Source organism: Pseudomonas sp. NPDC086566, assembly GCF_050280885.1.
Lineage (GTDB): Bacteria > Pseudomonadota > Gammaproteobacteria > Pseudomonadales > Pseudomonadaceae > Aquipseudomonas > Aquipseudomonas vlassakiae.
Genome location: NZ_JBNNWD010000001.1, coordinates 284,866 through 338,902 on the forward strand (window position 1 = coordinate 284,866; position 54,037 = coordinate 338,902).

The 54,037-nt window shown below is 64.8% G+C and carries 54 protein-coding genes, 2 pseudogenes and 2 riboswitches (2 of these 58 running past the window's edge); of the genes and pseudogenes, 22 read left to right on the forward strand and 34 right to left on the reverse strand.

From position 1 onward, the window contains the following. Positions 1-244: the final stretch of a DNA-binding domain-containing protein gene (locus ACQKPS_RS01265; RefSeq protein ID WP_427602229.1), read on the forward strand. The gene continues 455 nt to the left of window position 1, outside the view; 244 of the gene's 699 nt are visible here — the last part of the coding sequence; its start codon lies beyond the left edge, outside the window; the stop codon is at positions 242-244. A gap of 34 nt (positions 245-278) precedes the next feature. On the opposite strand, the gene ACQKPS_RS01270 is transcribed toward ACQKPS_RS01265, so the two are convergent. From ACQKPS_RS01270 to ACQKPS_RS01285, 4 genes are all read right to left on the reverse strand, one after another. After that, on the reverse strand, positions 279-767 hold the full coding sequence (locus ACQKPS_RS01270; protein WP_427602231.1) for a DoxX family protein: 489 nt from the start codon (positions 765-767) through the stop codon (positions 279-281). A 15-nt stretch (positions 768-782) separates the two neighbouring features. Continuing rightward, positions 783-1,403, reverse strand: coding sequence for a ferric reductase-like transmembrane domain-containing protein (locus tag ACQKPS_RS01275; RefSeq protein WP_427602232.1), 621 nt, complete (start codon positions 1,401-1,403; stop codon positions 783-785). A 144-nt stretch (positions 1,404-1,547) separates the two neighbouring features. Then, positions 1,548-2,831: a sensor histidine kinase gene (locus ACQKPS_RS01280; protein WP_254480460.1), complete on the reverse strand. Its 1,284-nt coding sequence runs from the start codon at positions 2,829-2,831 to the stop codon at positions 1,548-1,550. Then, positions 2,828-3,568 carry a response regulator gene (locus ACQKPS_RS01285; protein ID WP_254480459.1) on the reverse strand — a complete coding sequence of 247 codons (741 nt, stop codon included), beginning with the start codon at positions 3,566-3,568 and terminating at the stop codon, positions 2,828-2,830. Before ACQKPS_RS01285 ends, ACQKPS_RS01280 begins: the two co-directional genes overlap by 4 nt. Before the next feature lie 220 nt (positions 3,569-3,788). On the opposite strand from ACQKPS_RS01285, the gene ACQKPS_RS01290 reads away from it, so the two are divergent. Continuing rightward, a complete protein-coding gene (locus ACQKPS_RS01290; RefSeq protein WP_283723103.1) occupies positions 3,789-4,064 on the forward strand; it encodes a DUF2790 domain-containing protein in 276 nt (91 codons plus the stop codon). Continuing rightward, positions 4,054-4,593 carry a thioredoxin family protein gene (locus tag ACQKPS_RS01295; RefSeq protein ID WP_254480457.1) on the forward strand — a complete coding sequence of 180 codons (540 nt, stop codon included), beginning with the start codon at positions 4,054-4,056 and terminating at the stop codon, positions 4,591-4,593. The genes ACQKPS_RS01290 and ACQKPS_RS01295 overlap by 11 nt, the downstream gene beginning before the upstream one ends. Positions 4,594-4,706: 113 nt before the next feature. Here the strand turns inward: ACQKPS_RS01295 and ACQKPS_RS01300 are convergent, their stop codons facing one another. Together ACQKPS_RS01300 and aroQ are read right to left on the reverse strand one after the other, a co-directional pair. After that, the gene (locus tag ACQKPS_RS01300; RefSeq protein ID WP_427602235.1) at positions 4,707-5,555 is read right to left on the reverse strand and encodes a shikimate dehydrogenase; all 849 of its coding nucleotides are present in this window, start codon (positions 5,553-5,555) and stop codon (positions 4,707-4,709) included. Further along, on the reverse strand, positions 5,552-6,001 hold the full coding sequence (gene aroQ / locus ACQKPS_RS01305; RefSeq protein ID WP_054885096.1) for a type II 3-dehydroquinate dehydratase: 450 nt from the start codon (positions 5,999-6,001) through the stop codon (positions 5,552-5,554). Before aroQ ends, ACQKPS_RS01300 begins: the two co-directional genes overlap by 4 nt. 216 nt (positions 6,002-6,217) lie before the next feature. Between aroQ and ACQKPS_RS01310 the strand changes: the two genes are divergently transcribed. Genes ACQKPS_RS01310 through ACQKPS_RS01320 form a run of 3 tightly spaced genes read left to right on the forward strand, consistent with a single transcriptional unit; the run spans position 6,218 to position 11,829 of the window. Further along, the gene (locus ACQKPS_RS01310) at positions 6,218-7,471 is read left to right on the forward strand and encodes a TolC family protein (protein ID WP_427602237.1); all 1,254 of its coding nucleotides are present in this window, start codon (positions 6,218-6,220) and stop codon (positions 7,469-7,471) included. Beyond that, on the forward strand, positions 7,464-8,675 hold the full coding sequence (locus tag ACQKPS_RS01315) for an efflux RND transporter periplasmic adaptor subunit (protein ID WP_427602239.1): 1,212 nt from the start codon (positions 7,464-7,466) through the stop codon (positions 8,673-8,675). The genes ACQKPS_RS01310 and ACQKPS_RS01315 overlap by 8 nt, the downstream gene beginning before the upstream one ends. A 16-nt stretch (positions 8,676-8,691) precedes the next feature. After that, positions 8,692-11,829: a CusA/CzcA family heavy metal efflux RND transporter gene (locus ACQKPS_RS01320; protein ID WP_254480454.1), complete on the forward strand. Its 3,138-nt coding sequence runs from the start codon at positions 8,692-8,694 to the stop codon at positions 11,827-11,829. A gap of 204 nt (positions 11,830-12,033) precedes the next feature. On the opposite strand, the pseudogene ACQKPS_RS01325 reads toward ACQKPS_RS01320, so the two are convergent. From ACQKPS_RS01325 to ACQKPS_RS01335, 3 genes and pseudogenes are all read right to left on the reverse strand, one after another. Continuing rightward, positions 12,034-12,159 (reverse strand): annotated as a pseudogene (locus ACQKPS_RS01325) (REP-associated tyrosine transposase); the annotation flags it as partial. Positions 12,160-12,468: 309 nt separating this feature from the next. Continuing rightward, on the reverse strand, positions 12,469-13,803 hold the full coding sequence (locus ACQKPS_RS01330; RefSeq protein ID WP_427602241.1) for an MFS transporter: 1,335 nt from the start codon (positions 13,801-13,803) through the stop codon (positions 12,469-12,471). A gap of 155 nt (positions 13,804-13,958) precedes the next feature. Beyond that, complete coding sequence (locus ACQKPS_RS01335; RefSeq protein WP_254480452.1) at positions 13,959-14,648, reverse strand: FadR/GntR family transcriptional regulator; 690 nt, start codon at positions 14,646-14,648, stop codon at positions 13,959-13,961. Between the two features lie 266 nt (positions 14,649-14,914). Between ACQKPS_RS01335 and ACQKPS_RS01340 the strand changes: the two genes are divergently transcribed. Genes ACQKPS_RS01340 through ACQKPS_RS01355 form a run of 4 tightly spaced genes read left to right on the forward strand, consistent with a single transcriptional unit; the run spans position 14,915 to position 17,756 of the window. After that, complete coding sequence (locus ACQKPS_RS01340) at positions 14,915-15,700, forward strand: transporter substrate-binding domain-containing protein (RefSeq protein WP_313201289.1); 786 nt, start codon at positions 14,915-14,917, stop codon at positions 15,698-15,700. A gap of 22 nt (positions 15,701-15,722) precedes the next feature. Beyond that, the gene (locus ACQKPS_RS01345; protein WP_254480450.1) at positions 15,723-16,388 is read left to right on the forward strand and encodes an amino acid ABC transporter permease; all 666 of its coding nucleotides are present in this window, start codon (positions 15,723-15,725) and stop codon (positions 16,386-16,388) included. Further along, positions 16,385-17,035 (forward strand): amino acid ABC transporter permease, encoded by a 651-nt coding sequence (locus ACQKPS_RS01350; protein ID WP_254485588.1) that lies wholly within the window; start codon positions 16,385-16,387, stop codon positions 17,033-17,035. The genes ACQKPS_RS01345 and ACQKPS_RS01350 overlap by 4 nt, the downstream gene beginning before the upstream one ends. Continuing rightward, complete coding sequence (locus ACQKPS_RS01355; protein ID WP_427602244.1) at positions 17,022-17,756, forward strand: amino acid ABC transporter ATP-binding protein; 735 nt, start codon at positions 17,022-17,024, stop codon at positions 17,754-17,756. Before ACQKPS_RS01350 ends, ACQKPS_RS01355 begins: the two co-directional genes overlap by 14 nt. Positions 17,757-17,784: 28 nt before the next feature. Here the strand turns inward: ACQKPS_RS01355 and ACQKPS_RS01360 are convergent, their stop codons facing one another. The 14 genes from ACQKPS_RS01360 to lpxO form a co-directional block, all read right to left on the reverse strand. Then, the gene (locus tag ACQKPS_RS01360) at positions 17,785-19,935 is read right to left on the reverse strand and encodes a TonB-dependent receptor (RefSeq protein WP_427602246.1); all 2,151 of its coding nucleotides are present in this window, start codon (positions 19,933-19,935) and stop codon (positions 17,785-17,787) included. Positions 19,936-20,003: 68 nt separating this feature from the next. Continuing rightward, on the reverse strand, positions 20,004-20,414 hold the full coding sequence (locus tag ACQKPS_RS01365) for a DUF2946 family protein (protein WP_283723117.1): 411 nt from the start codon (positions 20,412-20,414) through the stop codon (positions 20,004-20,006). Positions 20,415-20,478: 64 nt separating this feature from the next. Beyond that, the gene (locus ACQKPS_RS01370) at positions 20,479-21,255 is read right to left on the reverse strand and encodes a ParA family protein (RefSeq protein WP_427602248.1); all 777 of its coding nucleotides are present in this window, start codon (positions 21,253-21,255) and stop codon (positions 20,479-20,481) included. Positions 21,256-21,396: 141 nt separating this feature from the next. Beyond that, positions 21,397-22,416 carry a UV DNA damage repair endonuclease UvsE gene (gene uvsE, locus ACQKPS_RS01375; RefSeq protein ID WP_427602249.1) on the reverse strand — a complete coding sequence of 340 codons (1,020 nt, stop codon included), beginning with the start codon at positions 22,414-22,416 and terminating at the stop codon, positions 21,397-21,399. A 29-nt stretch (positions 22,417-22,445) separates the two neighbouring features. Next, on the reverse strand, positions 22,446-22,925 hold the full coding sequence (locus ACQKPS_RS01380; RefSeq protein ID WP_427602251.1) for a hypothetical protein: 480 nt from the start codon (positions 22,923-22,925) through the stop codon (positions 22,446-22,448). 57 nt (positions 22,926-22,982) lie between these two features. Continuing rightward, entirely contained in the window at positions 22,983-24,329 is a 1,347-nt protein-coding gene (locus ACQKPS_RS01385; RefSeq protein WP_283723121.1) for an OprD family porin, read from the reverse strand. Positions 24,330-24,346: 17 nt separating this feature from the next. Further along, a complete protein-coding gene (locus tag ACQKPS_RS01390) occupies positions 24,347-25,135 on the reverse strand; it encodes an ABC transporter ATP-binding protein (protein WP_427602253.1) in 789 nt (262 codons plus the stop codon). Beyond that, positions 25,132-26,148 carry a FecCD family ABC transporter permease gene (locus ACQKPS_RS01395; protein ID WP_254480439.1) on the reverse strand — a complete coding sequence of 339 codons (1,017 nt, stop codon included), beginning with the start codon at positions 26,146-26,148 and terminating at the stop codon, positions 25,132-25,134. Before ACQKPS_RS01395 ends, ACQKPS_RS01390 begins: the two co-directional genes overlap by 4 nt. Beyond that, complete coding sequence (locus tag ACQKPS_RS01400) at positions 26,145-27,155, reverse strand: ABC transporter substrate-binding protein (RefSeq protein ID WP_427602256.1); 1,011 nt, start codon at positions 27,153-27,155, stop codon at positions 26,145-26,147. The genes ACQKPS_RS01395 and ACQKPS_RS01400 overlap by 4 nt, the downstream gene beginning before the upstream one ends. 109 nt (positions 27,156-27,264) lie before the next feature. Next, positions 27,265-27,465, reverse strand: a riboswitch (cobalamin riboswitch). A 28-nt stretch (positions 27,466-27,493) separates the two neighbouring features. Further along, the gene (locus ACQKPS_RS01405) at positions 27,494-28,660 is read right to left on the reverse strand and encodes a DUF1624 domain-containing protein (RefSeq protein WP_283723126.1); all 1,167 of its coding nucleotides are present in this window, start codon (positions 28,658-28,660) and stop codon (positions 27,494-27,496) included. A gap of 195 nt (positions 28,661-28,855) precedes the next feature. Continuing rightward, positions 28,856-30,973, reverse strand: coding sequence for a TonB-dependent receptor (locus tag ACQKPS_RS01410; RefSeq protein ID WP_427602258.1), 2,118 nt, complete (start codon positions 30,971-30,973; stop codon positions 28,856-28,858). A gap of 107 nt (positions 30,974-31,080) precedes the next feature. Next, positions 31,081-31,286, reverse strand: a riboswitch (cobalamin riboswitch). Between the two features lie 34 nt (positions 31,287-31,320). Then, positions 31,321-31,890, reverse strand: coding sequence for a GNAT family N-acetyltransferase (locus ACQKPS_RS01415; protein ID WP_254480435.1), 570 nt, complete (start codon positions 31,888-31,890; stop codon positions 31,321-31,323). Positions 31,891-31,968: 78 nt separating this feature from the next. Further along, positions 31,969-32,313: a carboxymuconolactone decarboxylase family protein gene (locus ACQKPS_RS01420; protein ID WP_176508947.1), complete on the reverse strand. Its 345-nt coding sequence runs from the start codon at positions 32,311-32,313 to the stop codon at positions 31,969-31,971. A gap of 132 nt (positions 32,314-32,445) precedes the next feature. Beyond that, complete coding sequence (gene lpxO / locus ACQKPS_RS01425) at positions 32,446-33,345, reverse strand: lipid A hydroxylase LpxO (RefSeq protein WP_085674219.1); 900 nt, start codon at positions 33,343-33,345, stop codon at positions 32,446-32,448. Between the two features lie 157 nt (positions 33,346-33,502). Here lpxO and thpR point away from each other — a divergent pair, with 157 nt between their 5' ends. Further along, positions 33,503-34,048 carry an RNA 2',3'-cyclic phosphodiesterase gene (gene thpR, locus ACQKPS_RS01430; protein WP_427602261.1) on the forward strand — a complete coding sequence of 182 codons (546 nt, stop codon included), beginning with the start codon at positions 33,503-33,505 and terminating at the stop codon, positions 34,046-34,048. A gap of 94 nt (positions 34,049-34,142) precedes the next feature. Here the strand turns inward: thpR and ACQKPS_RS01435 are convergent, their stop codons facing one another. Then, on the reverse strand, positions 34,143-35,048 hold the full coding sequence (locus ACQKPS_RS01435; protein WP_427602263.1) for an AraC family transcriptional regulator N-terminal domain-containing protein: 906 nt from the start codon (positions 35,046-35,048) through the stop codon (positions 34,143-34,145). Positions 35,049-35,228: 180 nt separating this feature from the next. On the opposite strand from ACQKPS_RS01435, the gene calA reads away from it, so the two are divergent. Both calA and ACQKPS_RS01445 read left to right on the forward strand, forming a co-directional pair. Further along, positions 35,229-36,281, forward strand: coding sequence for a vanillin reductase (calA, locus tag ACQKPS_RS01440; RefSeq protein ID WP_283723133.1), 1,053 nt, complete (start codon positions 35,229-35,231; stop codon positions 36,279-36,281). 212 nt (positions 36,282-36,493) lie between these two features. Continuing rightward, positions 36,494-37,693 (forward strand): sugar transporter, encoded by a 1,200-nt coding sequence (locus ACQKPS_RS01445; RefSeq protein ID WP_427602266.1) that lies wholly within the window; start codon positions 36,494-36,496, stop codon positions 37,691-37,693. Between the two features lie 63 nt (positions 37,694-37,756). Here ACQKPS_RS01445 and ACQKPS_RS01450 read toward each other — a convergent pair whose 3' ends face one another. The 3 genes from ACQKPS_RS01450 to ACQKPS_RS01460 are packed head-to-tail and all read right to left on the reverse strand — an operon-like array spanning position 37,757 to position 40,180. Continuing rightward, complete coding sequence (locus tag ACQKPS_RS01450) at positions 37,757-38,341, reverse strand: LysE family translocator (RefSeq protein ID WP_427602268.1); 585 nt, start codon at positions 38,339-38,341, stop codon at positions 37,757-37,759. 49 nt (positions 38,342-38,390) lie between these two features. Then, the gene (locus tag ACQKPS_RS01455; RefSeq protein WP_427602270.1) at positions 38,391-39,221 is read right to left on the reverse strand and encodes an AraC family ligand binding domain-containing protein; all 831 of its coding nucleotides are present in this window, start codon (positions 39,219-39,221) and stop codon (positions 38,391-38,393) included. A gap of 59 nt (positions 39,222-39,280) precedes the next feature. Then, a complete protein-coding gene (locus ACQKPS_RS01460) occupies positions 39,281-40,180 on the reverse strand; it encodes a LysR family transcriptional regulator (RefSeq protein WP_254480415.1) in 900 nt (299 codons plus the stop codon). A gap of 104 nt (positions 40,181-40,284) precedes the next feature. Between ACQKPS_RS01460 and nfsB the strand changes: the two genes are divergently transcribed. Then, positions 40,285-40,938, forward strand: a complete 654-nt coding sequence (gene nfsB / locus ACQKPS_RS01465) for an oxygen-insensitive NAD(P)H nitroreductase (protein WP_427602272.1) — start codon at positions 40,285-40,287, stop codon at positions 40,936-40,938. A 115-nt stretch (positions 40,939-41,053) separates the two neighbouring features. Here the strand turns inward: nfsB and ACQKPS_RS01470 are convergent, their stop codons facing one another. Genes ACQKPS_RS01470 through ACQKPS_RS01480 form a run of 3 tightly spaced genes read right to left on the reverse strand, consistent with a single transcriptional unit; the run spans position 41,054 to position 43,692 of the window. Further along, a complete protein-coding gene (locus ACQKPS_RS01470; RefSeq protein ID WP_254480413.1) occupies positions 41,054-41,635 on the reverse strand; it encodes a TetR/AcrR family transcriptional regulator in 582 nt (193 codons plus the stop codon). A 12-nt stretch (positions 41,636-41,647) separates the two neighbouring features. After that, positions 41,648-42,496 carry a 3-hydroxybutyryl-CoA dehydrogenase gene (locus ACQKPS_RS01475; RefSeq protein ID WP_254480412.1) on the reverse strand — a complete coding sequence of 283 codons (849 nt, stop codon included), beginning with the start codon at positions 42,494-42,496 and terminating at the stop codon, positions 41,648-41,650. An 11-nt stretch (positions 42,497-42,507) separates the two neighbouring features. Then, positions 42,508-43,692, reverse strand: a complete 1,185-nt coding sequence (locus ACQKPS_RS01480; protein WP_427602274.1) for an acetyl-CoA C-acyltransferase family protein — start codon at positions 43,690-43,692, stop codon at positions 42,508-42,510. A gap of 168 nt (positions 43,693-43,860) precedes the next feature. Here ACQKPS_RS01480 and ACQKPS_RS01485 point away from each other — a divergent pair, with 168 nt between their 5' ends. Beyond that, complete coding sequence (locus ACQKPS_RS01485; RefSeq protein ID WP_427602276.1) at positions 43,861-44,871, forward strand: AraC family transcriptional regulator ligand-binding domain-containing protein; 1,011 nt, start codon at positions 43,861-43,863, stop codon at positions 44,869-44,871. 11 nt (positions 44,872-44,882) lie between these two features. Here ACQKPS_RS01485 and ACQKPS_RS01490 read toward each other — a convergent pair whose 3' ends face one another. Then, positions 44,883-45,818 (reverse strand): cyclase family protein, encoded by a 936-nt coding sequence (locus ACQKPS_RS01490; RefSeq protein WP_254480409.1) that lies wholly within the window; start codon positions 45,816-45,818, stop codon positions 44,883-44,885. 98 nt (positions 45,819-45,916) lie between these two features. Then, positions 45,917-46,459 (reverse strand): WYL domain-containing protein, encoded by a 543-nt coding sequence (locus tag ACQKPS_RS01495; RefSeq protein ID WP_283723144.1) that lies wholly within the window; start codon positions 46,457-46,459, stop codon positions 45,917-45,919. Positions 46,460-46,694: 235 nt separating this feature from the next. Between ACQKPS_RS01495 and ACQKPS_RS01500 the strand changes: the two genes are divergently transcribed. Together ACQKPS_RS01500 and ACQKPS_RS01505 are read left to right on the forward strand one after the other, a co-directional pair. Further along, complete coding sequence (locus tag ACQKPS_RS01500; protein ID WP_254480408.1) at positions 46,695-46,940, forward strand: type II toxin-antitoxin system Phd/YefM family antitoxin; 246 nt, start codon at positions 46,695-46,697, stop codon at positions 46,938-46,940. Beyond that, positions 46,930-47,211, forward strand: a complete 282-nt coding sequence (locus ACQKPS_RS01505) for a type II toxin-antitoxin system RelE family toxin (protein WP_283723145.1) — start codon at positions 46,930-46,932, stop codon at positions 47,209-47,211. The genes ACQKPS_RS01500 and ACQKPS_RS01505 overlap by 11 nt, the downstream gene beginning before the upstream one ends. Here the strand turns inward: ACQKPS_RS01505 and ACQKPS_RS01510 are convergent. Beyond that, on the reverse strand, positions 47,208-48,116 hold the full coding sequence (locus ACQKPS_RS01510; protein ID WP_427602279.1) for a LysR family transcriptional regulator: 909 nt from the start codon (positions 48,114-48,116) through the stop codon (positions 47,208-47,210). The two genes, ACQKPS_RS01505 and ACQKPS_RS01510, sit on opposite strands and share 4 nt — an antisense overlap. Positions 48,117-48,294: 178 nt before the next feature. Here ACQKPS_RS01510 and ACQKPS_RS01515 point away from each other — a divergent pair, with 178 nt between their 5' ends. From ACQKPS_RS01515 to ACQKPS_RS01535, 5 genes and pseudogenes are all read left to right on the forward strand, one after another. After that, the gene (locus tag ACQKPS_RS01515) at positions 48,295-49,599 is read left to right on the forward strand and encodes an MFS transporter (protein ID WP_254480405.1); all 1,305 of its coding nucleotides are present in this window, start codon (positions 48,295-48,297) and stop codon (positions 49,597-49,599) included. 30 nt (positions 49,600-49,629) lie between these two features. Beyond that, positions 49,630-50,871 carry a Zn-dependent hydrolase gene (locus ACQKPS_RS01520; RefSeq protein WP_254480404.1) on the forward strand — a complete coding sequence of 414 codons (1,242 nt, stop codon included), beginning with the start codon at positions 49,630-49,632 and terminating at the stop codon, positions 50,869-50,871. Further along, the gene (locus ACQKPS_RS01525) at positions 50,871-51,893 is read left to right on the forward strand and encodes a histone deacetylase family protein (RefSeq protein WP_254480403.1); all 1,023 of its coding nucleotides are present in this window, start codon (positions 50,871-50,873) and stop codon (positions 51,891-51,893) included. Before ACQKPS_RS01520 ends, ACQKPS_RS01525 begins: the two co-directional genes overlap by 1 nt. Before the next feature lie 125 nt (positions 51,894-52,018). After that, a complete protein-coding gene (locus ACQKPS_RS01530; RefSeq protein ID WP_254480402.1) occupies positions 52,019-52,306 on the forward strand; it encodes an EF-hand domain-containing protein in 288 nt (95 codons plus the stop codon). Between the two features lie 313 nt (positions 52,307-52,619). Then, a pseudogene (locus ACQKPS_RS01535) lies at positions 52,620-53,000 on the forward strand (transposase); the annotation flags it as partial. Positions 53,001-53,360: 360 nt separating this feature from the next. Here the strand turns inward: ACQKPS_RS01535 and ACQKPS_RS01540 are convergent. Next, positions 53,361-54,037, reverse strand: the 3' end of a protein-coding gene (locus ACQKPS_RS01540; RefSeq protein ID WP_427602282.1) for a PLP-dependent aminotransferase family protein. It continues 769 nt past the right edge of the window; only the last 677 of its 1,446 coding nucleotides appear in the window; the start codon falls outside the window, past its right edge — the gene reads right to left on this strand; the stop codon is at positions 53,361-53,363.

The following is a 54,037-nucleotide window of genomic DNA, read 5'->3' on the forward strand; positions in this document are numbered from 1 at the left end:
GGACCGCATTGGCCCGACGTTCCAGCCGCTCCAGGCGCCTGCGCAACCGACCTTGCTACTGGTCTATCGTGACGCCGCTTTGCAGGTGCGCTTCGCTCGCCTTTCGCCCATGGCGTACCGATTGCTGACCCAGGTTCAGGGCAGTGGTCGGCAGCGGTTGCAGGCGCTGGGTGCAGACCTGCAGGCCGGTCTGGCATTGCTCGAAAACCTGCGAGAGCAAGGCGTGGTCATCGGTACGCGTTGAAGCAAGAGGGGCTGCCTGGCAGCCCCTTTGCGCATTACCCCAAGATGCGCTTTCTGATCCAGTAATCCAGGCTCAAGTGTCCCGAGCCTTTAAGCAGCAACGGCGTCAGTGCTACCAGATAGATCAGCGGCAGTTTGAAGTTGCCGAAGCCCTGGTCGGTGATGGCATAGCCCTGGGCCAGTTCTGCCAGGCTCGACCAGTGTGCGGGCCAATGCACGGCAGCAATGGCCACCACGGTCACCACTATCAGTCCAGCCGATGCCAGCCGCGTACCCAGGCCAAGCAGCAACAACAGCGGCAGCAGCAGCTCCGCCCACATCGACAGCTGCCAGTTGAGCTCTGCGGGCAGCACATTGAAAGGAAACGGGAAGTTCGCCTGCAGATCGCCGAACCAGTTGCTGCCATTGAACTTTTCCCAGCCGGACTCGAAAAACTCCCAGGCCAGGAACAGCCGCAACGGCAGGTCGGCGCTCCAGTTGCCAAGGCGATCGAACGTCGTGAAGGTGCGGGTCAGTGTGGTCATGTGGGTCATCTCTTGTCAGGAAAGGGCAGAGGTTGCGCGGCGTTGCTGGTGAGCCAGCTTGGCGGTCAGCTTGAGCGCCGCGGCGCTGAACATCAGGGCGAACGCCAGCGGGTACCAGCCGCCCAGGGGGATGCGTTTGTAGAACGACAGGCAGAACACCCCGGCCAGTACCCACATGCCGGTGCTGTGCAGGGTTTTCCAGGCACGGCCGCCGAGCAGGCGCATCGGGGCCTTGAACGACGTCAGGGTGAGCAGCATCAGGAACAGGTAGCCGATACTGCCGGGCAGGCTCGAGGTGACGGTGCGCCCGGCCCAGAACAGCTCAGGGAATTGCTGGGCGTAGCGGTAGATCAACAGGCCATGCACGGTATGCGAAAAGGCGAAGGCCAGGCCTACGTAGCGCCGCTCGCGGAGCAACCGACGGCTGCCGTTGCCAGGCAGCAGCGTGACCAGCGACGAGGCCAGGAAGGCCAGCAAAAACAGCGCGAAAGAACTGCGTGCGGTGGCGCGGATGGCGCTGCGCAGGCCATCCGCACCGGGCGGATAACTGAGCAGTACCACGGCGGTCATGAACAAGGTCAGGCCAGCAAGGGCGGCGAACAGCTTCCAACCGGAGGGCAGGGACAGCGGCTTCATGGATGAGATCTCCCGGGTGTCATGGTGTGACCGGGAGTGTGTACGGGACGGGTATCTGCAGTGTGTCGGTGAAAGTGGCTTTGTGTATCGGACTGTAGCCATCGGGGCTGTAGGGCGGCCTCTTCAGGCCGCCGCTCAGGGGCGCTACAGCTCGATCTGCGCGCATAACCCTCCGCTTTTCCGGTTGCTCAGCGTCAGCCTGCCACCCATGGCCTGGGTCAGTTGCTGGGCAATGGCCAGGCCGAGGCCAGTGCCGCCGGTACTGCGATTGCGCGAGCTTTCAACCCGGTAGAACGGCTTGAGTACCTCGTCCAGCTCATCGGCGGGTATCCCCGGGCCTTCATCGAGGACCCGAATCAGCGTCTTGCCCCGCTCGCGGCTGACTTCAAGCTGCGCCTTGCCGGCAAATTTCAGCGCATTGTCCACCAGGTTCACCAGCACACGGCGCAAAGCATGCGGGCGCGTTTCCAGCAGACTGCCGGTAGCGCCCTGGCGTTCCACCTGGGCGCCACTGTCCTGGTAGTCGAACACCACGCTGTCGAGGAAGGCGTCGAGGTTGATCCGGCAGGGCGCCTCGGTGTTGATGTCCATGCTGCGAGCGTAGGCCACGCCTTCGCGGACCAGGTGCTCCATGGCGTCCAGGTCATGCCAGAGCTTGTCTTTCTCGACGCTGTCGTCCATCACCTCGACCCGCAGTTTCATGCGCGTGATCGGTGTTTGCAGGTCGTGGGAAATGGCAGCAAGCAACTGCATGCGCTCTTTGAGGTAGGCGGCGATGCGTGCCTGCAGGGCATTGAACGCCACGGCGGCGTACTTGACCTCGCGCGGGCCGCTCTCATCCAGCAGCACGCCAGGCTTGTCCGGGTCGAGGGTGTCCACTGCCTGGACCAGGCGGGTGAGCGGCCCGATGGCCAGGCGCACGGCGAGCCAGGTGCAGAAGAGCAGTACCGCCAGCTGGATCAGCAGAACCAGCGGCAACCAGCGCGCTACCGGGACGGGTGCAGGCGTGACATCGATGGTCAGTGGCGCACCATCGGCCAGGCGCAGGTGGGCCTGGAAGTGGGCGTTGGGGCCGGGAATGTCCTGGAAGGTCAGCGGGTACTGGGCACCGATGGCCTTGACGATCGATTCGGCAGCCATGGGAGGATCGGTGCTCGGCATCGCTGAACCCGGCAAGCCTTCGTCCAGCCGGTAGCGATAGGTGCGCCGCTCCAGCCTCGGCAGCCAGGCTGCACGCTCGGCGGCAGGCAGGCGGTCGAGGATGGCCACCGAGGTGACCACATCCTGCTCGAGGTTGCTGAGCATCATCGAGCGGCTGCTGATGTAGCGCTCGTATGCCTGCAGGCTGAACGACAAGCCATAGGCCAGCACCAGCCCGGTGAAGAAGATCAGTGCCAGGCGTGAGGCGAGGGTGCGCGGCCATTTCATGCCGGTGACTCGAGCAGTTGCACGGCCAGCGAGAACACATAGCCCTCACTGCGAACGGTCTTGATGCAGCTCGGCTCTCGGGCATCGTCGCCCAGGCGCTGACGCAGGCGGCTGACCAGCAGGTCGATGGAGCGGTCGAAGATGTCCGCCTCGCGGCCTTGGGTCAGGTTCAGCAACTGCTCGCGGCTGAGCACCCGTTGCGGATGGTCGAGGAACACCCGCAACAGGCGGTATTCGGCGCCGCTCAGCGCCACCAGCGTGCCTTCGCTGTCGAGCAGGTGGCGGGCGGTGGTGTCCAGGCGCCACTGGCCGAAGGCGAGCAGGCGGCTGCTTTCACTGATGGTCAGGTTCGGTGGCAGCATGCGGGTGCGGCGCAGCACGGCATTGATGCGCGCCAGCAGTTCGCGGGCGGAGAACGGCTTGGTCAGGTAGTCGTCGGCGCCCATTTCCAGGCCAATGATGCGGTCGGTCTCGTCGTTGCGTGCGGTCAGCATCAGAACCGGCGTGTTGCGGTGCTTGCTGGCACGCAGTTCGCGGCACAGCAGCAGGCCGTCGTCGCCAGGCATCATGATGTCGAGGACGATCAGGTCGACGCTGTTGGCCTCGAGGAACGCGCGCATCTGCCGGCCGTCGGCGACGATGCTGGTGCGCAAACCACTCTTTTTCAGGTAATTGCCGACCAGTTCGCGGATCTCACGGTCGTCGTCGACGATCAGGATGTGATCGACATGTTCCATTTGCAGCGTTCCTTTTCAAAAGGGGAGTGGGCGCAGTGTACCGAGCGCGTAGGGACTTGCCTGTGCGGTTTTGTATTGCAGTGTATCTGGGCTGGGTGGAGATACAGCAGGAAGCAGATCACAGGCCGGGGCGACACATTCGAGATACCTGGCGGGCGTGAAATGGCTCTCACCGGGGAGCAGTGATCCCCATTCCTGAAAAGTTGCAAGGAGAGATGCCATGAACTTCAAGACCATCGCCAGCGCCAGCGTGTTCGCCGTGCTCAGCTTCGGTGCCGTTGCCGCCAATGCCAGTTCCACGTCCACGAACGACGCCAGCGTCATGCAGTACCGCTACGGCGATCACCTGGATGTAAAGAAGGTGCTGTCGCTGAAAGACGACCAGCGCAATGCCTGCGGCCCGGTCAAGACGCGCATGGACTACCTCGACTCCCAAGGCCAGTACCAGAGCGTCGAATACCGCAGCTACGCCACGAGCGGTTGCCATGACAACTGATCGCCGAGGGCTGCTGAAGGTGGCGAGCGTGGCCTTGGCGCTGGTTGGCCTGGGCCTCGCTGGAGGGCAATTGATGGCTCGCGACAGTTACGGCAGCATGCCGTCGCTGGCCGGTGCCAGCCAATGGCTCAACTCGCCACCCTTGGACGCCCCGGCGCTCAAGGGCAAGGTGGTGCTGGTGGACTTCTGGACCTGGGACTGCATCAATTGCCAGCGCAGCCTGCCGCACGTCAACGACTGGGCACGGCGCTATGCCGACCAGGGCCTGGTGGTGGTGGGCGTGCATACGCCGGAGTACGACTACGAGCATGATGTCAGCCAGTTGCAAAGCAAGGTGGCCAGCCTGGGTATCGCTTACCCGGTCGCGGTGGACAATGACTACCAGGTGTGGAATGCCTGGGGTAACCAGTTCTGGCCAGCGCATTACTTTGTCGACCGGCAGGGGCAGGTGCGGCATGTGCACTTTGGCGAGGGTGACTATGCCGGGCAGGAGCAGGTGATAAAGGCGTTGCTGGATGAGAAAGGGTAAACCTGTGCCGGCCTCTTCGCGGGTAAACCCGCTCCCCCAGGATCACCTGGCTTTCACAGGCGGTGCTGTACCTGTGGGAGCGGGCTCACCCGCGAAGAGGCCGGCGCGGTTTGTCAGGAGAAACTGGCGAAATGCGCCTGCATCCGCTCGGCATCTGCCTGTTTGCCACTGAACAGCTCGAACGCCTTGACCGCCTGGAACACCGCCATGTTGCTGCCATCGAGCGTGCGGCAACCCAGCGCCCGTGCGGCTTTCAGCAGTTCTGTCTCCAGCGGGAAGTAGATGATTTCAGCCACCCACAGCCCCGGGTGCAACAGCTCCACCGGGAGCGGCGTGCCTGGCAACTTGGCCATGCCCACTGGCGTGGTATTGACCAGGCCGTCGGCTTCGGCCACTTCGACCGCGAGGTCCGTGCCAAGTACCGCGCGACCCGCGCCGAAATGGCCATTGAGGTTGTCAACCAAAGCCTGGGCGCGCGTTGCATCCACTTCGAACAGCACCAGTTGCCCGACCCCTTCGCTCAGCAGCGCATGGGCCACCGCCGAACCGGCGCCACCAGCGCCCATTTGTACCACGCGCCGGCGCGACACATCCGGCAGGCCACGCCGCAAGCCTTCGGCGAAGCCCAGGCAGTCGGTGTTGTGGCCGACCCGCTTGCCGTCCTTGAGCACCACGGTGTTCACCGCGCCGATGCCACGTGCCTCGTCCGACAGCTCATCGAGCAGCGGCAGGATGGCCTGCTTGAATGGGTAGGTGATGTTGAGCCCGGTGAAGCCGGTGTGCTGGGCCGCATCGAGCAGCTGCGCCAGGGCGCTGTCTTCCAGCTGGAGCTGGTCGGCGTCGATCAGGCGATAGAGGTAACGCAGGTGCTGGGCGTCGCCTTCGTGTTCGTGCAGGGCAGGGGTGCGCGAAAGCTGGATGCCACGGCCGATCAGGCCGGCGAGGATGGCGGGCTGGCTCATGCGCGCGGCTCCTGGAACATCTCGGCAAAGTGGCTCAGGGCCATGCGGTAGCCATGGCTGCCCAGGCCGCAGATGACCCCCACGGCAATCGACGAGACAAACGACAGGTGGCGGAACGGCTCGCGCTTGTGCACGTTGGACAGGTGTACCTCGATGACCGGGAGTTCGCTGGCCACCAGGGCATCGCGAATCGCTACCGAAGTGTGGGTCCAGGCGCCGGGGTTGATCACGATACCGGCACAGCGGCCCCGGGCGGCGTGGATCCAGTCGATCAGTTCACCTTCGTGGTTGGTCTGGCGAAATTCGATTTCCAGGCCGTGGGCATGGGCAGTGTCGGCGCAACCCTGGGCCAGGTCGGCCAGGGTTTCGTGGCCATACTGGGCGGGTTCGCGGGTTCCCAGCATGTTCAGGTTGGGGCCATTGAGCACGAGGATAAGGGGCTTCATGACGGGCATCGCTTTGTTGTTGTTGAATGCCGCTATGTTTGTACCGGGTGGTTAATTACGTCAATCCGCTCAGGTGTCGCAGGGGGGCAAAGTGGGCGATTATCGAACTTGTCCGGCAGCGTTCCGGATTACGCAATTGTAATGTTCACGCCACCGCCTCGATAACCAGCCCTCTCTACAGTCCTTCGCCAACGCTTGTCGACGAGGACTCTCGAAGTGCCCACCCCCCGCAAGATCGCCTTGCTCGGCCTGTTGCTGGCGGCCACCGCCAGCGCCGAGGCCGGGCTAGGCATGAGCCTGCCCGAGGCGCTGAGCGCCGCCTTTGCCAACAACCCTGAACTGGCCGCAGCCGGTCGCGACATCGGCATTGCCGAGGGCGAGCGGCGTCAGGCCGGGTTGATTCCCAACCCTGAACTGGCCTGGGAAATGGAGGACACCCGGCGCGAAACCAGCACCAGCACCATCACCCTCAGCCAGCCACTGGAGCTGGGCGGCAAGCGCGGTGCCCGCATCGCTGTGGCTGGTGCCGGCCAGGCCATTGCCCAGCTGGAGCTCGAACGCCAGCGCAATGGCTTGCGCGCCGATGTGGTCCAGGCGTATCACGCCGCCCTGCGCGCGCAGACCGGCGTGGAACTGGCGCAGCAGTCGCAAGCGCTGACCGAGCGTGGCCTACGGGTAGTCCAGGGCCGGGTCACGGCCGGCCAGTCGTCACCGGTGGAGGTCACCCGCGCCCAGGTCCAACTGGCCCAGGCCCAGGCCGAGGTGCGGCGTGCCGAAACCCAGCGCACGGTGGCCTACCAGGCCCTGGCGCGGTTGACCGGCAGTCCGCTGGCGACCTTCGACACCTTGCAGGCGGCCAGCCAGTCGCCTGGCGCTGCACCTTCAGCCGATGCTTTGCTCGGCCAGATCGAACGGACCGCCGAGTGGCGCCTGGCGGCCGCCCAGGTCGAGCGCGGCGAAGCGTCGCTGGGCTCGGAAAAGGCCCTGCGCATTCCCAACCTCACCGTCAGCGTCGGCAGCCAGTACAGCCGTGAGGACCGCGAGCGGATCAACGTGGTCGGGCTGTCGATGCCCTTGCCGTTGTTCGACCGCAACCAGGGCAACGTGCTGTCCGCCGCACGCCGCGCCGACCAGGCCCGCGACCTGCGCAACGCTGTGGAACTGCGCCTGCGCAGCGAAACCCGTAGCGCTGTCGATCAATGGCGCACGGCGATGCAGGAGGTGCAGGCCTACGACCGCACCATCCTGCCGTCGGCGCAGCAGGCCGTGGACACCGCCACCCGTGGCTTCGAGATGGGCAAGTTCGCCTTTCTCGACGTGCTCGACGCCCAGCGCACCTTGATCGACGCGCGCGGGCTGTACCTCGAGGCCTTGGCCGCGGCAACCGATGCACGGGCACAGGTCGAGCGGATCTACGGCGACCTGGATGGTTTGAGCAACATTTCGAGCAGTAGGAGCAACAATGGCTAACCCGCGCAAACTCGCTCTCCTGGCCGCTGCCATCGCCGTTCTCGGCGTGGCTGGCCTGGCCTGGACAGGCAGCCTGGGTCAGACCGGCAATGGCCAAGCCAGTAGCGCAGAGCCCCGGCACGACGATCATGGCGAAGACAGCCACGGTGACAGAGATGAGGCTGGTGAAGCGCACCAGGAAAAGGAAGGTGCGCTGCACCTGTCGATCGCCCAGATCGAGTCGGCCGGCATCCAGCTGGCCGCCGCCGCCCCACGGGCACTGGACACCGCCATCAGCTTCCCTGGCGAGATCCGCTTCGATGAAGACCGCACTGCCCATGTGGTGCCACGGGTGCCGGGGGTGGTCGAGGCGGTACAGGCCGAGCTCGGCCAGGCGGTCAAGCGCGGCCAGGTGCTGGCGGTGATCGCCAGCCAGCAGATCTCCGACCTGCGCAGTGAGCAGCAAGCCGCCCAGCGCCGCCTTGAACTGGCGCGCCTGACCTTCCAGCGCGAGCAGCAACTGTGGCAGGAACGCATCAGCGCCGAGCAGGACTACCTGCAAGCGCGTCAGGCCTTGCAAGAGGCCGAGATCGCCCTGGCCAATGCCCGGCAGAAGGTGGCCGCGGTCGGCCCGGCCGGTGCCGGTAACCGCTACGAATTGCGCGCCCCCTTCGATGCCGTGGTGGTAGAAAAGCACCTGACCGTGGGCGAGGTGGTCGACGAGACCAGCAATGCCTTTACCTTGTCCGACCTGAGCCGGGTCTGGGCCACCTTCGCCGTCGCACCCCGCGACCTGGCCCGGGTCACCAGCGGGCGCAGCGTGACCGTCAGCGCACCGGACCTCGGCGCCGAGGTCGAGGGCAAGATCAACTACGTCGGTAGCCTGCTCGGCGAACAGAACCGCGCCGCCACCGTGCGCGCCACCCTGGCCAACCCTGACGGCGCATGGCGCCCCGGGCTGTTCGTCAACATTGCGGTCAATGTCGAGCGCTTCAATGCCGCCGTCGTCGTGCCCGAGAGCGCGTTGCAGAGCTGGGAGGAACAGACCGTGGTGTTCGCTCGCACCGACGAAGGTTTCGAGGCCCGCCCGGTGCAGACCGGCCGCCGCGACGCCGGCCAGGTGGAGATCACCTCAGGCCTGGCGGCCGGTACCCAGGTGGCTGCCGCTGGCAGCTTCGTCCTCAAATCCGAGCTCGGCAAGGCATCAGCCGAGCACAGCCATTGATTGCGGGGACGCTTGCATGTTCGAACGCCTGATCCAATTCGCCATCGAGCAGCGCCTGGTGGTGATGCTCGCCGTGATGCTGATGGCTGCCGTGGGTATCCACAGCTACCAGCAACTGCCGATCGATGCGGTGCCGGATATCACTAATGTCCAGGTGCAGATCAACACCGCCGCGCCGGGCTATTCGCCGCTGGAGACCGAGCAGCGCATCACCTTTGCCATCGAGACCGCCATGGCTGGCCTGCCGGGCCTGAAACAGACCCGCTCGCTGTCGCGCTCGGGGCTGTCGCAGGTGACGGTGATCTTCGACGATGGCACCGATATCTTCTTCGCCCGGCAACTGGTCAACGAGCGCCTGCAGGTGGCCCGCGAGCAGTTGCCCGAAGGCATCGAGGCCGGCATGGGGCCGATCTCCACGGGCCTGGGGGAAATCTTCCTGTGGACGGTGGAGGCCGAGCAGGGCGCGCTCAAGGACGACGGCACGCCTTACACGGCGACCGACCTGCGGGTGATCCAGGACTGGATCATCAAGCCGCAGCTGCGCAACGTGCCCGGCGTCGCCGAGGTCAACAGCATCGGCGGCCACGCCAAGCAGTACCTGATCGCCCCCGAGCCCAAGCGCCTGGCGGCCTACAAGCTCACGCTCAACGACCTGATCGCGGCGCTTGAGCGCAACAACGCCAACGTCGGTGCCGGCTACATCGAGCGCAACGGCGAGCAGCTGCTGATCCGCGCGCCGGGGCAGGTGGCCTCGGCCGAAGACATCGCCAACATCGTCATTTCCAGTGTCGATGGCACGCCGATCCGCGTCAGCCATGTTGCCCAGGTTGGTCTGGGCGAAGAGCTGCGCGCTGGCGCGGCCACCGAGAACGGCCGCGAAGTGGTGCTGGGCACGGTGTTCATGCTGATCGGCGAGAACAGCCGCACGGTGTCCCAGGCAGTGGCGGCCAAGCTCGCCGAGATCAACCGCAACCTGCCCAAGGGTGTGGTGGCGGTCACGGTCTATGACCGCACCCACCTGGTCGAAAAGGCCATCGCCACGGTGAAGAAGAACCTGGTCGAAGGCGCGGTCCTGGTGATTGCCGTGCTCTTCCTGTTCCTGGGCAACATTCGCGCTGCGCTGATCACGGCCATGGTCATCCCGCTGTCGATGCTGTTCACCTTCACAGGCATGTTCAGCAACAAGGTCAGTGCCAACCTGATGAGCCTCGGCGCCCTGGACTTCGGCATCATCGTCGATGGCGCGGTGGTCATCGTCGAAAACGCCATTCGCCGCCTGGCCCATGCGCAGCAGCGCCATGGCCGCATGCTGACCCGTGCCGAACGCTTCCACGAGGTGTTCGCCGCCGCCCGTGAGGCGCGCCGACCGCTGATCTACGGGCAGTTGATCATCATGGTGGTGTACCTGCCGATCTTTGCCCTGACCGGGGTCGAGGGCAAGATGTTCCACCCAATGGCCTTCACCGTGGTGATGGCACTACTGGGCGCCATGATCCTTTCGGTGACCTTCGTGCCGGCCGCTATCGCGCTGTTCGTCACCGGCAAGGTCAAGGAAGAAGAGGGCGTGCTCATGCGCACCGCCCGCCTGCGCTACGCACCGGTGCTCGAGTGGGTGCTGGGCCGGCGCAAGCTGGCGTTCACCACAGCCGCCGGGCTGGTGCTGCTGTCCGGGCTCATGGCCAGCCGCATGGGCAGCGAGTTCATCCCCAGCCTCAGCGAAGGCGATTTTGCCTTGCAGGCGTTGCGCGTGCCAGGCACCAGCCTGTCGCAGTCGGTGGACATGCAGCAGCGCCTGGAGCAGGCGATCATCGCACAGGTGCCGGAGGTGGAGCGGGTGTTTGCCCGCACCGGCACCGCCGAGATCGCCTCCGACCCGATGCCGCCGAACATCTCCGATGCCTACGTGATGCTGCGCCCGCGCGAGCAGTGGGCCGACCCCGGCAAGCTCCGCGAGGAACTGATTGCCGAGGTGCAGCGTGCAGCTGCCAGCGTGCCGGGCAGCAACTACGAGCTGTCGCAGCCGATCCAGTTGCGCTTCAACGAGCTGATCTCCGGTGTGCGCAGCGACGTGGCGGTGAAGGTGTTCGGGGATGACATGGACGTGCTCAACCGCACCGCCACGCAGATCGCCGGCAGTTTGCAACAGGTACCCGGCGCCTCGGAAGTGAAGGTCGAGCAGACCACCGGCCTGCCGGTACTGACCATCGACATCGACCGCGACAAGGCCGCCCGCCATGGCCTGAATGTGGGCGACGTGCAGGACGCCATCGCCATCGCCGTCGGCGGGCGCACGGCGGGCACGCTGTACGAAGGCGATCGCCGTTTCGACATGGTGGTGCGCCTGTCCGAAACCCTGCGGACCGATGTCGATGGCCTGGGCAGCCTGCTGATTCCGGTACCGGCCAGCGCTGCAGCCGGTGCGGCACAGATCGGCTTCATCCCGCTGTCGCAGGTGGCCACGTTGAACCTGCAACTGGGGCCGAATCAAGTCAGCCGCGAGGATGGCAAGCGCGTGGTCGTGGTCAGCGCCAACGTGCGCGGGCGCGACCTGGGTTCGTTTGTCGAGCAGGCCGAGCAGACCTTGCTCGAGCAGGTGCAGATCCCGCCGGGCTACTGGACCCGCTGGGGCGGCCAGTTCGAGCAGCTGCAGTCGGCGGCCGAGCGCTTGCGGGTGGTGGTGCCGGTAGCGCTGCTGCTGGTGATGGCATTGCTGCTGATGATGTTCAACAACCTCAAGGACGGCTTGCTGGTGTTCACCGGGATTCCGTTTGCCTTGACCGGCGGGGTGCTGGCGCTGTGGCTTCGCGAGATTCCGCTGTCGATTTCCGCAGGGGTGGGCTTCATTGCCTTGTCGGGTGTGGCGGTGCTCAATGGCCTGGTGATGATTGCCTTCATTCGCAACCTGCGAGAGCAAGGGCGTGGCGTGCGTGCGGCGGTCGAGGAGGGGGCATTGACGCGCTTGCGGCCGGTGCTGATGACCGCGCTGGTGGCGTCGTTGGGGTTCATTCCGATGGCGTTGGCCACCGGCACCGGGGCCGAGGTGCAGCGGCCGCTGGCGACGGTGGTGATTGGCGGGATTCTGTCGTCGACGGCGTTGACTCTGTTGGTGTTGCCGGCTTTGTATCAATGGGCATACAGGCGCGAAGAGGATTGAAATAGCCGGGGCCGCTTTGCGGCCCTTTCGCGACACAAGGCCCACAGGCTTACCATAGCCTGAGTTGAATGATGAAACTGAGTTCTTTCAGCCTAATCACAGCCTGAAGTTAAGTATGGGACTGAGCTGCTGCAGGCTGATCACAGTCTGAACATTGGTTATGAACCTGTGGGAGCGGGCTTGCCCCGCGAACAGGCCGGTGCGTCATACCCATATCGCATCCCAATTCGGGTAATCCCTAGCATGCCTGACTAAACCTGCTCTGATCGGATTGGCAATAATGTACCTCGCTACTTGCAGCACACTCTCTTCCCGGCGCAACGCCCGGTCTCAGTAAATACAAGCCACCGGGTTGAGAGAAACGACCACGACGCAGGAGATGAGAGTGGGCACGTTCCATGTGTTGTCCCCTTGAAGAAGGTTCAAGGGCAACACTAGGTGATGTGCCGGTTGGGCATTTGGCGAACTGTTTGCAAAATATTGTGCCATCACCGGCCCTTTCGCGGGGCAAGCCCGCTCCCACAGGGATCGCGCCGATTTTTAGAAACTGAGTAATACAGTTACTCCCTGAGAGATCGCGTACCCCTGTGCGGCCTTGCCGGACCGGTCGGAAAGGGCCGCAAAGCGGCCCAGAGTGACTCAGGCCGAAGTGCGGACCTGAGGGCTCACATCAGTGCCGGATTCGTCATGCAACGAGATCCGCGATGTCTCCGGCAACGCCAGCCCACCCACCAGCGCCACCAGCGCTATCACCACCAGGTAGAACGCCGGCGCCAGGCTGCTGCCGGTCTGCCCGATCAGCCAGGTCGCCACCAGCGGCGCGGTACCGCCAAACAACGTATAGGCCACGTTGTAGGTAATTGCCGACGCGGTGTAGCGGGTCCGCGTCGGGAAGCTTTCCGACAGCAGCGCCGCGGTCACCACGCCACTGCACAGCGCCCCCACCGCCAGCAGGATCACCCCCAGCAGCGCCCCCGACATCGAACCGGAACTGGCCAGCCAGTAAGCGGGGAACACGCAGACCATCACCCACAGGCAGGTGAAGCCAATGGTCTTGCGCCGCCCGACCCGGTCCGAGAAGGCTCCGGCCAGCGGGCAACCGGCGGCAGCGAACAGCAGCGCCACGGTGGTCACCAGCAGCGACTGGGCGCGGGTCAGGTTGCCGACCAGTTGCAGATAGGTGGCGAAGTAGGTGGTGAACATGTAGAACGACAGCGCCGTCAGCGAAATGAACATGCCCAGGTTGCGGATCGCCCGCCCGTGGTTGCGCAGGGTTTCCTTGAGCGGCGAATGTTCATGTTCCTTGCCTTGGGCGACGGCCTCGCGAAACGCCGGGGTTTCCTCCATGCGCCAGCGCAGGTACAAACCCACCAGTCCCAGCGGCGCAGCCACCAGGAACGGGATGCGCCAGCCCCAGGCGGTCATCGCCTCGGCCGACAGGCTGGCCTCCAGGCCATAGGCAATCACCGCCGCACAGGCAAAGGCGGAGAACGTCGAGACCGGCACGAAGCTGCCGTAGAACGCACGCTTGTTGCGCGGTGCATGCTCCATCAGATAGGCGCAGGCGCCGGCGTATTCACCGCCGGCCGAGAACCCCTGCAGGCAGCGCGCCAGGGTCAGCAGCGCCGGCGCGGCAAGGCCGATGCTGGCATAGGTCGGCAGCAGGCCGATCAGGGTGGTCGAGCCTGCCATCAGCAGGATGGTCAACGACAGGATGCGCTTGCGCCCCAGGCGGTCGCCCAGTGCACCGAACACGATACCGCCGAGCGGGCGCAAGGCGAAGGCCACGGCGAACACGGCAAAGGTCTTGAGCAGGGCCACGCTGGCATCTTCGCTGGCGAAGAACTGCCCGGCGATCAGCGTGGCGAGGAAGCCATACACGGCGAAGTCGAACCATTCGACGAAGTTGCCGATGGCCGAAGCGGCGATGACCCTGCGCAGGGTGGCGGGGGATACCTCATGCGATGCAGACATACGGAAGCTCTCCGGTTTCCATAGGCAGCCTGTATGAATGTGGCGCGCTCAGGCACGCCATCGTTGTTATCAAGGGCCAGTAGACCGGGCAGCAGGGGCGGGCGCATCGTTCAGGGCGACATCGGGATGTCTGTTACGACCGCAACGGGCAGGCGTTATACCGAAAACACCACGCCGGTGCGCGAGGCCGCATTGCGGATGTGCTCCTGCATCGCCTTCTGCGCGGCCGCCTGCGAGCGACGGCTCAGGGCGCGGAGGATCTTGCGGTGCTCCTGCCAGGTTTCCATGGCCCGTTCCGGGCGAATGAAGGGCAGCTTCTGGCTCTCGAGGAAGATTTCCTGGCTTGCGGTGATCACCTGCAGCATCGCGTGGTTGCCGCAGGCTTGCAGCAACCGCTGGTGGAACGCGAAATCCAGCCGGGCTGCGGTTTCGAAGCGGCCCGCACGCAACTCCTGATGCATCGCCTCGACATTTTCCTCCAGGCGATCGATGTCGTCTGCGGTCAGGGCCAGTGCCGCCTGCCCGGCGGCAAAGCCTTCGAGGGCGTAACGCAACTGGAAGGTGTCACTGGCCGAGACCTGTTCGGCATAAGGCCAGGCAAACGCCGACGCGGCTGGCACGGGCGCTTGTACGAACACGCCCTTGCCTGGCTGCACGCTGACCAGGCCCAGGGCACTGAGCGACGACAGCGCTTCACGCAGCGATGCCCGGCTCACTCCCAACTGCTCGGCAAGGTCACGCTGGGAGGGCAGCGCATCGCCGGGTTGATAGACGCCTTCGTCAATCAGCTTGCGAATGCCTTGCAAGGCCTGTTCGGGGACGGCGCGGGGGAGGGTATCGAGCATGCTGTTCAGACCGGTCGGAAGGCGATGACTTTGGCTTTTTACGGCGATTACCGTGCGCTGGCAAGCGTTGCTCCGCGCTGGCGCAGGGTTGTGCCCGGCTGCACGAAAGCGGGGCGTGCCGCTCATGGTGCAGGCCGCTGCCGGGCAACTGTTCAGACCAGTAAGACCGTTCAGTGTGCGCTTTCCGGCGCGCTGCGGTGCATTCTGGCATGGCCCCTGCACTGCCCAGCCGGCAGCCCCTTCCCTGAATCTGTGCGAGGCCTCCGATGAAGATATTCCGCCCCCTGTTCCTGGCCACTCTGCTGTGCAGCGGCGCCCTGGCATTGCCTGCCGCGCAGGCCGATGCACTGGCTGACATCAGCGCCCGCGGCGTGCTCAAAGTAGCGGTGCCGCAGGACTTCCCGCCCTTCGGCTCGGTTGGCCCCGACCTCAAGCCCCGCGGCCTGGACATCGATACCGCCCAGCTGCTGGCTGACAAGCTCGGGGTGAAGCTGGCGCTGACGCCGGTCAACAGCACCAACCGCATTCCGTTCCTCACCACCGGCAAGGTCGACCTGGTGATCTCCAGCCTGGGCAAGAACCCCGAGCGTGCCGCCGTCATCGATTTCTCCCGGCCCTACGCACCGTTCTACCTGGCCGTGTTCGGCCCGGCCGAGGTGGACATCGCCGGTATCGAGGCGACCGCCGGCAAAACCATCAGCGTCACCCGCGGCTCGATCGAAGACATGGAACTCAGCGCCGTGGCGCCCAAAGGTGCGGTGATCAAGCGCTTCGAGGACAACAACTCGACCATCGCCGCCTACCTCTCCGGGCAGGTCGAACTGATCGCCAGCGGCAGCGTGGTGATGGCCGCCATCGCCGAGAAAAACCCGGCCAAGGTGCCGGTGGTCAAGGTCAAGCTCAAGGATTCGCCGGTCTATGTCGGGATCGCCAAGAACGAGCCCGCGCTGATGGACAAGGTCAACGCCACGCTGGACGCCGCCAAGGCGGACGGCAGCCTGAACCGCAATGCCGAAAAATGGCTGAAACAGCCGCTGCCGGCCGACCTCTGAGCGGCGCCCGGAGCCTGTCACCATGGCCTATGAATTCGACTTCGCCCCTGTGTTGGCCCAGGCCGACCTGCTGCTCAAGGGCGCCTGGTTCACCCTGCAACTGACGGCGATCGGCACCTTGCTGGGCGTGGCCATCGGCGTGCTGGGTGCCGGCGTGCGCGCCTGGCATGTACGGCCATTCGATGTGCTGTTTGGGCTGTACGTGGAGCTGATCCGCAACACCCCCTTCATCGTCCAGTTGTTCTTCATCTTTTTCGGCCTGCCTGCGCTGGGCATTCGCCTGAGCGAATGGCAGGCGGCGGTGCTGGCTATGGTGGTCAACCTGGGCGCCTATTCCACGGAGATCATCCGCGCCGGTATCCAGGCCATCCCCAAGGGGCAGCTGGAGGCTGCCGCAGCCTTGGCCATGAACCGCTTCGAGGCGTTCCGTCATGTGGTGCTGCAGCCTGCACTGGCCAAGGTCTGGCCGGCACTGACCAGCCAGATCGTGATCGTCATGCTGGGCTCGGCGGTGTGTTCACAGATTGCCACCGAGGAACTGTCGTTCGCTGCCAACTTCATCCAGTCGCGCAACTTCCGTGCGTTCGAAACATACCTGCTGACCACCGCGCTGTACCTGCTGATGGCCATTCTCCTGCGCCAGTCGCTGGCCTGGCTGGGGCAGCGCCTGCTGATGGGGAGACGCTGATGGACTTCACCTTCTGGGACATCCTGCGCAACCTGCTGGTCGGCTTGCAGTGGACCCTGCTGCTGTCGTTGCTGGCCTTCCTCTGCGGTGGCCTGGCCGGGCTGCTGGTGCTGGTCGGGAGGTTGTCGGAACAACCGCTGTGGCGCGGCCTGGCGCGGGGCTATATCGAGCTGTTTCAGGGCACCCCGCTGCTGATGCAGCTGTTCATGGTGTTCTTCGGCATTGCCCTGTTCGGCCTCGATGTGTCGGCCTGGATGGCGGCGGCCATTGCCTTGACCCTGTTTACCAGCGCATTCCTCGCCGAAATCTGGCGCGGTTGCGTCGAAGCGATCCCGCGTGGTCAGTGGGAAGCTTCCGGCAGCCTGGCGCTCAGCCGCCTGGAGCAACTGCGGCATGTCATCCTGCCGCAGGCACTGCGCATCGCCGTCGCCCCGACCGTGGGCTTTTCGGTGCAGGTGGTCAAGGGCACGGCGGTCACCTCGATCATCGGCTTCACCGAGCTGACCAAGACCGGCGGCATGCTGGCCAACGCCACCTTCGAGCCGTTCATGGTCTACGGCCTGGTCGCGCTGGGTTACTTCGTTCTCTGCTATCCGCTCTCGCTGAGCGCCCGTTACCTGGAAAGGAGGCTGCATGCCCCTGCTTAGAGTGTCTGCACTGCACAAGTATTATGGCGACAACCACGTGCTCAAAGGCGTCGACCTGAGCGTCGAGGAAGGTGAAGTGGTGGCGATCATCGGCCGCAGCGGCTCGGGCAAGAGTACCTTGCTACGCACCCTCAATGGCCTGGAGTCTATCAGCGACGGCGTGATCGAAGTCGATGGCGAATACCTCGACGCCAGCCGCGCTGACCTGCGCGCCTTGCGCCAGAAGGTGGGCATGGTGTTCCAGCAGTTCAACCTGTTTCCTCACCTGAGCGTCGGTGAGAATGTGATGCTTGCGCCGCAGGTGGTGAAGAAGGCCAGCCGCAGCGAAGCACGCCAGCTGGCGGAACAGATGCTGGCACGGGTGGGCCTGGCGGAGAAGTTCGATGCCTTCCCCGACCGGCTTTCTGGCGGGCAGCAGCAGCGCGTGGCCATTGCCCGGGCCCTGGCTATGTCACCCAAGGTGCTGCTGTGCGACGAGATCACCTCGGCGCTCGACCCCGAACTGGTCAATGAGGTGCTGGGCGTGGTGCGTCAACTGGCCAGCGAGGGCATGACCCTGATCATGGTCACCCACGAAATGCGTTTCGCCCGGGAAGTGGGCGACAAGCTGGTGTTCATGCACCACGGCAAGGTGCATGAGGTGGGCAACCCTCGCGAGGTGTTCGCTGCACCGCAGACGGCCGAACTGGCCAACTTCATTGGCGCGGTGGCGTCGGCTTAGGACCGCCCGCCACGGCGCGGACCCAGGGTCAGAAGCGCATGTCCACCGCCACCTCGAAGGTCCGCGGCGCCCCCATGTAGTACTGCAGCCCATAGGCCTGCTTGGCATACACCTCATCGGTCAGGTTGCGCACCCGCCCGGTGATGGTGGTGTGTTCATCCAGCCGGTAGCGGGCAAAGGTGCCGAACAAGGTGTAGGCCGGCGCCTTGAGGGTGTTGGCGTTGTCGGCGTACACCGAGCCGACATAACGTGCATCCACCCCCGCCGACCAGGCCGAGGTGAAGCTGTAGGTCAGCCAGAGGTTGGCAACATTGGCCGGCACGTTGACCGGGGCATTGCCCTTGCGCGAAACCGATACGCCGTTGACCGCTTCGTTGAACGCGTCGTACTGCGCGTCGACATAGGCGTAGTTGCCCTCGGCCAGCAGCTTCGGCGTGACCTGCAGCCGCCCGGACAGCTCGATGCCGCGCGAGGTCTGCTGCCCGGCCTGGACTGTCAGGTTGGGGTTGCTCGAATCGCGCACGGCAAAGTCCTTGCGCACGATCTGGTACAGGGCAACGGTCGCCGCGCCTCGCCCTTCGAGGAAGTCGAACTTGCTGCCCACTTCCCACTGCTCACCCTTGGACAGGTCGAAGGTGCCGACATTGGCGTAGGTGGCCGCCGCCAGCGAACCGGCCGGCAGGTCGGCGGCGGTGCTGTATTGGGCGTAGAGGCTGGCCGACGGCGTCAGCTCGTAGGTCAGGCCAATACGCCCGGACAGCGGTTCCCAGCGCCGCTCGAAGAACGTTGGCGAGGTCGGTGTCACCGCGCCGTAGTTGGTTACTTCCATGTCCAGGTAGTCGTAGCGCAGGGCGGTGAGCAGGGCCAGGCGTTCGGTCAGTTGCAGGCGGTTCTCGGCGAACACGGCGCGGTTGCTGGTGACATGCCGGCGCTGCTTGGTCAGCCCGGCGTTCATCCCGGGGGTGTCGTAGAAACTGCCGGGGTCGAAGTGGTCCGGGTCGACCACATCGGTCCAGTTTCCGGACGTCGGGTATACGCTCTGGCGCATGTGCGAGTAGTCCAGGCCCAGCGACCACTGGCTGGCCAGGCCGAACAGCTGGTGGTCGTGACGCAGCTCGATGCGGTCGCCCAGCACGCTCTGTTCATGGCGCTGCAGGTAAGGGCTGGCACGCTGCACATTGCCGTCGCGGGTGTAGCTGTAGCGCTCGACGTTGCGGTAGTCTCGCTGGGCGCTGTAGTGGTAGAGGGTGTTGTGCAGGCTGGTGCCGTCGCTGAGCTGGTAATCGAGCATCGAGCGCAGCCAGCGCACCCGCTGCTCGTAGCGGCCATCGCCGACGTTGTAGTTGTCGAAGCGGCGGCTGTCGTCGATTTTCAGGGTGCTGCGCCCCGGCAGGATCGGCGCCCCCCAGTAGGGGCTGTCTTCGCGGTCCTCCTGGTATTCCAGCGCCAGGGTGTGGGTCAGGTCGGGCGTCAGGTCGCTGAGCAGGGAAAATGCCAGGCTGTCGGTCTTGCGCTGGTTGCGGTCGATGTAGCCATTGCTGCCGGTGTGGCTGAAGTCAAGGCGCATGAAATGGCGGGCATCGACCGGGTTGCTGGCCAGTGCCTGGTTGATGCCGAACGCCACTTCCGAGTCGTCGTAACTGCCATAGCGCACGCGGCCATCGATGATCTGCTGGTCGCGGCTGGCGGTCTTGGTGATGTAGTTGATCGAGCCGCCCACTGCGCCTGCGCCATGCAGGAACGACGACGGTCCGCCGAGCAGTTCGACGCGGTCCAGCACCCAGGCGTCCACTGGCCGGGTGGCGCTGCTGTAGCCGAGGTTGATGCCGTTGAACAGTTGGGTCACCTGGTTCTGGGTGAAGCCGCGGTAGCTGACGAAACCGCCATAGCCCGGGTTGGCCGACGCGTTGACGCCGGTCATGGCGTTGATCACGTCCTGGCTGTCCTTGGCGCCGCGTTCCTCGATGATGCGTCGGTCCGAGACGCTCACCGACGCGGGTGTTTCCCGCGCCGTGAGGCCCAGCCGCGAGCCGGTGCTGATCGGCTGGTCCAGTTGCACGCCGGAGGGCGCATCGCGCTCGCCGTCGATGGTGGTGGCGTTGAGTTCGACGGCGGCATCGTCCGCCCAGGCGAAGGTGCAGGTGCCCATGAGGAGCACCAGGGAGGTATTGCGAAGCATGTTGTTGGGTCTTCCACGCAAAGGTCATGGCTGACGGCGAGCACGCAGGCAGGCGCGCCCGGCTGAAGTCAGGCGAAATGAATAACGGCTGCGGGGAGGACGGCGGGTGGTGCGCGGGGTGTGAGGGCAGGGCGTTGGTAACGGGGCGGCGGTTGTGCCCAGCTGCGCACGACGATGGGCGAAGTGGCCGTGGCTTGTGCCGGGCTGAACGACCAGCCACCGCTGGCGAGTGGCACGGCCAGGCCGAACGAAGAGCACACCGGGCAGTCGAGCTGGGCCATGTGCTGGTCGCTACCGGCGCCGTCGAGGTCGATGGCCACGCCGTGCTCGCTGTTGATCGAGCAGAACCCGCCTTCCAGGCCGGCCAGGCGCAGGCCGCCCATCTGGCCATGGTGCAGGCCACACAGCAACAGGCTGAACAGGACGCTGGCATAGAGCGTCCAGGCAGTCAGGGTGCGGGTGTGCCGGGTGATTTTCATGGCGGCGAATCTATCACCCGGACGAATGGCGGGGTAGTGCCTGGCCGTGACAGGTTGTCGCAGCTCAGGCAGCGCGTTCGAGCACGTCCAGCAGGTCGACGAATTCCTGCGCGAGCTTGTGGCGTGGCGCCATGTGCACCAGCGGTACCGAAACCTGGTGCGACTCGCGCATCTTTATCGAACTGCTCAGGTACACCGGCAGCACCGGCATGCCTTCGTCGCGCAACTGATCGACCAGGGTCTGGTGCAGCGCGGTGCGCCCGGCGAACTGGTTGACCACCACGCCCTCCACCAGCAGCGCCGGGTTGTGATCCTGGCGCAGTTCTTGGACCTCGGCCAAGACGCTGAGCAGCGCCTGGCGCGAGAAGCTGTCGCAGTCGAACGGGATGAGCAGGCGCTCGGCGGCCACCAGGGCACTGAAGGTGTAGAAGTTCAGCGCGGGTGGGGTGTCGATGTAGATCCGCTCGTAGTCCTCGCCCAGCTCGGCCAGCAGCTTGCGCAGCTTGTTGATCTTGAACTTGCTTTCCAGCTTGCTCTGCAGGTCGCTGAGGTCGGGGCTGGCGGTCACCAGGTGCAGGTTGTCGTAGCGGGTTTCAGTGATCGCCACGCGGTGCTTCTTGCCGGCAGCGGTGGCAGGCGAGAGGGTCTGGCGGAAGAAGTCGGTGATACCGGCAGGGATGGCGTCGTCGGTCAGCCCGGTAAGGTAACAGGTGGCGTTGGCCTGCGGGTCGAGGTCGACCAGCAATGTGCGATAGCCTTCGGCGGCGCTGGCCGCGGCGAGGTTGCAGGCGATGCTCGACTTGCCCACGCCACCTTTCTGATTGAAAACCACACGACGCATGAGACGCTCATCCATGAAGTGAAAATGTCAGGTTGGGGTCAATCCTATGACTGGAACACGACAGATTTATGACAAAAGTTGAAACACTAGTTAAGTTCATCTTTGTCGAACCGCAAGCGGTCTACTGCGCTGTTCTGGCGGTCAAGCCCGCTCGACATGGCGCTGGTAGAAATCCAGGGTCGCCAGGTTCTTGTCCTTGGCTTCGAACATGATGTCGAAGCGGTCGAGGAACTGCAGGGCGTAGCGGTTGGTCCAGTCGTTCCACATCTGCGCGCTGTGCATGTACAGGTCGCGTTTGTTGACCTTTTCCAGCAGCTTCGGGATGGTCAGCTTGCTGTCTGCCGCGAAGCCGAGTGCTTGCAGGTGCTCGGGCGGTTGCGAGTAGTGCATGGTCGGCCGCACACCGCGCCAACTGTCGATGATCCTTGCCACGCGTGGGTCGTGCGGGTCGATGTAGTCACCCTCGTGTATCCAGCAGTGGTGGATGTCCAGCACGACGGGCGCAAGGTCGGCCAGTGCCAGGCAGTCGTCGACGCCATAGGTATTCTCGTCGTTCTCGAAGGTGATCACATTGCGTGCCACTTGCGACAACCTGGGCCATACCTGGCGCACACCGGCCGCGCCGAGGCGCCCGGCGATATGCACATTGCACTTGAAGTCCTGAAAGCGCTGGCCGAAGCCCATCATGCGGATCATGTCGGCGTGGTATTCAAATTCGGCCAGGCTGTTTTCCACCACCTCGGGGCGGTCCGAGCCGAGCACACAGTACTGGCCGGGGTGAAATGACAGGCGCAGATCATGGTCCCGAGCCAGCTTGCCGATGGCGGCAAAACCTTCGGCCATCAAGGCCTGGAACTCGCTGTCGCGATAGAGCGGCCCGACGCTGGGGTGGCTGTAAAGCGGCAGCAGGTCGCTACTCAGGCGCACCATGCGCAGCATCGGCGGCAATTCACTGACGTAGGCCAGCAGGCGCAGTTGGGCGTCGAGGTTGTGCTGCACCAGTTCCAGCAGCTTGGATCGGGCCGCTTCGGCACTGGCGCCGGACAGCCAGCGCAGGGTTGTGGTGCGTGGGTTGAAGGTGCGCTCGATGGCCTCCAGCGCTTTGACCGACAGGCTGCGGTGCGGGTGGCGGTACATGCAGGCAAAGCCCAGACGGGGCATGGCAAGTCTCCGGAAGTATCAATCCAGGTTCAGGAGCCCGATTTTTCCAGGGCTTGCAGTTCATCCTCGACCTGCTGCATGCGCTGCTCGGCCACGGCCTGGACCTTTGCATCCCGCGCCGTTTCGCGCATCAGGCCGGTGAGCTTGTCGCTCAGACGCTTGCCTTCCTCGGTCTCTTCCAGCGCCTTGGCCTTGGCCGGGTCGAGGGTGGCGGCGACGATGGTCGCGAACTCAGCGTCGCTGAAGTTCTTTTCACTATACAGCTTGAACAGGTCCTGGCGCTGGTCCTCGACGGTGAGGTGTTTGCGCAGGACGTTGCTGATGGTGGCCGCATCCAGCTGCGGGTGGGTGCGCGTGAGCAGTGCAGCCATGCGCTCGATATTGTGGTCGTAGGCTTCCTGCAACGGCAGGTTGGCCAGGATCTGCTCTTCGCGGCTGGGCTTCTGGTCGCAGGCGGCGAGGGCGGCGGTGATCAGCAGGGGGAGCAGCAACTTCTGGATGCGGGGCATGGGGTGGCCTTGGGCGGGTGTTTCCGAGAGGGGATTATAGCGGTGTGGCAATGACTGTCAGAAACTGCCTGACAATGGCCATTCAACTGCCAGGCGGATCTGATTGCCATCCAGCTCCGCCTGCGCCGTGTTGCCGCGGTGCACGTTGTGCCGCAGCGAGAAGGTGGTGCCCCTGGCCTTGCCACCCTGTACCACATAGCGTGCCTCGAGGTCACGTTCCCAGTGCTTGCCACCCTTGCCATACCCCAGGTACGCATAGCCGCCGTTGGGGTCGACATGGGTGCCGTCGATATCGAAACCGCGTACATACAGGGCAGTCAGGTTCAGCCCCGGAATGCCGTAGCCACCCATGTTCAAGTCATAGCGCGCCTGCCATGACTTTTCATTCGGTGCATTGAAGTCGGACATCTGCACGGCATTGGCAATGTAGATTGCCCCACGCGTGACGTAGTCGAACGGTGTGTTGCCATCCACTTGCTGCCAGCCGAGGCTGTAGCTGTGCGGGCCCTGATTGTAGCGTGAGACCAGGCTCCAGGTGGTGTTGTCGATGCGCCCGGACAACGCCTTGCCGGTGTCGGTGGTGCGGTACAGGTTGAGGTCCAGGCTCAGGCTGCGGCGGTCGTCCATGGCATGGGTCAAGGTGCTGCCGAGGTAGTGCTGGTTCCAGGTGTCTTCGTAGCGCGAGGTGTACAGGCTGCCGCTGAAGGCAGCACCGGGGTTCCATACCAGGCCGGCAAGCTCGAAGCTGTTGCCCTGGCGGCCGTCGGAGTAGTTCACCACGAAGCCCTGGTCGTGGCTGGAAGCGTTGCGGTCGGTGCTTTCGTTGAAGTGGCCGGCAACCAGCTTGAGGTTGTCGATCTCGCTGCTGGTCAGGAAGAGGCCCGTGGCGGTCTCGGGCAGCAGGCGGCTGTCCGAAGAGCTGAACACCGGCGTCTTCACCCGCTGTTCGCCCCAGGACAGCACGGTATTGGATACCCGCAGCTTCAGCGCCGCGCCGCCCCGGCTGTACTCGCTCTTGGGATGGCCGTCGTTGTCCAGGCTCAGCAGGCGCGCCTTGCCGGCACGGCCGCCACCGCTGTCGAGCTGCATGCCCTGATAGGCGTGGGCATCGACGCCGACGCCGATCAGGCCCTGGGTGAAACCGGACTGGAACGTGCCCATCAGGCCGTAGGCCCATTCCTCGGCCAGGCCGTTACGTTCGCTGCGTGGCTTGTAGGCATTGCGCGCGCCGCTGTTACGCCCGCCGTGCTTGTAGTCACGCTGGTCGTAGACCGTGCGGTTGAGAAGGCTCCAGCTGCTGTCTTCGACGAAGCCGTTGCTTTGTGACTGCGCCGAATCTGCCTGGGCAAACGGGGCGAGAGTTGCCAGGGGCAAGGCGAGCAGAGCGGCGGGGCGCAACGACATGGCGGCAAGGTCCTGGTTCAGGGGGCGCGGAAACGCAGGATGCGCGCGCCGTCGAAGGGGTCGGTGAGGTAGTGGGCGTGCACGCCAAAGGTGCTCAGCAGGCGCTCGGGGGTCAGCACCTGCAGCGGCTTGCCGAGGGCCACCAGGCGGCCCTGGTCGAGCACCGCCACACGGTCGCAGGTCAGCGCCTGGTTGAGGTCGTGCAGGGCCACCAGGGTGGTCACCGGCAACGCCTGTACCTGCTGCAGCAGGCTCAACTGGTGCTGGATGTCGAGGTGGTTGGTCGGTTCGTCGAGCAGCAGTACCTGCGGGCGCTGGGCCAGGGCGCGGGCAATGTGCACGCGCTGGCGCTCGCCGCCGGACAGCGAACGCCAGGCCCGTTCACGCAGGTGCGTGGCGTCGAGGTCGGCCAGGGCCTGCTCGACGATGGCCCGGTCTTCCCGGGAAAACGGCGCCAGCGCCGACAGCCAGGGCGTGCGCCCCAGGGCCACGGCGTCGAACACGCTGATCGCGTCGAGGGTGTCGGCCTGTTGCTCGACCAGCGCCAACGCCTGGGCGACGCGCCGGCGTGGCAGGCGTGCCAGCGGCTCGCCGAGCAACTGCACGTTGCCGCTGCTCGGCGTGCGCAGCCCGGCCAGTAATTTGAGCAGGGACGATTTGCCTGAACCGTTGGGGCCGACGATGCCCAAGGTTTCACCGGCCGCCACACTGAGGTCGATGTTGCTCAGCACGCTGTTGCCTGACAGCTGCAGGCCCAGCCCGCTGCAGGCGAGTGGTGCGACTTGCGCGGTATGCATGACGGTCATGGGCGCCCCCGGCGGCTGACCAGGATCAGGGCGAACACGGGCGCGCCGATCAATGCGGTGACCACGCCGACCGGGATCACCTGGCCTCCGATCAGCGTGCGCGACAGCACATCGGCGGCAATCAGGAACAACGCGCCCCCCAGGGCGCTGGCCGGCAGCAGGCGGCTGTGGCCAGGGCCGAGCAACAGGCGCAGGGCGTGGGGAATGACCAGGCCGACGAAACCGATGGCGCCGACGATCGACACCATCACTGCCGTTACCAGTGCCGCACAACTGATCAGCAGCAACTGCGTGCGGCGCACGGCGATGCCCAGCGAAGCCGCCGAGTCGGCGCCGAAGGTGAAGGCATCCAGCGCCCGGCGGTGCCACAGGCACACCGCCAGGCCGAACAGCGCCACGGGCAATGCTTGCCACACCGACGGCCAGCGCACCCCACTGAGGTTACCCAGCAGCCAGAACAGGATGCCGCGTGCCTGTTCGGCGGTGGCCGACTTGGTGATGAGCAAAGCGGTGAGGGCCGTGAACAGCTGAGAGCCGGCGATACCGGCGAGGATGACCTGGGCGTTGTTGTTGCCCGGCCCGGCCGCACGGGCCAACAGCAGCACCAGCAAAAAGGCCGCCAGGGCACCGATGAAGGCGCCGCCGGACATGCTCAGGGCGACGCTGCCCAGGCCCAGCAGGCCAACCAGCACCGCGCCCGTCGACGCGCCGGCGGACAGCCCGAGCAGGTAGGGCTCGGCCAGCGGGTTGCGCAGCAGCGCCTGGAGGATCACCCCGCAGGTCGCCAGCCCCGCCCCGCAGGCAGCGGCGACCAGGGCGCGGGTCAGGCGGTAGTTCCAGACGATGCCGGCGTCGATCGGGTCGACCGCATAGCCGGCCTGCCACAGATGGTTGGCCAGCACCTGGTAGACCACCTGTGGCGACAGGTTGGTTTCGCCGATGGCAGTACCGGCCAGCACGGCCGCGAGCAGGGCCAGCAGGGCCAGGGCGCTGTAGGGCAAGGCTTTCATCATTGCGCCGCTTCACCGCTGGCGAAGGCCGAGGACAAGGTCTGCAGGCCGCGGAACAGGCGGATCCCGGCTTGCATGGCGTCGGCGTCGAGGATGATGATGCGGTTGTTCCTTACCGCATCCATCTGCTTCGTCACCGGGTCGTGGCGGAGGAATTCGAGCTTCTTCCGGTAGTCGTCGGCGGGGTAGCGGCGGCGGTCCATGCGGGCAATGATCAGCCAGGTCGGGTTGGCCTTGGCCAGGGTTTCCCAGCCTACGGTCGGCCATTCCTCGGTCGACTCGACCACATTGTGCACGCCCAGGGTGCGCAGCATGAAGTCGGCCACGCCCTGGCGGCCGGCAACGTAGGGGTCGATGCCGAGGTCGGCGCTGGAGAACCAGAACAGTGCCGAGGTATTCGACAGGTCCTTGCCCGCCAGTTGTTTTTTCGCGCTGTCCAGGCGGCCTTTGAGGTCGGCGTTCAGCGCCGCGCCTCGGTCCTGCACGTCGAAGATCTCGGCCAGCTGGCTGACGCTCTTGTAGATGCTGTCGACCTGGAACGCCTGTAGGCGGGTGCCATCGGCGCCGACCAGGTTGTCCTTGCCTTCGCAGTCCGAGGGCAGCAGGTAGGTCGGAATGTTCAACTCGCTGAACTGTTCACGGGTGGCGACCGCGCCCTGGGCCCCGACCATCCACTCGAACTGCACCGCCACCAGTTGCGGGCGCTTGCCGACCACGGCTTCGAAGCTGGGCTCGTTGTCGGCCAGGCGCGGCACCTTGGCGTTCAGTGCCTGGTATTCGGGCAGTACGTTGTTGAACCACAGCGAGCTGCCGACCAGCTTGTCGCCCAGGCCCAGGGCGTAGAGCATCTCGGTGCCCGCCTGGCCGATGGTGACCGCCCGCTCAGGCGCCTGGGCAAAGGTCAGCGGTGCGCCGCAGTTGTCGACGGTCAGCGGATAGAGGGTGGCAGCGGCCTGAGCCAGGCCGGTGAGGCTCAGGCCGGCCAGCAAGGTGGCGATACGGGGCAGCATGCTGGGCGATCTCCTGTCGGGCAGTTCTGGAGAGGAACGCACGGACAGGCATCGCCGAACCCCTGCATGTGCAGGGGCAACACGGATGGCCATCCCGGACACCCCGCCGGTTGGTGAATGTGTGCCGGCAGGTCTCCTGACTGGTGCGTCCTCGCCCGGCTCCGGCCTTCCCGGATCAGGATCCAGTGGCATCGATGGAGCAGGCTCGGCACCTACAGTTGCGGGGGCAGTTCCGATTGGCGCGCTTGGTCGGGCGGGCCCGGGATTCCCTATTGATTCCGTGGTGGAAACCGGCGGGCGGCATGGTAGACCATCCTGCCGCCGGGTGAAACGCCAAATCAGAAGTACTTCAGCCAGCGGAGGTCGCGCCGCCGCGCCTTGAGCCGGGCGAACCCGCGCACCGGCAGGTACAGCGCCGCCGCCAGCAGCAGCGCGGCCAGCCACACCGCGCCGATGCCGTCGAAGCCGAAGTAGTCGCCCTGGTTGAGGCCGAACAGCGCCACGCAGGCCAGGTACAGCAGCTTGAGCACATACAGGTGCAGCAGGTAGAAGAACATCGGCGCTGCGCCGAACACCGCCAGGGCGCTGATCCAGCGGGCCGGCCCGGCACGCTCGAAGGCGCGCAGCAACAGCAGGCCGCAACCCAGGGTCAGGGCCAGGAACAGCAGCGAAGGTGGGTATTTGGTGATGTTGAAGAAGCTCATCAGCGTCTGGGTCACGGTCGGGTAGCCGCTCCACGGCGCCTCGCCGTAGCCGTTGTAGAGGCGCAGCACCATGAAGCCGAGCAGGGCGACGACACCGGCCACCAGCAGGCGGTGCTGGCGCTCGCCAGCGTCGCTGCCACGGGCGAACCACGGACCGAGGCCGTAGCCCAGCGCGATCACGCCGATCCACGGCAACACCGGGTAGGAGGTGCGCAGGCGCAGGTTGTCCGAGACCTCCAGCCAGCCGCGGTCATGCAGGATCGCCCACGGCACATGCATGGCCGATTGCGCGTCGAAGTGCAGGCCATCGAGCAGGTTGTGGCCGGCGATGATCAGCGCGCCCAGGGCGAGCAGGGCAGGGCGCGGCAGCCACACCAGCAGCGACAGGGCGATCATGCTCACGCCGATGGCCCAGATCACTTGCATGTAGACCACGCTCGGCGGCAGCTGGAAGGTCCAGGCGAAGTTGACCAGGGTGAACTCCAGCACCACCAGGAACAGCCCCCGCTTGAACAGGAACGCCGAGACATCGCGGCGGCCCTGGTACTTCTCGCCATACAGCCAGGCCGACAGGCCGGTGAGCAGGACGAACACCGGGGCGCACAGGTGGGCCAGGGTACGGCTGGCGAACAGCGAAGGGTCGGTGGCATCGATGGCCATCGGGTCGCTGACCTGGCGGTGCAGGAAGAAGGTTTCGCGCACGTGGTCGAGGAGCATGAACAGGATCACCAGGCCGCGCAGGGCATCGATGCTCTGCAGGCGCTGGGTGAGCAGGGTGGGGGTGGCTGAGGCGCTGGTCATGGAAGGTGGTCGCAAGCAGGAATGAATGTCAAATGAAACGTTATCTTATAACTATTTAATTTGCTTATGAAAGGGGTTTTTGTATTGCCTGTACCGACCTCTTCGCGGGCAAGCCCGCTCCCACAGGGATTGCGCAGGTCCCAGGCCTGGCACATAACCTGTGGGAGCGGGCTTGCCCGCGAAGAGGTCATCAGCTCAGAAGGTGTGATCCACGGTGGCGAAATACGAGCGCGGCGCCCCCATCACCCACTGCTCGCCACTGAACACCGACGCCACGTATTCCCGGTCGAACAAGTTATTCACCTGCAACCCCAAACGCACATCCGGCAGTACCTGCCAGCCGATGTTGGCATCGACCACGGTAAACCCCGGCGCACGCTGGCCATTGGCCGAATCGGCATAGCGCTCATCCACGTACCGCGCACCAATCCCGGCTTCCACCTGCTGGCCGAAGCCTTTGGTCAACCACAGGTTGGCCGTGCGCCGCGGCACGTTGGCCGGGCGGTTGCCGGCACGGTCCTGGGCCACGCCGTCGACCACTTCGTCGAAATCATCGTACTGCGCCCGCACCAGCGACGCATTGGCCGACACCTGCCACTGCTGCCCGAGCGCCAGTTCCAGCGATGCCTCAAGGCCATCGGACGTCTGTTGCCCGGCCTGCTGCGCCTCGTGGGTGATTGGGTCGTCCAGCAGCAGCTTTTTCTTGACGATATGGAACGCGGCTAGCGTCCACTCGCCACGGCCTTCCCAGAAGCGTTGCTTGAGTCCCAACTCGGTCTGCTTCGCCTCGGTCAGGTCGTAGTGCATCTGTGTCGGGCTGAGGCTGACCAGGTTATCCACCCCGTCCTCGCTGGTGGAGTACTGACCATACAGCGACAGGTCGTCGGTGACGGCGAACACCAGCCCGGCCCGCCAGTTGCCGCCTTGCAGGCTGCGGTCGCTGCGGCTGCCATCGATCAGGTTGTCGCGGTCGATGTGGTTCTGGTCGCGGCGCACGCCGGTCACCAGCGACAGGCGCTCGGTGAGCTGCAGACGGTTCTCGGCGAACAGGGCAAAGGTGTGGGTGGTGGACAGTGTTTGCGGGCGTGTTGGCGAGTCGCTGTGGAACCAGCCCGGGGTCGGCTGCCACGGGTCGATGTAGTCGCTGCCGACGTCGTTGTACGGCCGATTGCTGTCGACGTTGAAGCGCACCTTGTTGTATTCGACACCGACCAGCGTCTTGCTGGCCAGGCCGAACAGGCTGTGGTCGAAGGTGAACGTCTGGCGGTCGCCGATCTGCTCCTGGTTGTGCTTGATCTCCAGGTAGCTTTGGCGCTCCAGTTGCTCGCGGTCGGCGTCCCAGCTGTAGTTCTCGGCATTGCGCCAGTGGCGACGGCTCTTGATGTAGTAGAGCTGGTTGCTGGCGCTGAGCTGGTCATTGACCGCCCAGTCGGTGGAGAAGCGGGTCCACTCGTCGTGGTAGCGCTGCACGTCGTTGTGGATGTTGTAGTTCTTCTTGCGCAGGCTGCTGCGGTAATGCCCGTCGATCAGCGGCGTGCCGTAGTAGTTGGCCGGCTGGGCGTCGCCGCGCTCGTGGGCGAGGGTGAAACTCAGGTCGTCGCTGGCGTCGAAGCGCAGTGCGGCGCTAAGCGCGAGGCTGCGTGAGCCGGTGCGGTCGACCCAGCCGTTGCCGGCCTGCTGGTTCAGGGTCAGGCGGTAGCTCAGGCGTTCACTCAGGCTGCCGCCGCTGTCCAGGCCAAGCTGCTGGCGGTCCCATGAGCCGTAGCCCAGGCGCAGGCGGTTGTGGATGTCGCCGGTGAACGGCTTTTTCGGGATCACATTGATCACCGCGCCCGTCGCGCCTTCGCCATACAGCACCGAAGCCGGGCCACGGATCACGTCGATCTGCTCGACCATCCACGGGTCGACCGGGAAGGTCTGAGTGCCGGCCCCGGTGTACAGGCGCGCGCCGTCGAACAGGGTCATCACCGAGCCATGGCCGGTGAATCCGCGTGCCGACAGGCCTGTACCGCCATCGCCCGGGTTGCCGATGAAGGTAATGCCGGGTGAGCGGGTCACGGCGTCCTGCACGGTCTGGTTGTTGCGTTGCTCGATTTGCCCGGCGCTGATGCTGCTGGTGCTGGCCGGGGTTTCCAGGGCGCTGAGGTTCAACCGGGAACCGGCCACGGTCGGCGTGGCCAGGTCGACGCGTTGGAGGTCCGGGGTATCGGTGATGGCCGTCGAGGGCAGGTTCAGCACGGGCTCTTCGGCCAGGGCTGGCAAGGTAACGGCCAGGCAGGCCGCCAAGGGGTGAAGCTTGATGAGTCGGGACATGTCGTTCCACTGCTGCAGGAATGAATGGATCCCGGTGGAAAACACGCAACGGCGCACCCCGTACGCAGGCGCACGCGGATACCGGCCTGCGCCCGCCCACCGCGGGTTGCCAAGTGAAGCTCCAGGCCGGTCTCCGGGCTTGCGAGGGGCGTGAGGCCTTCACCTTCCCATGCTGGCGCACAGTGGTGTGTCGAAGGCATCGCTCGCTTACCGTTGCGGGGGCAGCGCCGGACTTGTCGTGAACCACGACGCACCGGCTTCCCGTTTCACCCTGCGCACGGCGGCGCAGGACACCTGAAACTGGCGCGCATCTGACCATCGAATGGCCAGCGCGTCAAATACGCGTGTCAGCGCCCGCGGCGGCGCGACACCCGCGCCTCGATGTTCTTGCGCCCGATCAGCAAGGCTGGCTTCTCCACCACCGGCTCATCGGCCAGCCACTTGTACATCACCAGGCAGTCGACCAACCCCAGGCGGGCGTGGCGATAGGCCTTGGGCAGGCGACCCACGGTCTCGAAGCCGAGCCGGGTCCACAGCGCCACCGCCACCTCGTTGCTCGCCACCACCGAATTGAACTGCAACGCCAGGAACCCCTCCTGGCGTGCCAGCTTCTGCGAGTGCTCGCACATCAGCCGAGCCACGCCACGGCCACGGGCGGCCTCGCAGACCATGTAGCCGCAGTTGCCGACATGGGCGCCGGGGCCTGCGGCGTTGGCCTTGAGGTAGTAGGAACCGAGCAGCGCGCCGTCTTCTTCGGCCACCAACGTGTGCAGTGGCTGTTGCAGCCACAGCTGGCGCGCCTGATCGATGTTCAGCGCGGGGTCGAAGGCGTAGGTTTCGCGGGCCTGGACGATGGCCTGGAAGGTCGGCCAGAAACGCTCGAAGTCGTCGGGCGTCATGGGGCGGATGTGGATCATGGCGGTTCCTGCAATGGCTAGGCCGCCAAGTCTGGGTGGCGCGGCGCCGTCGCGCAAGGGCGGCGACGCCGTCTGGCTTCAGCCGTTGGCCTTGCCCAGCGCATCCAGGGCGCGGGCCGAGTAGACCAGCGCGGCCCCGGCGTTCATCGCCACGGCCACACCCAGGGCCTCGGCGATTTCCTCACGGGTGGCGCCGTGCTTGACGGCTTGTTGCGAGTGCACGGCGATGCAGCCGTCACAGCGGGTCGTGACAGCTACGGCCAGGGAGATCAGTTCGCGGGTCTTGGCGTCCAGGTGGTTGGTCTTGGCGCCAGCGCCGCTGGCGGTCATGTAGCCGGCCACGGTGTCGGGGGACAATTGCTTGAGATCGCCGATGCCGGCCATCAACTGCTTACGGTAGGCGTCCCAGTCCATCATGCTCATCGTCTTCACCTTGGTAAGGTTGCGAGTGGAGCTTTCATGCTAGTCGAAACGCGGCAAGCGACACTTGTACGTGAGTGCTGGCCAGCCTTGAAGCGGCCAGACAAGGCCGCTTCAGCAATGACCGACGTGCGGTCAGATATAGACGAACACCAGCACCAGGGCCGCGACCACCAGCCACTTCTCCAGGTAGTAGCGCATGCGGTTGCGCTTCTTCAGCGCCTTGCCACGCTCGCGGATCTTGTAGATGCGGGTGAACAGGCGGTTGATGCCACCGGTCTTGTCGCCGGCATCGTTGGGGGCGGCGGCGGCGGCCATGACGTTGCGGCTGAACCAGCGGTTGAACGCGGTGGCCCAGCGGTACTTCAACGGGCGCTCGATGTCGCAGAACAGGATGATGCGGTTGTGCTCGGTGGTATTGGCGGCGTAGTGGATGTACGTTTCGTCGAAGACCACCCCCTCGCCATCGCGCCAGGAGTACTTCTCGCCGTCCACATCGATGTAGCAACCGTCATCGTTCGGCGTGTCCAGGCCGAGGTGGAAGCGGTACGAGCCGGCATACGGGTCACGGTGACGGACCAGCTTGGCACCCGGTGGCAGGGTGGCGAACATCGCTGCCTTGACCGTGCCGATGCCTTGCAGCAGTTCGGTGGTGCGCGGGCACAGGGTCATGGCCGATGGGTGGCTTTCGCCGTACCACTTCAGGTAGAAGCGCTTCCAGCCGGTCTTGAAGAACGAATTGAAACCCACGTCGTCATAATTATCGGACTTCTTGATCTCGCCCACGTGCAGCAGCTGCTGGGCCTCGGCGCGGATCTCCTGCCAGTGGTCCTTGAGCGGCTGCAGCTCGGGGAACGCCTCGACCGGCAGGTAGGGCTTGGCCGGATGCTTGGAGAACAGGTACAGGAAGCTGTTCACTGGGGCCAGGAAGCTGGAATGGTCGCCCAGCTGACGGGTCAGCTTGTGGCGTACCCGACCGCGCAGGTGAACATAGGCGATCGAGAGAACGAAGATCAGTACGAGTGCAATTTTCATGGACGGTTACTTGTCGAGAAATGGCCATGCGCCATGGCATAAGCTCGCCAGCATAAACAATCATGGGGGTAGTTTGTACTTATTGTTACGTTGATGCGGGTCGACATTGGTGTAAGGCGCCTACCGTGCGCAAAAACGTTTCACGTGAGGAGTGCACATGGTCCAGGACATTCGCCCGAGTGGCACCCCCTTCAAACGGCTGTTTTTCGCCTTGCCCGTCAGCGACGCCCAACGCCGTGCGATCAGCCAGTGGCGGCGCGGCCTGAACCTGCGCAGCGGCAAGCCGGTGCCCAGCGAAAACTTCCACCTGACCTTGCTGTTTCTCGGCGATGTGGAGGTGGCCCAGGTGCCGGCCATCTGCGCGGCAGTGGACAACCTGGCCCGGCCGGGTGCGCCCTTGCGCTTGCTGCTGAACCAGCTGAACACTTGGCAGCGCGCCAACGTGCTGGTGCTGGAGCCGCAGGAAACACCCATCGCCTTGCGCCAGTTGGTCTATGCCCTGCAGCAGGCTTTGCTGCCGATGGGCTTCGAAGAGCAGGCCCGTGATTACCGCCCGCACATGACCCTGTCCCGGGATTTTCGCGGCCAGGTCCCGGAAGCGGCCGTGGCGCCTGAGTTCTTTCTCACTGCCAGGCATTTCACCCTGTATGAGTCGCGCAAAGGGCGATACTGGCCGCTGGCGCAGTGGCCTTTGGCGGATTAACGCCGGTCGGGCAATCGGGTTGCGGGCCTGGGGTGTTCGCCTTTGGTTTTTGTCGCCTGTGCCAAGCCTCGCGCAGCAGAAACCGTAATACCCGTCAGACCGGCAGGCTCTGGTAAGGCAGTTCATCCCCAGGGCTGCGGGCAAACTGGCGCTTGTACTCGCGGCTGAACTGCGAGGTGCTCTGGTATCCCACCCGGTGCGCCGTCTGTGCCACCCCGAGCCCTTCACCGATCAGCATCTGCTGCGCCTTGAGCAGGCGCAGGCGCTTGAGGTACTGCATCGGCGCCATGTCTGTGCAGCGTTTGAAGTGCTCATGGAAGGTCGACACGCTCATGTTGGCGCAGGCCGCCAGTGCCTCGACACTCAGCGGCTCGGTGTAATGTTCGCGCAGGTGCATGAGCGCCGCGCCGATCCGGGCAAAGTGCCCCTGCTGCTCCACCAGCGCGCGCAGCACCCCGGCCTGGGGGCCGCGTAGCGCGGTGTACAACACCTCGCGGACTCGCGCCGGGCCCAGCACCTTGGCGTCCACAGGGTCTTGCAGGCACTGCAGCAGGCGCTCCACCGACTCACGCATCGGTGCATCGAGTGCTGCCGAAGTCATCGACTGTGGCGTTTGCGCCTGCACTGCCGGGTCGGGTGCCAGTGCCATGCTCTGCACCAGTTCACCCAGCACAGCGCGGTCGATGTCCACCGCCACGCCCAGCAGCGGCTCGTCGGCGGTGGCAAAGGTTTCGCACATGAACGGCACCGACAGCGCCTGCACCAGGTAATGGCCGGCACCGTATTCCAGGGTGCGCGGGCCAAGGCGCGCCAGCTTGCTGCCCTGGGCCAGGATCATCAGGCTCGGCTCGTAGATCTGCGGGCTGCTGGCCACATAGTGGTCCCAGCTCAGCACTTGCACTTGGGGCAGGTGCGTGGGCACGAACCCCGGGCGGGTGGCCAGGCTGCGGATCAGCGAGCACAGCGGGGCATTGGCGTCGACGTGGCGGGTCAGTTGCATGATGAACCAGGGCAGAGAATCAGACAGTTGCATCATCGCAGATTGGCAGGTCAGCGCCAGATGGTTGCTGGCAGGTTCGGAGAATCAGGCATGGATACCGGAGGATCAGCCGTGTGCGGGCAGGGCGAGGGCGAGCAGAATGTGCAACCTGAATCGTTTCACTTCCCTGTGAGGTCCCTCATGTACACCGCCATCGGTTACGCCGCCCAAACCCCGACCAGCCCCTTGGCCCCCATGACCTTCGAGCGCCGCGCCCCGCGCCCGGACGATGTCGCCATCGAGATCCTCTACTGTGGCGTTTGCCATTCCGACATCCACCAGGCGCGCAACGAATGGGGCATTGCCGTGTACCCGCTGATGCCCGGCCACGAGATCATTGGCCGGGTCACCGCCGTGGGTGGCCAGGTCACCTCGCACAAGGTCGGCGACCTGGTCGGCGTCGGTTGCATGGTCGACTCCTGCCGCCACTGCGAGGCCTGCGCCAAGAACCTGGAGCAATACTGCCTCGAAGGCCCGACCATGACCTACGCCACCCCGGACCGGGTCGACGGCAGTAATACCATGGGTGGCTACTCCAGCAGCATCGTGGTCAGCGAGCACTTCGTGGTGCGCATCCCGGCCGGCATGGACCTGCCCAGCGCGGCGCCGATCCTCTGCGCAGGCATCACCACCTATTCGCCGCTCAAGCACCATGGCGTCGGTCCCGGCCACAAGGTCGGCATTCTCGGCATGGGTGGCCTGGGCCACATGGGCATCAAGCTGGCCAAGGCCCTGGGCGCCGAAGTGACGCTGTTCACCCGCTCCCAGGCCAAGGCCGAGGAAGCCCGCCGCCAGGGTGCCGACCATGTGATCGTGTCCACCGATGCCGAACAGATGCGCGCGGCGGCGGGCCGTTTCGACTTCCTGCTCGACACCATTCCCGTGCAGCACGACCTCAATCCGTACCTGGAGACGCTGAAGTTCGATGGCGTGCACATCCTGGTCGGCCTGATCGAACCGATCGCCCCGGCCGTACATGCCGCCAACCTGGTGATGAAGCGCAGGGTGCTGGCCGGTTCGCTGATTGGCGGTATCGCCGAAACCCAGGAAGTGCTGGATTTCTGTGCCGCCCACGACATTCGTTGCGATATCGAGATGCTCGACATTCGCAACATCAACCAAGCCTATGAGCGCATGATCGCCGGTGATGTGAAGTATCGCTTCGTCATCGACATGGCAACCCTGCAGGGCTGATGCTGGCCTGTACCGGCCACCTGCGCCGGTACAGCGAGGGCCTTGCGCCTCGGCCGCCAGGGGGGGGGCCGGCTGCCAAGGTTGTGAGGCCCCGGCGTGACGCGTACCATGCGGGCATTCCTTCCAATAACAAACCCGTGCCTCAGCGCGGCCGATACTTGGCCCCTGACGCGCGTCCTTTCGCCTTGCCTGCGGAGAACAGATTCCAGCCCATGAACGGACCCATCCCCACCAACCTGCCCCCGACTGCGGGTGGCGGCAGCTGGCTGAGCGTGATTGCCCTGGCCCTGGCGGCCTTCATCTTCAATACTACCGAGTTCGTCCCGGTAGCGCTGCTCAGCGACATCGGCCGCAGCTTCGACATGACCACCGCGCAGGTCGGCCTGATGCTGACCATCTATGCCTGGGTGGTGGCGCTGGCTTCGCTGCCGATGATGCTGCTTACCCGCAACATCGAGCGCCGGCGCCTGCTGTTGTTGGTGTTCCTGGTGTTCATCATCAGCCACCTGCTGTCGTGGTTGTCGCAAAGCTTTGCCATGCTGCTGGTCAGCCGCATCGGTATCGCCCTGGCCCACGCCGTGTTCTGGGCCATCACTGCGTCGCTGGCCGTGCGCGTGGCGCCGCCGGGCCAGCAGGCCAAGGCCCTGGGTTTGCTGGCGACGGGCACGACCCTGGCGATGGTGCTGGGCATCCCGTTGGGGCGCGTGGTCGGCGAGGCGCTGGGCTGGCGCATCACCTTTCTCAGCATTGCCGGCGTAGCGCTGGCGACCATGCTGTGCCTGATGAAGTCGCTGCCATTGCTGCCGAGCCAGAACTCCGGTTCGCTGCGCAGCCTGCCGATCCTGTTCAAGCGCCCGGCGCTGGTGATTACCTACCTGCTGGTGACGCTGGTGATTACCGCGCAGTTCACTGCCTATAGCTACATCGAGCCCTTTGCCTTGCACGTGGCGCAGATCGGTGGCGAGCGCACCACGCTGTTGCTGCTGTTGTTCGGTGGCGCTGGCGTGTTCGGTTCGCTGTTGTTCAGCCGCTACAGCGACCGTTACCCGCATGGCTTCCTGGTGGGTTCGATCGGGGTGCTGGCGGCCTGCCTGCTGTTGCTGCTGCCGCTGTCGGGCAATTTCTATGTGTTCGCCGCGTTGAGCATGTTCTGGGGCGTGGCGATTCTCAGCTTCAGCCTGGCGCTGCAATCCAAGACCTTGAAGCTGGCGTCCGATGCCACCGACGTGGCCATGGCGCTGTTCTCCGGCATCTACAACATCGGCATCGGTGGCGGAGCGTTGCTGGGCAGTATCGTCAGCAGCCAGATGGGCGTCGCCGATATCGGCATGGTTGGCGGCAGTGTGGCGGTGGTCGGGTTGCTGCTGGCGTTGGCCAGTACCCGGCGATTCCGCGAGGCTCTGAGCCACTGAAGAACCGCACCGGCCTCTTCGCGGGTTTACCCGCGAAGAGGCCGGTGCAGGCAATAGCAATTCTCAGCTCAGCACGGCCGCCCAGGCGGAAACAAGGAGCACCCCCGCCAAGCCGCGGTTGAACCACAGCAACCGCCCTGGCGCCTGCAACCAGCGCGCACTGCCTGCCCCCAACAGGGCCCACACCGCCATGCAGGGCACGGCAACCAGCAGAAACACCAGTGCCAACTGCCACACCGGCAGCGTCGGCGCCGCAAACACGCCAATCACGGCCACCGCCATCATCCACACCTTCGGGTTGACCACCTGCAACGATGCCGCGCTGGCTGCGCCGAACGGCTTGCCGCCTGCGCTATCCAGCGGCTCGCCAGCGCTGCGCAGCATGCGCCAGGCCAGCCAGCTCAGCCACAGCACTCCAGCCCAGCTCATCGCCTGCCGGGCTATTGGATGGCGCAGCAACGCTTCACCCAGCCCCAGGCCGACCAGCAATACGATGGCCGCCGCCGCACCGCAGGCCGCCAGGATCGGTGCCAGGCTTGCGCGCAGGCCTTGCCGGGCGCCGTGGGCGAGGATCAGCAGGTTGGTCGGCCCCGGGCTGATGCTCGAGACCAGCGCGAAAAGCATGAAAGGTAACAACGATTGCGACATCGGAACGGCTCCTGAGGATCAGGGCCCCATGGTCGCCATGGCCGCCTTGTCAGTCTGGAAGGTTTGAGCAGCGGCGTCGATAGTCGGCCGGGGTAAGCCGATAGGCACGACGGAACCAGCGCCCCAGATGGCTCTGGTCGGCAAAGCCAAGGGCCATGGCCACCTCGGCAGGTGTCTGGCCGTGGGCAAGCAGGCGCCGGGCGCGGGCCAGCCGCAGCTGCACCAGGTAGGCATGGGGCGCCAGGCCGAAAGCGGCCTTGAAGGCGCGGGTCAGGCGGAAACGGTCGACCCCGCAGGCCTGGGCAACCTGCTCCAGGCCGATGTCCTGGTCGAAATGGGCGTGCAGGAAATCACGCGCCCGCTGTGCGGTCAGTGGCAGGCGCGGGTCGGGGTTGAGGCGCTTGCGCCAGTGCAGGTGGCCGGTCAAGGCGGCCAGCAACGTGTCCATGGCCGTCTGGCGCACGATGCGCAACTCCTGGCCATGCACCGCCTGGAACGCCAGGGCGATGGCATGGGCCAGTCGCTGGTCGTGGCACAAGGTGTCGGCGAATCGCGGCAGGCTGTCGCCGGGGGCCTGTTCGAACAGCGCCCGCAGCTCGGTGTCCAGCCAGCCCGGTTCAAGGTACAGGGTCGAGTAGGTGAAGCCTTCGGCAGTCGGGGCGTGGCCGTCGTGAAGGTCGCCGGGTTCGAGCAGGAAGACTTGGCCGGCAGTGCTCTGGTGGCGAACCCGGCGGCAGTTGAACTGCTGCACACCCTGTTCGGTGAAGCCGACCAGAAAGCTGTCGTGCCAGTGCGGGTCGTAGGCGTGGCCGACAAAATGCGCGCGGACCGACTCGATGCCGGTGTCGGCGTCTTGCTTGAGGTCGATCCAGTTGCTCATGGCGCTGGGCTGCTGACGGGGGAGGGCAGTGACACCTTAACGCAGGTGCGCCCGGCGGTTTAGAACAATTGTGCAGGCTGCAGCGCGGCAAAGCGCTCGCGTAGCCACAGGTGCAGTTGCGTCACTGCCGGCGACAGCTGTTTGCGGTGCGGGCACACCAGCGTCACGGGCGTGGCTTCGCCCTGGTGGTCTGGCAGCAGGACTTCCAGCTCGCCGGCGGCGATGTTGGCGCTGACGTCCAGCCACGACTTGTAGACGATGCCTTCACCTTCCAGCGCCCAGCGCCGTACCACGTCGGCATCGTCGCTGACCAGCGGCCCGCGCACCTGCACGGTGCGGTTGCCCAGCTGCCATTTGTCGTACACGCGGTTGTGCTGCAGGTACAGCAGGCAGTCATGTTGTTGCAGTTCTTCGGCGGTGCGGGGGCGGCCGCGGCGGGCCAGGTAGGCGGGGGATGCCACCACCACGCGACGGTTCCAGGGCGCCAGCGGCAGGGCGATGTAGTTGGCGTCCTGGTTGAGGCCATAGCGGATGGCGATATCCACCGGGTCACGGCTGAAATCGGCCATCTGGTCGGAAAGGAAGAAGCGCAGGCTCAATGCCGGGTGCTCGCGGCGAAACGCACTGAGCCAGGGCAGCAACAGGTTGCGGCCGATGTCGGAAGGTGCGGATACCTGCAACACCCCGCGCAAGGTGCTGTGGCTGCCGTGCAGCTGTTCGTGGCCCTGGCGCAGGGTGTCGAGCACGCGCTGGGCGGTGGGCAGGTACAGCTCGCCCTCGGCAGTCAGGCGCAGGCTGCGGGTGGTGCGGGCGAACAGGCGCACGTCGAGGTCGCGCTCCAGGCGCTTGATCGCGGCGGCCACTTGCCCGGGCAGCAGGTCGGCCTCATGGGCGGCGGCGGTAAAGCTGCCAAGGGCGCTGCTGCGCACGAACAGTTCGAGGTCGGTGAAACGGAGCATTTTCACTCCACAAGGTAAAGTGTTGCTGCATTCTGCCGCTTTTTCTGGTTTGCAGGAAAGATAAGATGCGCGACAAATCCCTTTTCTTTCACTGGAGTTTCAGCATGGATACCGTCTCCCTGGCCAAGCGCCGTTACACCACCAAGGCCTACGATGCGGCCCGCAAGATTCCCCAGGCCACGGTCGATGCCTTGCTTGAACAGCTGCGTCACAGCCCGTCCTCGGTCAACTCGCAGCCTTGGCATTTCATCGTTGCCGACAGCGCCGAAGGCAAAGCCCGCCTGGCCAAGGCCGCCGACGGCCGGTTTGCCTACAACTCGCCGAAGATTCTCGATGCTTCGCACGTGATCGTGTTCTGCACCCGCACCGACATGACCGAGGCGCACCTGAATGCCGTGCTTGAGCAGGAGCAGGCCGATGGCCGCTTCCGTGACGAGCAGGCGCGGGCAGGGCAGAACCAGAGCCGTCGCGGCTATGTGGACCTGCATCGGTTTGACCAGAAGGACCTGCAGCACTGGATGGAGAAACAGACTTACCTGGCCCTCGGCACCGCACTTCTGGGCGCCGCCGCCCATGGCCTGGATGCCACGCCTATCGAAGGGTTTGACAGCAAGGTGCTGGATGTCGAACTGGGGCTGCGTGAGCAGGGTTACACCAGCGTGGTGATCTTGAGCCTGGGTTATCGCAGCGAGGCGGACTTCAATGCCGGGCTGAACAAATCGCGTCTGCCGGCTTCGACTGTATTCACCTTCCTGTAAGTGCGTTGTTGCCGGTGCTGGCGTCTTCGCGGGTGAACCTGCACGCACAAGGCCTCCACCGGCTTCAAGGTCGGTGATATCCCTGTGGGTTTACCCGCGCAAGGGCCAGAACCGGCTAACCCAAGGTCCGCTCGATCCCCCCAACCAGCAGGCTTTCCATCAGCCTCAATCCCTGTTCCTCAGGCAAGCCCTTGAGCATCCCCGGCAACTGGTTCAGCAGCGTCGCCACGACATGCGCCGTCGCCACCAACGCCTCGCCCTGTAATGTCGCCCGCGGTGCGATCAGGCGTAGCAACCCCGCCTCATAGCGCTTGCGCAGCAATCCCAGGCGCGCCTGCTGGGCTTCGCTCAGGCAGCACAGGTCCCGCTCCGCCAGGCGAAACTGCATCGGCCGCTCGGCATGCAGCTGCCAATGCGCGGCAATCAGGCAGGGCATTGCCGAGCCGCCTCGGGCCATGGCCCGGCGCCCTTGCTCCAGGGTCGCCTGCAGCTCCTCGTACAGCTCCTCGATGAGGTCGAACAGCAGGTCCTGCTTGCTGGGGAAATGGTGATACAGCGAGCCGGCGGTCAGGCCGACATGCGCCGCCAACTCGCGCATGCTGACCTGGCCAAAGCCCTTTTCGGCGAACAGCGCCATGGCCCGGTCGCGTCGCTCTTCGAAGTTGGCACAGCGCATGGCGGCATTGACCGGAGGCATGGCGTGCGCTCCTCAGTAGCTAAAGAAGCCGCGGCCGCTCTTGCGCCCCAGCCAGCCGGCCGCGACCATTTCCTTGAGCAGCGGGGCGGGGCGGTACTTGCTGTCGTTGAAGCCTTCATGGAAGGCCTCCATGATCGCCAGCAGGGTATCCAGGCCGATCAGGTCGGCCAGGGCCAGCGGGCCGATCGGCTGGTTGCAGCCCAGGCGCATGCCGGTGTCGATGTCCGCGGCACTGGCCAGGCCTTCCTGGCGCACGAAGATCGCTTCGTTGATCATCGGCACCAGGATACGGTTGACCACGAAGCCCGGGCGATTGCCGGCGGTGATCGGTGTCTTGCCGAGCTTCTCGGTGACCACCAGGGCCTGGGCGTAGGTGCTGTCGCTGGTCTGCAGGCCGCGGATGATCTCGACCAGGGCCATCATCGGCACCGGGTTGAAGAAGTGCACGCCGATGAAGCGCTCAGGGTGTTCGATGCTTGCAGCCAGCTGGGTCACCGACAGCGACGAGGTGTTTGTGGCGATCAGGCAGTCGGCGGCCACGTTGGCCGCCACCTGCTGCAGGATGCGCTGCTTGAGCTGCAGGTTTTCGGTGGCTGCCTCGATCACCAGCTGCGCGTGGCTCAGCTGGGCGTAGTCGGTGCTGGTGCGGATACGGGTTTTCGCGGCCTCGGCGCGCTCGGCGTCGAGCGTGCCCTTGCTGACCTGGCGCTCCAGGTTCTTGCTCAGGGTGGCCACGCCACGCTCCAGCGCGGCGTCGGAAACGTCCACCAGCAGCACCTGATAACCGGCCACCGCGCACACTTGGGCAATACCATTGCCCATGGTGCCGGCGCCGATCACGGCAATCTGTTCAATCGTCATGGTTCAGCCTCTCAGACGCGCTCGAAGACTACGGCGATGCCCTGGCCGCCGCCGATGCACATGGTGGCCAGGGCGTAGCGGCCCTGGATGCGCTGCAGTTCATGGATGGCCTTGGTGGCGATGATCGCCCCGGTGGCACCGACCGGGTGGCCGAGGGAGATGCCCGAACCGTTCGGGTTGACCTTCTCAGGGTCGAAGCCGAGCTCGCGGGTCACGGCGCAGGCCTGGGCGGCGAAGGCTTCGTTGGACTCGATCACGTCGAGGTCGGCAACGGTCAGGCCGGCCTTTTCCAGCACCTTGCGGGTCGCCGGGATCGGGCCAAGGCCCATCAGCTCCGGCTCGACGCCGGCGTGGGCATAGGCCACCAGGCGCGCCAGCGGCTTCAGGCCAAGGCGGCGCACGGCGTCACCGGTGGCCAGCACCAGGCCGGCAGCGCCATCGTTGATGCCGCTGGCGTTGCCGGCAGTGACGGTACCGTCCTTCTTGAACACGGTTTTCATGCCGGCCAGTTGCTCGGCGGTGACATCGGCGCGTACATGCTCGTCGACGGCGAACTGCACGGTGCCTTTACGGGTTTTCAGCTCCAGCGGCACGATCTGGCTGTCGAAGCGGCCTTCGGCCTGGGCGCGGGCCGCGCGGCGCTGGCTGGTCAGGGCCAGTTCGTCCTGCATTTCGCGGCTGATGCCCTGCCGGGCGGCGACGTTCTCTGCGGTGATGCCCATGTGGAAGTGTTCGAACGGGTCCTGCAGCACGCCGACGGTGTAGTCGATGCCCTGCAAGTCACCCATGCGCGCGCCCCAGCGCGCCTGGGGCAGCAGGTACGGGCCGCGGCTCATGGACTCGGCACCGGCGGCCAGGGCCACGTCGGTATCACCCAGCAGCAGGCACTGGGCGGCCGAGACGATGGCCTGCAGGCCCGAACCGCACAGGCGATTGACGTTGAACGCCGGGGTTTCCTTGGGGATGCCAGCGTTCATCGCTGCCACTCGCGAGAGGTAGGCATCGCGTGGTTCGGTGGGGATGACGTTGGCCATCACCACATGGCCGATCTGGTCGGCGGCCACCCCTGCACGCTCGATGGCGGCGCGGGTCACGGCGGTGGCCAGGTCGGCCAGTGGCAGGTCCTTGAGGGAACCACCGAAACCACCAATGGCGGTACGGACGGCACTGACGACGTAGATTTCTGCGCTGCTCATAGAGGCTCCGATTGCGAAGGCATGGCGGGAGCGGGCCAGGCTCTGCGAGAATGGCCGGCGATCCCGAGGTGGGTTCGAGTCTAGGCAAAGGCTCTGTTGCAGCCTATGCCGGATCTGTTCAGTCAACCTGGCATTTTTTGCCACTCAGCATAGACAGCGAATTCCGCCATGCGCGATAGCGATTCGGTCGCGGTGTACTTTCTCAATGCCATGTTGCACGCCCTGCGCGACCAGCCCGACGTACTGCAGGCGCGGCTGCGCGGTGTGGGCATCGACCCGGCCGTGCTCGGCCAGCCCCAGGCGCGGGTGCCGGCCAAGGCCTTCGCCGGTTTATGGCTGGAAATGATCGAGCTGCTGGACGACGAGTTCTTCCGCCTCGACAGCCATGGCATGCCGCTGGGCAGCTTTGCCCTGATCTGCCGTGGCTTGATTCAGGAACCCAACCTGGAGAAGGCCCTGCGTCAGTGCATGAGCAGTTTCGCCCTGTTCCTGCGTGACCTGCGCGGCAACCTCACGCTGCGCGGTGGGCGTGCGGTCATCAGCGTGCAGTCGACGATTGCCGACCCGCTGACCCGGGTATATGCCGAGGAAACTTACCTGGTGCTGGTGATCGGCCTGCTGTGCTGGCTGGCCGGGCGGCGCATCGCCATCGACCGCACTGAGCTGGCGATGGCGCGCCCGGCCCAGGACGACGACCCGCTGCTGTGGGGGCCGGACCTGCGCCTGGGCAGTGGGCGTACCGAAGTCGAATTCGACAGCGCCTGGTTGCGCTTGCCGGTGGTGCAGGACCTGGCGGGGCTGAAGACCTTCCTGCGTAGCGCCCCGCAGGGCCTGGTGATCCGCTTTCGCAATCAGAATGGCCTGGTTGCCGAGGTCTACCGCCATTTGCGTGCTCGCCGTTATGGGCAATGGCCGACCCTGGCGGCGATGGCCGAACAGCAGGGAGTCAGCGCCAGCACCTTCCGCCGCCAGCTGGAGCGCGAAGGCCGGTCGTACCAGCAGATCAAGGATGAAGTGCGCCGGGCGATGGCCTTCGAGCGGTTGCGCGAAGGCACGCTGAGCATCGCCGAGGTCGCCGAGCAGGCCGGCTTCCAGGAGCCCAGCGCGTTTCACCGGGCGTTCAAGAAGTGGACGGGGCAGAGCCCGGGCAGCTATCGGGCGAAGCTGGCGGGGCGGTAGCCTTCTCCCGATCAATAGATAGCCACCGGGTTGATGTTGACCTGGGTCGAGCCCTTGTACAGCGGCTGGCCCAGCACGAACAGGAACTCGAAGGCTTTATCCTTGACCAGCGCACGGGTGTCGATCAGCTCCAGGTTGTAGATCCCGCGTTTGGCCAGCATGAACTGATTGACCGGGAACTCTTCACCGGTCGGGTTCGGGTAAACCTCCGAAGCCCAGGTGTCACCGCCGAAGGCGACGATGCCCTGGTCCGCCAGCCACTCGGCGGCCGCCAGGTCGATGCCCGGCTCGGTGGCGAGGAACTGCTGGTTGTCCTTGCCGATCAGCTCCAGCCAGCCGGTGTTGAACAGCACTACATCGCCCTTGCGCAGGGTGATGCCTTCTTGCTTGAGCACCGCCTTGATGTCGTCGACGCTGAACGCGGTACCGCCGGGAACGGTGGCCTTGCCGTAGTGGGCGGTCATGTCCAGCACCACGCCGCGGGTGACCATCGGTGGCACCTTTTCCACGCCCAGCTTGGTCACGCCTTCAACGGTGACGAAGTCGGCTGCCTTGTTGCCGTTGTAGTAGACATTGTCGATGCCGATATGGCCAATGCCGTTGAGTTGGGTGCCGACGCCGGTCCAGCCGTTGACCAGCTCGTCGTTGAAGCTGAATTTGTTGCGGCCCAGGGTCTGGCCGGCCTGCTCACCGGGCTGGATGTTGTACAGGTGGAAGCTGCGGTGGCGGAAGGCCGGCAGGTCTTTGCTCACCGGTACGGCCAGCGGGTAGGTCTTGCCGGTCTTGACCAGGCCGACGGCCTGTTTCACAACCTCGGGCGTGAGCAGGTTGGCGGCGCCGATTTCGTCGTTCTTGCCGTAGGGCGAGGTCTGCCAATCGGCGGCCAGAGTGGCCTGGGCAGTGGTTGCCAGGGCAACAGCGAGCAGCAGGGGATTGAGGCGTTTCATTGAGTTCTCCTGAAGGTGAAGCGTTGTCAGGAGTGGATTCTGGGCAGGGCCGCCATCGGGAAAAAGCGGCCGGGGGGACAATGACTTTTGCCTGCTGGTCAATAACCGTCGTCGTTCAGGGCCAGGCTTTGGCGCAGCTGTTCGACCATCGATATGCGCAGTGTTTCCGGCGCCTTGACGCGGATCGAGCCGGCCTGGGAGAGCAGCCAGCTCATCAGCGCACGGCTGTCTTCGACCGTGGCCGCGAGCATCGCGCCGCCGTTGTCTTGGGGCGCCAGGCGCATGTCTTCGGACAGCGGCTGGTCTTCCAGGCGGCGGGCCAGGCCATCGTCGACCCAGGCCTGCAGCTCGATCTGCTGCGAAGGGGAGAGCGCATCGGGCTGCAACTGCTCGGCCTGGCCCAGGCTCAGGCCTGGCTGCCAGTACCAGCCGTAGGGCATGCCTTTGCTGTTGCAGTGCAATGGGAACAGAGTTGCCAACTCGTTGAGGTCGCGCTCGACCGTGCGCTTGCTGGTCTTGTGGCCGGCCCTGGCCAGTGCGCCCTGCAACTGCGTGGAACTCATCCCGGGATGGCGGTCGGGCAGGAGCTTCAGGAGCTGCCATTGTCGGGCGATGGTATGGCGGGTCGGGTGGCTGGGCACGGGGGCTTCATCCTTGAAGGCCAGGTACGAGCTGTACCTGGGTGATGGCATATGGCTATTGCGATAGCATACGCTTTCAGCGGATGGGATCCAAGTTTGCTGGAGGGCGGCAAAGGGACTCTGCCGAGGACCGTATAAGGTCCGTCTGGCTTGCTGGCGATGCGATTGAGCAGTCGCGGGTTGTTTGTATCCTATATATGGACCAAAATATGGTCCTCTATAAAGGGTGAAAAGCATGCAGAACATCTTCGCTAACGTGGCTGTAAGCGTGTCGGAGCTGAAAAAGAACCCGTCGGCCGTGATGACCGGCGCAGCGGGCATGCCCGTCGCTGTGCTCAATCACAACCGAGTGATGGGGTACATGGTGCCGGCCGAACTGTACGAGGCCATGATGGAGCGCCTGGAAGATCTTGAACTGAGCGAGCTGGCCAAATCGAGGATGGGCGAAAAGGGCGTACCGGTATCTCTGGATGACCTATAAGCTCGAATTCCTGCCATCCGCGCTGAAAGAGTGGGGCAAGACTGGCCACACCGTGCGCGAGCAGCTCAAAAAGAAGCTTGGCGAGCGCCTGCAGTCACCCAAGGTCCAGGCCGATGCGCTGCGCGACATGCCGAACCACTACAAGATCAAGCTCAAGGCTTCAGGGTATCGTCTGGTCTATCGAGTCGAGGATGAGCGTATCGTTGTAGTGGTTGTTTCAGTTGGCAAGCGTGAGCGTGGCGAGGTTTATCGAGCGGCTCAAAAGCGTTAGGCCAGGCTCTGCTGCAACGCCTCGATAAACACCTCTTCAGCCCGGCTCAATCGCTGTTCCCTGTTCCACAACAGATGAATATCTACATCGGCAATCCCGTCCTCCGGCGGCAGCTTCCACAGCAATCCCGCCGCCACATCCGGCGCCACCACATGCTCGGGCAGGCAGCCGATGCCGAACCCGGCAATCACTAGCCGGCGCACTTCTTCAAGGCTTGGCGATGACGCCACGATTCGCCCGGAAAACCCTTGCTGGTCGCGGAAGATGGTCAGCGGCGACAACATGCCACCAATCTGGTCGCTGGTGAAACTGACGAAATTCTCCCGCTGCAGATCGCCCTCGGCCTGGCCGAACAGGGCATGGTGCTTGCCGCAGAAAAACGCATAGCGCTGACGCAGGAAGAGGCGCTGCTCCAAGCGTGGCTGCGGCCGACGATTGAGGCTCAGGCCCGCCGTGGCGGTCTTTTCCTGCAAGGCGGCGACAATGTCCGAGCTGCGCATCACGTCGATTTCCAGGTCCACCCGCGGGTGCTGACGGTGGAAGTCCGCAAGGAACTCATCGAAGCGTTCGCTGACGATACGGCTGATCATCAATAAGCGCACCTTGCCCACCAGCTCATCCGCCGGTTGCTCCAGCAGGCCGCTGATCTGCGACATTTGCCCATACACCTCACCGGCCAGCTGGAACAGCTGCTCGCCCATGTCGGTGAGCACGAAGCGCGGCCCGCGGCGAGCGATCAGTTGGCGGCCGAGCTGTTCCTCCAGGCGTTTGAGCGCCTGGCTCACGGCCGGTTGGGTCAGGTGCAGGCGCGCGGCGGCGCGGCTGATGGACAACTCCTGGCCGATCACCCGGAAGGTGCGCAGCAGGTTCCAGTCGAGGCGGTCGTTGAGCAGGCGGTCGGACATGGCAGGCTCGATGATAAGCGAGGCTAATAGTGCGAATAATAAATAGAAAATTGACTAATCATAGCCCCCGGACGATAAATCGCAGTCATTGAGGCCAGCACCGTTCAAAAGGCCAAGCGCCACCAGAGCGCCGCCGTGACCTTTAACTCCTGCCAGAAAAACAAGCAAAGGAGCCACCATGAAGCCCACCGCTTCGCCCCAGCCGCGCCGTGCCGCCGCCGCCGCGTTCATCGGCACCATGATTGAGTGGTACGACTTCTACATCTATGCCACCGCCGCCGCCCTGGTGTTCGGTGCCCTGTTCTTCCCCTCCGACGACAGCCTGTTCAGCACCATGGCCGCGTTTGGCACCTTCGCCGTGGGCTTCTTCGCCCGGCCACTGGGTGGCATCGTGTTCGGCCATGTGGGCGACCGCATCGGGCGCAAGAAATCGCTGGTCATCACCTTGTTGATGATGGGCATCGTCACCGTATGCATCGGCTTGCTGCCGACTTACGCGCAGATTGGCGCCGCCGCGCCGGTGCTGCTGATCATCCTGCGGGTGATCCAGGGCATCGCCGTGGGTGGCGAGTGGGGCGGTGCCGTGCTGATGGCCGGTGAACATGCGCCGAAGGGCAGGCGCAATTTCTTCGCCTCGTTCGCCCAGTTGGGCAGCCCGGCAGGCCTGATCCTGTCGCTGCTGGCCTTTGGCGCAGTGACCCGCCTGCCCGAGGAAGATCTGATGAGCTGGGGCTGGCGCGTGCCGTTTTTGGCCAGCGCACTGTTGCTGCTGGTGGGCCTGGCGATTCGCCTGGGGGTCAACGAGTCGCCCGAGTTCATCGCCAGCCGCGAGCAGGCGGCCAGGGCCCAGCGCAAGGAGCAGGCACCGGTACTGGAAGTGCTGCGCACCGCCTGGCGCCCGCTGCTGCTGTGCATCGGTGCCAACACCCTGGGCATAGCCGGGGTCTATTTCACCAACACCTTCATGATCAGCTACACCACCCAGCAGCTGCACCTGGAGCGCTCGCTGATCCTCGAATGCCTGTTCTTCGTGGCGATCATCCAGTTCTGCGTGCAACCGCTGGCCGCGTGGCTGTCGGAAAAGCTCGGCGCCACCCGCTTCCTGGCCTTGGTCGCGCTGCTGGCGATGGCCTCGCCGTACCCGATGTTCGTGCTGGTCAGCTCTGGCCAAGGCCCCTTGATCGTGCTCGGCATCGCCCTGGCGGCGGCCTGCATGGCTTCGTTCTACGCGGTGATCGCTGGCTACGTCAGTGGCATGTTCGACACCCGCGTGCGTTACACCGCGATTTCCCTGGCCTACCAGGTGTGCGGCGCCCTCGCGGGCGGCCTGACACCGCTGATCGGCACCTGGCTGGCCCACACCTTCACCGGCCAGTGGTGGCCGATGGCGGTGTTCTACAGCCTGATCGCCAGCATTTCGCTGGTCTGCGTGCTGGCCCTGGCACGCCAGTACGCCCGTAGCCAGCGCCTGGAACTGGCCTGATCGATACCCCTGATTGTGGAGTACCCGTACATGTTGAAAAGCAATGGCGAACGCCTGTGGGCGAGCCTGATGGCCATGGCCGAAATCGGCGCCACCGCCCGCGGCGGCAGCCGCCGCCTGGCCCTGAGCGACGAAGACAAGGCCGGCCGTGAACTGTTCAGCCACTGGTGCCGCGAGGCGGGCCTGACGTTGAGCGTGGATGCCATCGGCAACCTGTTCGCCCGCCGCGCCGGCAGCGATCCGGACGCCGCTCCAGTGATGATGGGCAGCCACCTCGACACCCAGCCCGAAGGCGGCCGTTTCGATGGCGTCTATGGCGTGCTGGCGGGGCTGGAGGTAGTGCGCTGCCTCAACGACCTGAACATCCAGACCCGCAAGCCGCTGGAGATCGCCGTCTGGACCAACGAGGAGGGCGCCCGCTTCACCCCGGCCATGTTCGGCTCGGCGGTGTTCACCGGTACCCTGGCGCTGGAGCAGGCCCTGGCCATACGCGATGCCGAGGGCATCAGCGTCGCCGACGAACTGCGGCGCACCGGCTACGCCGGCCAGCGCCCGCTGGGCGGCCCGGTCGATGCCTACTTCGAGGCGCATATCGAGCAAGGCCCGATCCTTGAAGACAATGCCAAGGCCATTGGCGTGGTCAGCGGCGGCCAGGCCATCCGCTGGCTGGACGTCACCGTCGAAGGCATGGCCGCCCACGCCGGCACCACGCCGATGCCGCTGCGCAAGGACGCCCTGTACGGCGCTGCGCAGATGATCCAGGCGGTCGAGCAACTGGCCGCCGACTTCGCGCCAGAAGGCCTGACCACCGTTGGTGAACTGTCGATCGCCAAGTCTTCGCGCAACACCATCCCCGGCGTGCTGCGCTTCACCGTCGACCTGCGCCATCACCGCGACCAGGCCATCGAAGCCATGGAGCGCGACCTGACCCTGAAGCTGCAGGCCATCGCCAGCCAGCGCGGCCTGCTGGTGCGCATCGAGCGCCATTGGGTCAGCCCGGCCACGCCGTTCGACGCGGACTGCGTTGCCGCCGTGCAGCAGGCGGTGGACGGCCTTGGCTACACCCAGCAGTCCATCGTCAGCGGCGCCGGCCATGACGCCATCCTGCTGGCCCGCTACTGCCCGACGGCGATGGTATTCATCCCCTGCGTCGGCGGCCTGAGCCACAACGAAGCCGAAGACGTGCTGCCCGAGGATGCCCGCCAGGGCGTCGACGTACTGCTCAACGCCGTGCTGGCCCGCGCCGGCCAAGCCGAACAAGGAGAAGCCTGATGCGCTGCTACTTCCACCCCGAACAGCTGCTGCACCATCCGCGCAGCTATTACTCGCGCGGCGCCATGCGTACCCCGCAGGAAGTGCCCGAGCGCGCCCAGCGCCTGCTGCAGGCCGCAAAGGATCTGGGCTTCGACATCCGCCAGCCTGACGACGCCGGCCTTGCGCCGCTCCAGGCCGTGCATGGCGAGGCCTACCTGGCGTTCCTCGAAGAGGCCCATGCGCGCTGGAAGGAAGTGCCTGAGGACTGGGGCGACGAGGTGATGTCGAACATCTTCGTGCGTGAGCCCAACGCCCTGCGCGGCATCCTCGCACAGGCCGGGCGCTATCTGGCGGACGGCAGCTGCCCAGTTGGGGAGAACACTTGGCGCTCGGCCTACTGGTCGGCGCAGAGCGCGGTAGCCGGGGCCAAGGCCATCCTCGATGGCGAGCCGGCGGCCTACGCGCTGTGCCGGCCACCGGGTCACCACGCGCGGTTCGATGCGGCGGGTGGGTTCTGCTACATCAACAATGCCGCCGTGGCCGCCCAAGCCCTGCGCAGCCGTTACAGCCGGGTGGCGATTCTCGACACCGACATGCACCACGGGCAGGGGATCCAGGAGATCTTCTACGAGCGCAATGATGTGCTGTACGTGTCGACTCATGGTGACCCGACCAACTTCTATCCAGGGGTGGCCGGGTTTGAGGACGAGCGCGGCAGTGGCGCCGGGGAGGGGTACAACCTCAACCTGCCGATGGCCCATGGCGCCAGCGAGGCGGATTTCATGGGGCAGCTGGAGATTGCGCTGGATGCGGTGAAGGACTTTGGTGCCGAGGTGCTGGTGCTGTCGCTCGGGTTCGATATCTACGAGCTGGACCCGCAGAGCAAGGTGGCGGTGACGACGGAAGGGTTCGCTGCGTTGGGCGAGCGGATTCGGGCGTTGCGGTTGCCTTGCCTCATTGTGCAGGAGGGCGGGTATCACCTGGAGAGCCTGGAGGCGAATGCGCAGGCGTTTTTTGCCGGCAAGGCGGATTGGTGGTAAGCAATAAGGGTTGGGGCTGGCAACGAGGCATGACAACTAGCATTTTTACCAGTTGTGAGCGTTCTCGGGAAATGGAAATCTGAAGGTGCAGTCCAAAACGATTACACCGTTCAGGAGCTTTGGTTATGGAAGATAAAAGCTACAAAGGGGCACCGCAGCCTACTTCGTTAGATAAGCAAATCACCGATATGGCCTATGAAAATGCGAAGAAGTTTGTTCGTGCATTGGATCAGGATAAAGACGGTACTATTTCATTTGAAGAGTTTTCTCGTGTCATGCGTAATAATCTCAACGAAATAGTTGGCTTGGCGGGCGGGATCTCCCTGCTTCTGCATGTTATGCGGCAAGATAGGGATGGTGATGGAAAAATTAATGTCGCCGAAGCCATGCGAGCGCTGAGCACAATTCGCTAGTGGCGGCCATAGCGGGTGATGTGAGGGTGTCAGAAATTTTGTGTTCGGGCATAACATGAGTAAGAGGTGCATGTATGCCAACCAAAAAGAAACCCGTGCGTGACCTGCCCAAAATACCTAAAGAGCTGCTGGAGCAGTTCGGTGAGGGCCTGATGACTGCAGAAGCTATCGAGGATGCCTCTGCGGCGTTCAAGAAGGCCTTGATCGAACGTGCCCTGAGTGCTGAGCTTGGCCACCATCTGGGTTATCCGCCGGGCGCGCAGCGCCCGGAGGATGAAACCAACCAGCGTAACGGCAAGAGTGGCAAGACGGTCCGATCTACCAGGCCATCAACGCCGAAGCGGCTGAGCAGGCACTCGATGAGTTTGAGAACGGGCCTTGGGGCAAGCAATACCCAACGGTTGTCGCGGCCTGGAGACGCGCCTGGGATCGAGTGATTCCCTTCTTTGTTTTCCCGCCTGCCATCCGGAAAGTGATCTACACCACCAACGCCATCGAGAGTATCAATGCCCAGCTACGCAAGATCATCAAGACCCGGGGCCATTTCCCGAACGATGACGCAGCCACCAAGCTGATCTGGCTGGGACTGCGAAACATCACAGCAAACTGGGGATCAGCGGCGCATGATTGGAAAAGTGCGATGAATCAATTCGCGATTTTGTACGGAGATCGGTTTATCAGGCCGACTTGGTGAAAGTCAGGGCCTGCCTGACGGTAGGCCTTTACCGGCCCGCACACAAAAAATCTGACACTTCCAGCGCCCGCGCGGCGCTTCGCGGGGCAAGCCCGCTCCCACAGTCTGTTTCGGGCCAATCTGTCCTGTGCAAGTACCGGCGCCTGCCTTGGTGCATGACTGAAGACAGATGAAAAGCAACTGCGCCCACCTCAATATCGAAGGGAACAAACAAGGCGGGCAGTGGAGACCTTACAGGAGTAACTGGCCCGAAACAAACTGTGGGAGCGGGCTTGCCCCGCGAAGCGCCGCGCGGGCGGCGCTCGATCTCACAAGCGCCGAAAATCTTGTGGCAAGCACCTATCAGCCCTGACACTCATCTTAATCATGCACACCACCAACCTGAATCCCACCCCGCCGCACATGCTTCACGAGCACCTTCTCCAACAATTCCCACATCGCCGGGTCGGTACTGAACGCCACATTGAACCGCATCCACCCAGTCGCCTTGGCATCGACCATGAACAACTGCCCAGGCCCGAGCATGATGCCTTTCTCCAGCGCATCATCCAGCAACGCCGCACTGTCCGGTATCGCCGGATGCCGGGTCCAGATATACATCCCTTCATCCGATTCGGTGAACAGCTCGAAGCCCAATCGATGCAGGTGCCGGCCCACTTCCTGGTGCGCCTCGGCCAAGCGCTGGCGCAGGCGCTTGAGGTGCTTGCGCCAGCGCCCGTCGATGATCGCCGCATACACCACCCGCTCCATCACGTGCGAAGTGGTCAGCCCCGAGCGCATCTTCAGGTGCAGCAGCTTCTGCGACAGCTCCGGGTTGGCCAGCAGGTAGCCGACCCGCACGTTGGGCGAGATGCTCTTCGAGTAGCTACCCACGTACACCACCTGCTGCAGGTGGTCGAGGCTGGCCAGGCACGGTTGCGGCTCGGCGACCATGTCGGCGTACAGGTTGTTCTCCACCAGGCGGAAGCCATGCTGGCTGGCCAGTTGCAGCAAGCGGTGCAGCTGTGCCAGCGGTGTGCGTGAACAGGTCGGGCTGT

Excerpts from the sequence above, each read along its gene's own strand:
- ACQKPS_RS01270 (WP_427602231.1), bottom strand. The coding sequence starts at position 767 with ATGACCACACTGACCCGCACCTTCACGACGTTCGATCGCCTTGGCAAC.
- ACQKPS_RS01275 (WP_427602232.1), bottom strand. The coding sequence starts at position 1,403 with ATGAAGCCGCTGTCCCTGCCCTCCGGTTGGAAGCTGTTCGCCGCCCTT.
- ACQKPS_RS01280 (WP_254480460.1), bottom strand. The coding sequence starts at position 2,831 with ATGAAATGGCCGCGCACCCTCGCCTCACGCCTGGCACTGATCTTCTTC.
- ACQKPS_RS01285 (WP_254480459.1), bottom strand. The coding sequence starts at position 3,568 with ATGGAACATGTCGATCACATCCTGATCGTCGACGACGACCGTGAGATC.
- ACQKPS_RS01290 (WP_283723103.1), top strand. The coding sequence starts at position 3,789 with ATGAACTTCAAGACCATCGCCAGCGCCAGCGTGTTCGCCGTGCTCAGC.
- ACQKPS_RS01295 (WP_254480457.1), top strand. The coding sequence starts at position 4,054 with ATGACAACTGATCGCCGAGGGCTGCTGAAGGTGGCGAGCGTGGCCTTG.
- ACQKPS_RS01300 (WP_427602235.1), bottom strand. The coding sequence starts at position 5,555 with ATGAGCCAGCCCGCCATCCTCGCCGGCCTGATCGGCCGTGGCATCCAG.
- aroQ (WP_054885096.1), bottom strand. The coding sequence starts at position 6,001 with ATGAAGCCCCTTATCCTCGTGCTCAATGGCCCCAACCTGAACATGCTG.
- ACQKPS_RS01315 (WP_427602239.1), top strand. The coding sequence starts at position 7,464 with ATGGCTAACCCGCGCAAACTCGCTCTCCTGGCCGCTGCCATCGCCGTT.
- ACQKPS_RS01320 (WP_254480454.1), top strand. The coding sequence starts at position 8,692 with ATGTTCGAACGCCTGATCCAATTCGCCATCGAGCAGCGCCTGGTGGTG.
- ACQKPS_RS01330 (WP_427602241.1), bottom strand. The coding sequence starts at position 13,803 with ATGTCTGCATCGCATGAGGTATCCCCCGCCACCCTGCGCAGGGTCATC.
- ACQKPS_RS01335 (WP_254480452.1), bottom strand. The coding sequence starts at position 14,648 with ATGCTCGATACCCTCCCCCGCGCCGTCCCCGAACAGGCCTTGCAAGGC.
- ACQKPS_RS01340 (WP_313201289.1), top strand. The coding sequence starts at position 14,915 with ATGAAGATATTCCGCCCCCTGTTCCTGGCCACTCTGCTGTGCAGCGGC.
- ACQKPS_RS01345 (WP_254480450.1), top strand. The coding sequence starts at position 15,723 with ATGGCCTATGAATTCGACTTCGCCCCTGTGTTGGCCCAGGCCGACCTG.
- ACQKPS_RS01355 (WP_427602244.1), top strand. The coding sequence starts at position 17,022 with ATGCCCCTGCTTAGAGTGTCTGCACTGCACAAGTATTATGGCGACAAC.
- ACQKPS_RS01360 (WP_427602246.1), bottom strand. The coding sequence starts at position 19,935 with ATGCTTCGCAATACCTCCCTGGTGCTCCTCATGGGCACCTGCACCTTC.
- ACQKPS_RS01365 (WP_283723117.1), bottom strand. The coding sequence starts at position 20,414 with ATGAAAATCACCCGGCACACCCGCACCCTGACTGCCTGGACGCTCTAT.
- ACQKPS_RS01370 (WP_427602248.1), bottom strand. The coding sequence starts at position 21,255 with ATGCGTCGTGTGGTTTTCAATCAGAAAGGTGGCGTGGGCAAGTCGAGC.
- uvsE (WP_427602249.1), bottom strand. The coding sequence starts at position 22,416 with ATGCCCCGTCTGGGCTTTGCCTGCATGTACCGCCACCCGCACCGCAGC.
- ACQKPS_RS01380 (WP_427602251.1), bottom strand. The coding sequence starts at position 22,925 with ATGCCCCGCATCCAGAAGTTGCTGCTCCCCCTGCTGATCACCGCCGCC.
- ACQKPS_RS01385 (WP_283723121.1), bottom strand. The coding sequence starts at position 24,329 with ATGTCGTTGCGCCCCGCCGCTCTGCTCGCCTTGCCCCTGGCAACTCTC.
- ACQKPS_RS01390 (WP_427602253.1), bottom strand. The coding sequence starts at position 25,135 with ATGACCGTCATGCATACCGCGCAAGTCGCACCACTCGCCTGCAGCGGG.
- ACQKPS_RS01395 (WP_254480439.1), bottom strand. The coding sequence starts at position 26,148 with ATGATGAAAGCCTTGCCCTACAGCGCCCTGGCCCTGCTGGCCCTGCTC.
- ACQKPS_RS01400 (WP_427602256.1), bottom strand. The coding sequence starts at position 27,155 with ATGCTGCCCCGTATCGCCACCTTGCTGGCCGGCCTGAGCCTCACCGGC.
- ACQKPS_RS01405 (WP_283723126.1), bottom strand. The coding sequence starts at position 28,660 with ATGACCAGCGCCTCAGCCACCCCCACCCTGCTCACCCAGCGCCTGCAG.
- ACQKPS_RS01410 (WP_427602258.1), bottom strand. The coding sequence starts at position 30,973 with ATGTCCCGACTCATCAAGCTTCACCCCTTGGCGGCCTGCCTGGCCGTT.
- ACQKPS_RS01415 (WP_254480435.1), bottom strand. The coding sequence starts at position 31,890 with ATGATCCACATCCGCCCCATGACGCCCGACGACTTCGAGCGTTTCTGG.
- ACQKPS_RS01420 (WP_176508947.1), bottom strand. The coding sequence starts at position 32,313 with ATGAGCATGATGGACTGGGACGCCTACCGTAAGCAGTTGATGGCCGGC.
- lpxO (WP_085674219.1), bottom strand. The coding sequence starts at position 33,345 with ATGAAAATTGCACTCGTACTGATCTTCGTTCTCTCGATCGCCTATGTT.
- thpR (WP_427602261.1), top strand. The coding sequence starts at position 33,503 with ATGGTCCAGGACATTCGCCCGAGTGGCACCCCCTTCAAACGGCTGTTT.
- ACQKPS_RS01435 (WP_427602263.1), bottom strand. The coding sequence starts at position 35,048 with ATGCAACTGACCCGCCACGTCGACGCCAATGCCCCGCTGTGCTCGCTG.
- calA (WP_283723133.1), top strand. The coding sequence starts at position 35,229 with ATGTACACCGCCATCGGTTACGCCGCCCAAACCCCGACCAGCCCCTTG.
- ACQKPS_RS01445 (WP_427602266.1), top strand. The coding sequence starts at position 36,494 with ATGAACGGACCCATCCCCACCAACCTGCCCCCGACTGCGGGTGGCGGC.
- ACQKPS_RS01450 (WP_427602268.1), bottom strand. The coding sequence starts at position 38,341 with ATGTCGCAATCGTTGTTACCTTTCATGCTTTTCGCGCTGGTCTCGAGC.
- ACQKPS_RS01455 (WP_427602270.1), bottom strand. The coding sequence starts at position 39,221 with ATGAGCAACTGGATCGACCTCAAGCAAGACGCCGACACCGGCATCGAG.
- ACQKPS_RS01460 (WP_254480415.1), bottom strand. The coding sequence starts at position 40,180 with ATGCTCCGTTTCACCGACCTCGAACTGTTCGTGCGCAGCAGCGCCCTT.
- nfsB (WP_427602272.1), top strand. The coding sequence starts at position 40,285 with ATGGATACCGTCTCCCTGGCCAAGCGCCGTTACACCACCAAGGCCTAC.
- ACQKPS_RS01470 (WP_254480413.1), bottom strand. The coding sequence starts at position 41,635 with ATGCCTCCGGTCAATGCCGCCATGCGCTGTGCCAACTTCGAAGAGCGA.
- ACQKPS_RS01475 (WP_254480412.1), bottom strand. The coding sequence starts at position 42,496 with ATGACGATTGAACAGATTGCCGTGATCGGCGCCGGCACCATGGGCAAT.
- ACQKPS_RS01480 (WP_427602274.1), bottom strand. The coding sequence starts at position 43,692 with ATGAGCAGCGCAGAAATCTACGTCGTCAGTGCCGTCCGTACCGCCATT.
- ACQKPS_RS01485 (WP_427602276.1), top strand. The coding sequence starts at position 43,861 with ATGCGCGATAGCGATTCGGTCGCGGTGTACTTTCTCAATGCCATGTTG.
- ACQKPS_RS01490 (WP_254480409.1), bottom strand. The coding sequence starts at position 45,818 with ATGAAACGCCTCAATCCCCTGCTGCTCGCTGTTGCCCTGGCAACCACT.
- ACQKPS_RS01500 (WP_254480408.1), top strand. The coding sequence starts at position 46,695 with ATGCAGAACATCTTCGCTAACGTGGCTGTAAGCGTGTCGGAGCTGAAA.
- ACQKPS_RS01505 (WP_283723145.1), top strand. The coding sequence starts at position 46,930 with ATGACCTATAAGCTCGAATTCCTGCCATCCGCGCTGAAAGAGTGGGGC.
- ACQKPS_RS01510 (WP_427602279.1), bottom strand. The coding sequence starts at position 48,116 with ATGTCCGACCGCCTGCTCAACGACCGCCTCGACTGGAACCTGCTGCGC.
- ACQKPS_RS01515 (WP_254480405.1), top strand. The coding sequence starts at position 48,295 with ATGAAGCCCACCGCTTCGCCCCAGCCGCGCCGTGCCGCCGCCGCCGCG.
- ACQKPS_RS01520 (WP_254480404.1), top strand. The coding sequence starts at position 49,630 with ATGTTGAAAAGCAATGGCGAACGCCTGTGGGCGAGCCTGATGGCCATG.
- ACQKPS_RS01525 (WP_254480403.1), top strand. The coding sequence starts at position 50,871 with ATGCGCTGCTACTTCCACCCCGAACAGCTGCTGCACCATCCGCGCAGC.
- ACQKPS_RS01530 (WP_254480402.1), top strand. The coding sequence starts at position 52,019 with ATGGAAGATAAAAGCTACAAAGGGGCACCGCAGCCTACTTCGTTAGAT.